The sequence below is a fragment of the Maribacter sp. 4U21 genome (assembly GCF_002742365.1).
Taxonomy (GTDB): domain Bacteria; phylum Bacteroidota; class Bacteroidia; order Flavobacteriales; family Flavobacteriaceae; genus Maribacter.
In genome coordinates this window covers 1-57,671 of sequence record NZ_MDGN01000054.1, presented here as the reverse complement: position 1 = coordinate 57,671, position 57,671 = coordinate 1, and the positions used below count along the sequence as shown (strand labels likewise).

The window sequence follows — 57,671 nt, the reverse complement described above, 5'->3', positions numbered from 1 at the left end:
AAAGTACCTCTGGCTCAGGAAAATTGGTTAGGATGATTTTCTTCTTTCCGTCATCGGCATGCATCAGGATTTTCTTCAGATCATACCCTATCTGCGCTTTTGCTTTAATAACTATGAGGGCTTTTTTCTTGCTGCTCACCAAGCTTAGAAAGCGTTCTTTGGTATTCTCATACTTATAAATCTCGGCAAAGTCTCCCTCCACGGATATTAACTTACATACACTTCTTATTTTTTCTAACAATACGGTAGATTGATGCGATGTAATCTCCTTGCTTTGTTTTTTTCTAAAGAAAGAAAATAGCCAGTACATGCTAATGGCTCCTAATATTAATCCCAGAAAAACTTCTAACACATTATCCATTTTTATTCCCTGTTTCACCTAAGTGTGTAAACTTGAACCCGCGATCATATTTAAGTCCGTACCCAAAGATTCTATCCATGGCGGCATGCGAAAATACAATAACGCCTATTAATTGAACGGTTGCGAAAGAAAAATACATGCCGAAAAAGTATAGGACAATAGCAATTCCACGATGATGAAAGAGATTGTAAAGCCTAACCCCCATCTTATTATTGACCAAATATCCTAACATCCCCACATCTGGCAATAACAATAATACCGGAAACAACCACCATTGATATCCCAACAAACCGAACATGAATACCCCTAAAAGAAACAGGGCCAATTCTTCTAATTTTAGCAGGGTTCTCATCGCTATTTTATTTTATAAAGCACCGGTCTACTTGGGCTAGCATCATTTTCAAAAGGAGCAACCTGTAGGTTTAGAAAATAAGCTCCATCGGCAATTGTGTTAGGTACATATATGAATTCCGTTATAGTAGCTTTATGTCTTACATCACCATTAAAATCCCAAAAGGCCTTATGCGCCAATAAGGCACCATTATCTTTTTCCTTGTCTATGGAAGGCAAATCGATCAATAGGTGAGTGATTCCTTTTTCCCTTAAATACATAGCAGCTTCTTCCAACAGATAAGGCGGATTGGTATTTGAATATTGTCGCGTTATTTTAGTTGCCGTATTGGGTAAGGTCCTAATGACCAAAGCCGCTGCATCTGCATTCTTGATAGCATTTTGCAACTGTTTTTTAGAAATCACGAAGTCGTTCCCTACTTTTCCCGGGGCAAGAGTTATTAATTCCGCTAAGAAAAAATAGCTGTTTAGCGCCTTGTTTACGGATTTAAAATCCTTGGTAATGTGCCCCACACATTCGGTATGCGTTCCATGTGCATGGGGATTGAAACTAATATCATTAAAATTTGTCGAAGCTCCCGCGGCAACACTTCCTATAAAATCGCCCTCTTTGTGTGGTTCTATTTTAGGGTGATTTACGTACCATGCATTTACATTGGTCTGGTCCCCTTTTAAGGGCATTGAAATATCCAATGGCTTGGACAAATTTATTTTATAGTCCTTCTTTTTGTATATTATTTTAGCTTTCAATGTATTAGGTCTCGGCGATTGCAGTGGATACGTTTCTTTTAAGTCAGGTTAAGGTTCTCTATTTCCCTTTACCGCGAAATTTTAGTGCTTACAAGTTAATCATAAACAGGTCCGCCGCAATCCCGTCGGCCAAGAATTTACCTTTTTTTGTTGCTAAAAGCACATCTCCGTCTAGGTATAACATATGCTCTTCTATGTATTTGTCTGCTTGTAACATTAAATAATCTTTGTAATTATTGCCATACTCAGCAGCTATTCTAGATAGCGAAACACCCCAAATGGTACGTAAACCGGTCATTACGTACTCGTTGTACTTATCGGTAGTAGAAAGTACCTCAACCTCTATGGGGAGTTCTCCTTGTTCAATGGCCTTTAGGTATTTTGGGTTATTGTTGATATTCCATCCGCGGCTAGTTCCATCAAAAGAATGCGCGGAGGGCCCTATTCCGAGATATTTTTTCTGCTGCCAGTAGGCCGAATTGTTCTTGGAAAAATATCCAGGTTTACCAAAATTGGAAATCTCATAACAGGAATACCCCGCATTACTTAAGGTTTCGTTTAATATATTGAAATGTTCCTGTGCAATCTCATCCTCCACAGGCTTTACCAAGCCTTTTTTAACAAAGCTGGCCAAGGCGGTATTAGGCTCAACGGTCAGGGCATAGCTAGATATATGCGGAATTTTGAACGTTAGGGCCTTTGCGATGTTCTCTTTCCACCGTTCATTGGTCATGTTGGGCATTCCGTAAATGAGGTCAATAGAAATATTATCAAAATAACGGCTCGCTAGTGCAATGCAGTCTTCAGCTTCTTTGGCATTATGTGCCCGGTTCATCAGCTTTAAATCTTCCTCAAAAAAAGATTGAATGCCGATACTTAAGCGATTAATAGAACTTTTTGAAAGGGATACTAATTTCTCTTCCGACAAATCATCCGGATTGGCTTCTAAAGTAATTTCCGGAGATACTGCCACCGAATAATTATCATAAACCGCTTTTATAAGACGATTTATTTCTTCCGTTTCCAGAACGGACGGTGTTCCTCCTCCAAAATAAATCGTTGCTACAAGCTCATCTTTAAATTCTTTCTTCCTAAGCTCCAGCTCTTTGCACAAAGCATGTACCATAACTTCTTTCTTGATCATACGTGTAGAAAAATGAAAATCGCAGTAATGACAAGCTTGTTTGCAAAAAGGGATGTGGATGTAGATTCCCGACATTTAGTAAACAGTTAGCTGTTGGCAGTTGGCAGTTTTTTATGGTTCATTTTACTCCAAATTTGCCAGGGTTATTTATCATATAATAAATTAACCTTCCAACCTCGTCACTCACTTTTATGAGCTCTTCAAAAGTAGGTTGATCGATATAATTACATGCAAGAGAAAATTCTAGCCAACCTTGTGTTTCAGAATTTTCAGAATCACTATCCGTAAGCTTACTTACAAAATGCTTAGGATAGCTCCTTTTTCTATAAGCTTCCGAAATATTAATAGAAACACTCCTGGATGATCTTCTTACCTGGTCTGTTAAAGAATACCTTTCTTCTTTTGGAAAAGATTTAGTCAATTCGAAAATTCGCATGGCAAGATCAAATGATTTTCGATATGCCAATAAATCTTGAAACTTCATAAATACTCGTATTTTTATAAGTTATTTTTTCTGCCAACTCAATACTGCCAACTGAACACTATTTACTTTTTAACCCGTTGACTATTCTGCTTCACAAAGGCACTCCAACCCGTATACGATTTACCGACCTCTACCCTACCTTCATTATAAAAATGACAAACTGCTGCCGCAAGACCATCGGTACTGTCCAAATTTTTTGGTAAGGTCTTAAGGCCCAAAACGTTTTGCAACATTCTGGCCACCTGTTCCTTACTAGCATTACCATTACCTGTAATAGCCATTTTTATTTTTTTAGGCAAATATTCCGTGATAGGAATCTGTCTGGAGAGTCCAGCTGCCATGGCCACGCCTTGCGCTCTACCCAGTTTAAGCATGGACTGTACGTTCTTTCCGAAAAAGGGCGCCTCTATCGCTATTTCATCAGGGTGATAGGTGTCTATCAGCTCTATGGTCCGTTCAAAAATGAGCTTCAATTTAGTATAGGGATCGCTATATTTTTGAAGTAAGAGTTCGTTCATTTGGATGAACTCCATTTTCTTCCCCACTACCCTTATGAGACCAAAGCCCATTATCGTTGTTCCGGGGTCTATTCCTAAAATTATCTTTTCGTTCGCCAAATTCTTACTTGGTATTTAATTGAATAGGAATTCTAAACTTGGTGCTCACCGGTATTCCTCTTTTTAATGCCGGGGCAATTGCCGGAACGTTCTTTAAGCTCTGGCTAATAATACCATCAAATTCTGGCATTTGTTTTACAATGTCCGCATCCTTCTCAATGTCAACAATGGTAATCCTACCCTCGGTGTCAATAACAAAGATAACTGCTACAACGGGGTTTTTGGCTGAATCTACGGTAAATTCAAACTCGTTCAAAGTTGCTTCAAAATGCGTGATTAGTTTATTTTCGAAACACAAACGCTGATTTTCCTTTGAAGCGGTCTCGTCACAGGATAGAAAAAGCGGATAAGAATCAATGGAATTCCAGTCAATTTCGCGTAGTTCGGCGTTGATAAGCTCTTGGGTTCTTTTTTCTTTGGATTCAAAGAAACTACAAGAAGCCAAGTTGCAACAAATCAGAACTATAAAAAACCGTTTCATGCCACCGAAAGTATGGTGGAAATTACGAATTTTTACCTAGTTTAATCCGCTTCAAAATGTATTTGTTCCTTTAATTCCGAAACCCGTTTTACTACTATTTCTGATAAATAGGGTTGTGCTTTACCGTATAACTCGATGAAATTTTCATAGTGCTCTAATTTCTTATCCGCATTTTCCGATAACCGATCGTATACGGTACATATCTGAAAATAATGGCGCGGTTCCGTTGGCATTTCCTTGTGAGCAAGGGTATAGTATGCCAAGACCTTTTTTAAATCTTTTCTTTCTCGTGCCAAACCTGCTAGAGCACTGTAGCCCTGTGCAAAAATGGGTCTTTTAACGTCCATAGCGGTTTTAATAAAAATCGCTGCACTATCTAACTGCTTATTCTTTCGGTATACCTCAGCCAAACTAAAATAGGCTTCCGAATTGGTCTCGTTCTTTCTGATTAAAGTTTGGTACGCTTTCTTGGCCTTGTCAAAATCCCAATTCTTATAATAGCTATAACCTAATTTTTCATATGTGTATGCTTTGCGCTCCCCCAGTTCTAGCACCTGCTCAAACCAAGGAATGGCTTTTTCATATTGCCCATCGTTGTAATAAATCAGCGCCTTTAAGTTTATTAGGGAAACGTCGTTTTCATAAAATCGCAATCCGGCATCAACATACCGCAAGGCATTGTCACGTTCTTGCTTAATCGTAAAATATTTCCCCAATTGAAAAAGACTTCTTAGGTGCATACTATCTATTCTAACGGCATTCTTAAAAGCTACCAAACTACTTGCTGGCTGCTCCAGTTCCCGAAAAGATTCGCCCAAGTAGTAGAAGTATTCTGGATTCTGATTATTAGTAGCAATGAGATCAGTAAACAGCTTCCTAGCCTCGTTAAAGTCTTTGACTTTGAACCTGAGTTTCCCCAACTCAAAACATGCCATCTGCAAATCAGGGTGATCCTTGACCAGATTCTCGTACTGTACCATAGCCTTTTCAAAATTCCCAATAGCTTTATAGCATCGTGCAATTTGCAAACCAGAAGATATACTCCCTTCAGATGCATAAGCATTAATAGCTTTCGTGTAATTTCCTACCGCATAAAGACTGTCCGCAAGTGACAATGTAGAGGATTGGGCTATGCCATTGAAAACTATAAGTAATACCAGCAAGAAAATCCTCTTCACAATTCTAAGAACTATTTTAGTTTAAAAGTAACTGGAATTGAAAAGGGAACATCCACTGATTCTCCTTTATGTTGACCTGCTGTCATTTTAGGTAATCTTTTGATAATACGCGCTACCTCATTTTCCAATAACCTATCAGGACCTCTCATCTTAACATTTCCGATACTTCCATCATTTTGAATGGTGAAAATAACATTGACCCTACCCTGAATGCCTTTATCCTGTGCTTCCTGGGGATAATTAAAGTTCTTACTGATATGTTTTTGTATCCGTTCATTAAAACAAGCTCTTTTATCCGCTGAGTTTTCGCATCCTGGAAAAACTGGAACTTCATCCACTACGGCGAATGGAATTCCACTATATGTAATTTCTCCCTTCTCTCCAGATAGACCCTTAAGATCTCTCGGAAATGTATTGTAGATTAATTTTGCCAATTGATCTTTCTCATCTTGTGTAAGAGAGTCCTTATTATTTATTTCCAGTTCAAGAGCCTCAATTTTTTTAGATAGCGGTGATTTTTTCTTTTCTTCGGACGATATTTCATTTTGGCAAGAGGTATACAACAACATACCAAGTAACACAGGTACTATTGTTAAATATTTTAATTGCCAGATTTTCTTCGATTTTGATTTTTGTAACATGACGATTCGTTTTTTGATTAATGAGGTTTTAAAAAATTGGTTGACAAAAGAGATATGTTGGGTTTGAAAAACCTGAGATAACAGAAGTTCATAATGAGATTTCCGTTCTTCCTTGGGTATTTGGGCATCCGCAATAAATTCGTGTAACTCGGCTATTCTATGTTGATATACATACACCAAAGGATTGAACCAGCCTACGATGCGCATCAGCTCAAAAAAGAGCAAATCCAACGAATGCCTTTGTTTTATATGTACTAATTCGTGAGAGATGATAGCATTATACTCTTTATGGGGCAATTGATCTCCCAAAAAAATAGATTTAAAAAACGAGAAGGCCACATGACTGTCCTGGACCAATATTTGGGTGAAATTCTTGAAATAATGAATAGTTCCTTTTGACCTAAGTTGATGCAGACGCCACAATTTGGAGACAAACCAAAGAAAGGATAACAAAGCACCTATTATAAAGACCCACTCTTGCCAAGCGAGGGAAAACCCTTGGTTTACTTCCGCATTCAACAAAATAGGTTTTTGGTCCAAATTCCAAAGAAATTCAGAATAACCTTGAAATGTCCGTGGCACTTCGCTGCTAAAAGCATCTATCTTAATCCACGGTAACAGTAACGACAGGCTATACGTAGCTATTAAATAAACCCTGTTCCATTGAAAAAAGGTCTCGCTTTTCAAAAAGAAATCATAGATAACGAGAAACACCAATTGAAAGGCGATGCACTCTAGAATATACTGTATCATGCCATTATTTTTTATCAGGTTTTCTGTTTACCGCCTTAGGCGCGGCAGTCTTTATTTCGTTCAGGATAGACTCCAGTTCGGACAAACTCATATCGTTCTTCTTCATAAAAAACGACACCATACTCTTAAAAGAACCCTGAAAATACCCATCTACCAATTTATTGATGGATTGATGACTATAGTCCGATTTCTTTAATAATGGAAAATACAAATAGCCCTTTCCTTCCTGCTCATGATCTACAAATCCTTTATTCTCTAATATTCGCACAATAGTAGATACTGTATTGTAAGCCGGTTTAGGTTCTGGAAGCTGCGCAATAATCGCAGCAACGTTGCCTTTTTCCAACTTCCAAAGAACCTGCATTACCTCCTCTTCCGCTTTTGTTAATTGTTTCATTCAACTAAAGTTTTAGTTCATTTCTAAAACAAATATAACTAAATTTTTAGTTTAAACTAATTTTTTAGTTCAAAAATCTGTCGTTATATTCCGTACCGAAAGGTTTCCTTCTCTAATGGTAACAAAACCTACTAAAAAAAGACCCTTTATTAAAAGGTAACCACGACTTTTCCCCTTACATAAAAAGGCGTTCCTGGTGTAAAATGGATTTCTTCAACAGCATTGATTTCATTGAAAAGTCGGCTTTCCGTAGCAAACTGGGTTTCGTTCCATTCCGTATCGAACAAGTTTTCCACAATCAGCCCAAACGTCCAATTTTTGATAGAATAATTCAGATTAGCGTCTGAAACAAAATAGCCTTCGGCCACGATGGAGTTATCTTCATTTGCCGGTCTGCTATCTACGTATCTATAGTTAAGTCCTGCCGAAAAACCTTTTTGCGTATCTATCGTAAATCCGCCAGTAGACGTAAAATCCGGTGCTAAGGGAATAAAGTCGAAGCCATTCGGCTCCTCGGTGCTTCTTCCCTGCGTATAATTGGCATCGGCATATACATACAACCAATCTGTTGCCTGATACCTTGCTCCCATCTCGGCTCCCAAGCGTCTTGTTTTTCCGCTTGGCTCAACGATTCCTGCATCGCCTACGTAAACGAACTCTTGTTCCAAGAACAAGGTCCACAAGGTAGCGTTCAAAACCAGCTTGTTCACAGGTTTGATTATGGTTCCCAAATCAACACCGTAAGCGGCAGGCAAAATATCCTCACCACCATTGGCTACCACCACCCGTGTGTCATTGGAATGAAATCCGATTCCCGTTTTCAAAAAGAACTGTATGTTCTGGTTGGGACTGTAAATGGTATTGAACTTTGGACTAAAAGCCACTTTGTCCTCGCTCTTATTGTCGTAAAGTTCACTCAATTTGTTTACATAGTTGAACCCAAAATAATCCAATCGCACGGACGGATTAAAGGTAAAGTTTCCTGCTTTTAGTTTGGCATCAAAAAAACCGTAGGTGTTCACCTCGTCCACACCCCCAAAAGAAATGCGGTTCAGCGTGGTCCGTCTGTTCAAAGTACTGGAGAGTTCGTTATCATCCACATTATCGTACCTAAAGCCCAGACCGGCCTTATATTCCAGTCTCTGCTTTCCCCAGTTTTCCTTATATTCCTCAAAAACGGATTCCGCCCCGACGACAATCCTATTTTCGAACTGGCGGATTTGATCTCCATTTTCAGGATCTTCCAAAAAGAAGGTAAAGTTGGAAAAAAGCTCAAAATCATATTTAGACAGGTAGGCATTGGTCTTAATAGAACTTCCAGAATCAATAGACTTCCTATGGTTTAACAGAAAATTGGTTCTACTGGTCTGCCCACCTTCCGTATCGTCAATGGAACCGAACCTGCTTATCAACCCCTCATCAACGGCCCGCTGCGGAATTTGTCCGGAGGCATCCCATTTGCTCTGAAAATGAGAAGCGGTAAGCAACAGTTCTTGATCTCCCGGCAATTGATACCGGTACCTGCCCAAAATATTGATACGGTTAAAATTCTGTGGAGACTCCACCGGACCGTCCGTTATATATAATTCGGATGCTATATAGGCACTACTATTACCCTTGTTCAATACATTGAACATACCCAAAAGCCGTTGGGTATTGAACTGGCCCAACTCTAAGGATACCAGGTTATGGTCTAGCGACTTTCTCAGTCTTAAATCCACATAGCCCGCTGTGCTAAAATTACCTTGATCCGCATAGTAGGGCCCCTTGCCAAAATTTACGTTTTGAATCGTCTCCGGAATTACAAAGTGTAGATCTGCGTACCCTTGACCATGTGCATGAGAAACCATGTTGACAGGCAACCCGTCTACACTTAGCGCAACATCGGTTCCATGGTCCACATCAAACCCGCGCAGAAATATTTGTTCAGCCTTACCGCCCCCGGCATGTTGACCAATTATAAGTCCCGGTACCTTTCGTAAGATTTCCTGAGATGACTTTACGGGGTTTGTCTTGACATCTATATCCACTATTCGGCTCAAGGCATCCACTTTGGATACCAGAACCACTTGATCCAAGGAGATTGACGTTTCTTCCATGGTCACCGTTATCGGGTTTTGAAAATCTTGCTCCGAAACCTGAACAACCTTTGTCGCGTAACCCAATCTTGAAAAATAGACGGAGTCGTTTACAGATGTATTATTCAGCACAAAAAAACCAGTACTACTGGAATGGTTGTGTTGACCATTTGTTTTATTAAAAATTCCTACATCCTCTAGGGGTATACCCTTGGTATTTACCAGCTTTCCCCTAAGGTTTTGTGCACTCACCACACCCGTAGTGAGCATGAAAAATGCAAATAGTATATATTTCATCTTTTATGTTTTTATCTGTTGCTCATTTTTACAATGTTTTTTACATATAAGTACCCATCCTTATTTCACCTATAGCGATATGGACAAGGAGCACGAACATCAAGTACATTGGGAGACCTTCCATATACACTAGGCACAACTTACGCGGCAAAAAAGTACAAGGAGACCTTGGGCAACATTCTTATTGAATTTTCTAAATTACTTTCCCAGAAAAAGGAAAGCTTTTGATGTGCTAGCTAAAGTATTTGGGAGGGGGTGTAGGCACATTACGGTTTTTTTGGTATTCGTTTTGAGCATAATCAAAATTATTATTGGTTAGGCTTTTGGATATAAATTCCGTCCCCCATGCCATCCTATTGAGGAGATGTTTATCCAATACTAATTCTTGGGTTTTTTGTTGTTGGTCCCGATGGTCCTCGTAGCTACCCAGGATATTTTTCAAGAACGCAAGTATCTCATGTGAATGTCCATGTTCAACCTTGTTCGGATGAACTGTTTTTATTGCCTTAAAATCAGTATCATGAGCATGTTTTTGTTCGTGGTCATGATGATGCCCTTGTATTGAAAGACTATGCGAGACTGTATGAAACATATTGAGAAGAGATGTCCGAATGGGCACAATTAAATACAATACCGCAATAAGCACACAAATTTTACGTGCTATTAATTTTAAGGGATATCTATAAGTGGACCTCAAGGTTTTTTGAATTTTTTATGATTTATACGCTTTACCGATTATATCTACGCAGTTTAAGATAATAGGTTTTATTTTAGGCGAAATTTGTAACAAATAGGACTTACTTTTGACTAATCTTTGAGCTTATGGATATTGCACTACTTATTATTGGGTTTATTTTTATGATTACAGGAATTCTAGGTAGTTTTTTGCCCGTACTACCCGGGCCGCCCATTAGCTGGATCGGGCTTTTACTCCTCTATCTAACCAACGCGGTTCCAAACAACTGGTGGATACTGGGGATGACCCTAGCGGTAGCCCTTCTCGTCTTTGCTTTGGATTACATTATACCTGCAATGGGCACGAAAAAATTCGGAGGTACAAAAGCGGGTATGATCGGAACTACCATTGGGTTATTGGTAGCTATATTCTTTCCGATTCTAGGTCCGTTAGGAATTATTATCTGGCCATTTGTAGGTGCGCTTGTAGGAGAATTACTGAACAAGGCAGACAAAAAAACCGCTACTAAAGCGGCTTTTGGTTCCTTTCTAGGTTTTTTGACAGGAACTTTCTTAAAATTTTTGGTGACCATCGTATTCCTAGGACTTTTTATTACAACGGCTTGGGAGTATAAAGCGGCTCTTTTTCCCTATTTTGATTAGTCTAACCACACCACTTTCCCGGAAATAGGTTTTCTTGTTCTTTCCGGTAATTCGCCATCGTAGTAGCCCATATAGAAGAATCCCAAGCATTTCTCACCTTCCTCCATGGGAAGAAATTCGTCCATATACGTAATGAGCCCTGGAGAACTCCAATAACAACCGATACCTAGCTCCGTACAACAAAGCCACATATTCTGCACCGCCATGGCAGTTGCTGCAATCTCTTCCCATTCCGGAATACTTTCCAAAGGGTCTCGTTGCATACAAATAGCGATAATAGCTCCAGCTTTTTTTGGGTTTTCAATGAGCTTCTTCGCTTTTATTTGCTTGGGTTTGGGCGTAATATCAATGTAGGTGTTCGATAAAAACTCGCCCAACTCAGCCTTTTTTGTTCCTTGTATTACCTTAAACCGCCAGGGTTCTGTTTTCTTGTGATTGGGTGCCCAATTAGCGGCTTCCAATATTAGCTCAATATCCCTTTTTGCAATAGGCTTTTCAATATACTGCGCTGGGAATATAGAGCGTCTCTCCTTTATTAAATCAAATATCATAACAAGTAATTTTAGGATGAAGATCTACCTAAAAGTAAATCCATACAATTTTTTAACACGGGATTAGCGTTTTCCTTCCTCCATATCACCGAAAGTAGCGCGCGCTGTTTTAGCGCCTTCAACTCAACAAACTTCACTTTCATCTGAAATCCGGCTTGTAGGGCCGTTGGCACAATGGCAATACCCAAGTTGTTCTCCACCAATTTAAATATCGTATGCGCGTGTACCGACTTATGTGATACTTTAGGCACAAAACCGGCATCGGAGCAAATACTCATTATCGTTTCAAAATAGTAAGGACTATAAGCTTGGCTGAACAGTATAAAATTATCTTCTGAAAACTGATGCATGCCTTTATAATCCCTTGTAAGCATAGGATAACTCTCTGGTAGCACCAAAGAAAACGTATCCTCAAAAATGGTTTGCATATGCAAAGCTACAGGCACTCTGGCCAATCGCACAAAACCGATATCCAATTCGTCTTTCAACACCGCGTCTACTTGGTCTTGATTGGCACGCTCCTCTAAGGAAGTTTTTATTTTAGGGTAGTTATCCCGCAACTGCAAAAGCAAATTAGGAATTACGTTCTGCATAGCGGAGCCTAGAAATCCAATACGGATTTCACCAGTGTCACCTTCCCCTATCAACTGCAACTGTCTCTTTGTCTCTTTTAACTGTTTTAATATGGCTTCCGATTGCGTTTTTAAGTAATGTCCCGCAGGTGTAAGCGCCACCTTCTTTTTATTTCGCACAAATAGTTCTACCTGCAGAAGGTTCTCCATCTGTTTAATTTGCCGACTTAGGCCAGGTTGAGAAATAAATAATTTTTCCGCAGCCTTTCTAAAGTGCAGTTCTTCCGCTACCGCCAAGAAATAGGATAGATGTCGTAATTCTATTTGAGAACTCATAGTTATTAATTGTATACAAAAATAGTATTGGTAATTATCAAACTTAATAAATAAATTTATGGAACTAAAACATAGATAATGGTTACCGCACCAAAAACATTTAGATTAGGAGAGGATTGGCTTACCGCAAGTATCGCCATAAGCATCTCAAAGGGTATTACTGACCTCACGATAAGTCAAAAAACCAGAGATAATGTAATAACCAGCTGGGGAATTGTGCAGAACATTGTGGATAAGGGACATCCGGTATATGGAATCAACACCGGTTTTGGTCCGCTCTGCACTACAAAAATCTCTTCTTCTGAAACCAATGTACTACAAACCAACATTCTTCAAAGCCATAGCGTAGGCGTGGGCAAACCCATTTCTAAATCCATTGCGAAGTTGATGCTGGTCTTAAAGGCCCATTCTTTGGCAAAAGGTTATTCCGGTATTGCCGAAGCTACGCTGAACAGAATAGTTTGGCATATAGAAAATGATGCTATTCCCATAGTACCTTCTCAAGGTTCGGTAGGAGCTTCGGGTGATTTAGCACCCTTATCCCACCTGTTCCTTCCACTAATAGGCCTTGGAGAAGTGCGGTATAAAAACGAGACGATAAGCACTAAAGAATTATTTAAGAAAACTGACCTCGAAGCACTTGACCTTGGACCAAAAGAGGGTCTGGCACTTATTAACGGAACACAGTTTATAGCCGCCCACGCCGTTAAAGTTGTAGAAAAATTACACTCCGTTCTTTCCCAGGCCGATATTATTGGGGCTATGATGATTGAAGGGCTTCAAGGTTCTGTAAAACCCTTCTATAATGAACTACACGCCTTACGACCTTACAAGGGTAACATTCATGTTGCCAAACGCGTGAAACGATTATTAAAGGGTTCCGAAATTATGGAGGACCATATTGACTGCGAACGTGTACAAGACCCCTACTCACTGCGGTGTATTCCGCAAGTACACGGTGCGTCTAGAAATGCCTGGTTACATCTCAAAGAGTTGTTGGAAGTAGAATTAAACTCCGTCACCGATAATCCCGTAATCATTGATGAGGAACTCACCATTAGTGGAGGTAATTTTCACGGACAGCCCTTGGCAATGGCTTTGGATTATGCCTGTTTGGCGGCATCGGAGATTGGAAATATTTCGGATCGGCGAATTTATTTGGCGCTGGAAGGCAATAGCCCCGGAGTTCCTAAATTGTTGATGAAGGATACGGGCATCAATTCTGGCTATATGATTCTTCAGTATACTACGGCTGCCCTCGCCAGCGAAAATAAGGGACTTTGTTTTCCGTCCAGTGCGGATAGTATTCCCACGTCATTGGGTCAAGAAGACCATGTAAGCATGGGCTCCATTGGCGGGCGTAAGGCCCTACAGGTCATTGGAAACGTAGAAAAGATATTGGCCATAGAACTATTGACCGCCGCCCAAGCTTTCGAATTCAGGAAACCCATGAAGTCTGGTGTTTTTCTGGATGAAATCCATAAAGAAATTCGAAAAAAAGTTGCCTTTGCCGATAAGGATAGGGTATTTGCCGATGATATTGAAAAGGGAATTAAGATGATAAAAAACAACACAATTAGTAAACTGATTGAGCGTATTGGAGCAAAAGAAGGGATATCTTTAAAGACAAAGTATTCCAATGAATTTGAAACCTACTAAATAGTTTTTACAATGAAAAAATTAAAGCTTCTTGGCCCTATTAAGCAAATAGTTCCCATGACCGGTCTATCCTTAAAAGGGGCACTATTGGACGACCAGCTCCTTGTTTTAAAAGATGCCGGCATCCTACTTGAAGAAGAAAAGATAAAATCCGTAGGTAATTTTGATGCGTTACGAACGCAGCATAAGGAGGCGGAACTTCATGAGCTAAAAGGAGACCATACCTGTCTTCCGGGCTTTATCGATGCTCACACACATATTTGTTTTGGAGGCTCAAGGGCCAATGACTATGCCATGCGAAATGCGGGCAAAACCTATTTAGAAATTGCAAAAGCCGGTGGTGGTATTTGGGATACCGTTATGCAAACGCGCAAAGCCACAAAGGAAACCTTGGTAAAAAGCACTAAAAAAAGGGCCAATAGACATTTAAAAAACGGAGTAACCACCATTGAAGTAAAGAGCGGCTATGGTTTATCTGTTGCAGAGGAACTTAAAATGCTACACGCAATACAAGAGGCGAACGAAACCATTGCTAGCGATTTAATAGCCACGTGCCTAGCGGCGCATATGGTTCCCAAGGATTATAAAGGTAGCGCGGAAGCCTATCTGAAAGAAATCAGCACTGAGCTTTTTCCAATTTTAAAAGCTAAAAAATTAACCAATCGCATAGATGCCTTTATTGAGGAAAGTGCTTTCTCAGCAGCACAGATTACAGCCTATTTTGAAAAAGCAAGGCAAATGGGTTTTGACATCACGGTTCATGCCGACCAATTTTCTACTGGAGGGAGTAAAGTGGCTATAGATTTTGAAGCCCTAAGTGCGGACCATTTAGAGGCCAGTACCAATACCGAAATAGGACAATTATCAAATAGTAATGTTATCGCAAACGCTTTACCAGGAGCATCTATAGGACTGGGATGCACTTTTACCCCTGCCAGAAAAATTTTGGACGCAGGCGGTGCATTGGCCATTGCCAGTGACCACAATCCAGGTTCTGCTCCAATGGGTGATCTCTTAACACAGGCAGCCATATTGGGAACCTTTGAAAAATTATCCAATGCCGAGGTATTGGCCGGAATAACCTTTAGGGCGGCGGCGGCTTTAAATCTAGAGGACAGAGGCCGATTGGAAAAAGGTCTTTTAGCGGATTTTAGCCTTTTCCATACTGGAAATTATCAAGAAATCTTATACAATCAAGGTAATCTGAAACCCTGCATGGTTTGGAAAAAAGGAGCATTGGTTTTTGATAAGCATAAAGGTTGATTCCGTCGACTACGCTCGGGACAAGGGTTGATGGTTGATGGTTGATGGTTGATGGTTGATGGTTGATGGTTGATGGTTGATGGTTGATGGTTGATGGTTGATGGTTGATGGTTGAAAATAAAAAAAGACAGTGTAATTAAGCATAAAATGGATTTTAAATCACAAATAGTACAAGGTATTCCACAAGAACTTCCTCCAAAAAAAGAGCGTTCAATAGCAGTGAGTCACGCTCCTAAACGAAAAGAGATATTATCGCTCGATGAAAAAAAGCTGGCCATCAGAAATGCGCTGCGATATTTTCCCAAAGCTTGGCATACGGAACTATCAAAGGAATTTGCCGTAGAGCTTAAGGACCATGGTAGGATATACATGTACCGATTTATGCCAGATTATGACATGTACGCGCGTCCCGTTCAAGAATACCCCGCTAAATCTTCACAGGCCGCCGCTTTAATGCTAATGATACAGAACAACCTTGATCCCGCTGTAGCCCAACATCCTCAAGAACTTATCACCTACGGAGGTAATGGAGCCGTATTTCAAAACTGGGCGCAGTACCTGGTAACCATGAAGTATTTGGCCACCATGACGGATGAGCAAACGCTTCATATCTATTCGGGGCACCCAATGGGCCTCTTTCCATCGTCGAAAGAAGCACCACGGTTAGTAGTCACCAATGGCATGATGATTCCCAACTATTCCAAACCGGACGATTGGGAAAAATACAATGCGCTTGGGGTCACACAATATGGTCAAATGACCGCAGGTTCCTATATGTATATTGGTCCACAAGGCATTGTTCACGGGACTGCCATTACGGTAATGAACGCTTTTAGAAAAGTACTGGAGAAAGATGAAACCCCGGCAGGGAAAATATTTCTTACGGCAGGTTTGGGCGGTATGAGTGGTGCACAACCCAAGGCTGGAAATATTGCGGGCTGCATTACCATTTGTGCAGAAGTGAATGCCGTCGCAGCGTTAAAGAGACATGAGCAAGGATGGGTAGATGAGCTATTAGATGATATTGATGCACTAGTACATCGCACTAAAAAGGCAATTCAAAAAAAAGAAGTCGTTTCGCTCGCCTTTATCGGGAACGTGGTTACCGTTTGGGAACGCTTTTATCAAGAGAACATATTTATTCATTTAGGCTCCGACCAAACCTCTTTACATAATCCATGGGCGGGCGGCTATTATCCCGTGGACTTGTCCTTTGAAGAATCGAACGTCTTAATGAGTTCCGACCCGGAAACATTTAAAGAAAGTGTTCAGGAATCTTTACGAAGACACATAAATGCCATTAACAAACATGCGAAGAAAGGCACCTACTTTTTCGATTACGGAAACGCTTTTCTACTGGAAGCCTCAAGAGCCGGTGCCGCTGTATACAAAGATGCAAAAGGAAACTTTTTAGACTCCCCTTCTAAAGACCAAAGAGAAAAGGATTGGGCCTACCCAAGTTATGTCCAAGATATTCTAGGTCCAATGTGTTTTGATTACGGTTTTGGACCGTTTAGGTGGGTTTGTGCTTCTGGAAAACCAGAGGACTTGCGAAAAACAGATGCAATAGCCCTGAAAACAATGCAAGATATCAAAAAGACAGCTCCCAAGGAAATTCAGCAACAGATGCAGGACAACATCAAATGGATCGAGGAAGCTGATGGGAATAGACTGGTCGTAGGTTCACAGGCACGTATTTTATATGCGGATGCAGAGGGTAGGGCTAAAATTGCAGCGGCATTTAACCAGGCTATCGCTAGCGGAGAACTTTCAGCTGCGGTAATTTTAGGTAGGGACCATCATGATGTAAGTGGAACAGATTCACCTTTCAGAGAAACAAGCAATATTTACGACGGTAGCAAATTCACCGCAGATATGGCCATACACAATGTAATTGGCGACAGTTTCAGGGGCGCCACATGGGTTTCCATTCACAATGGCGGAGGTGTAGGATGGGGAGAAGTAATCAATGGCGGTTTTGGCTTGGTACTGGACGGCTCCGAAGAGGCATTCCGAAAGCTGAGGAATATGCTGTTCTACGATGTCAACAATGGTATCTCCCGAAGAAGTTGGGCCCGTAACAAAGAAGCTATTTTTGCCATTGAACGAGAAATGGCACGCACGCCGCAACTTAAAGTTACTTTACCTAACTTAGTAGAAGAGGAGTTGTTAAACGGGTTATTTATCTGAACTAAATGGCGATTTTCAAAACTACCAAATCGGATTTCTACAGTGGGAGAACATCGGAAGTACAGCACTATCTGCACGAGAAAATTACCTGCGTTGGACTCCCCGAACTTAGCGAAACTACCAATAAGGCCATTGCCCTTTTGGGGTACGCCTGTGATGAAGGTGTACAAAGAAATCAAGGGCGGATCGGTGCTAAAAAAGGGCCCAACGCTATTCGTAGACAATTGGGTAAACTCCCAAATCACCTGAGTAGGGACACCTCGCTCTTAGACCTGGGAACGATTATCTGTGACGATGCGGATTTAGAAGGCGCGCAAGGACTTCTGTCCAAAAAAATAATATCAATCTTAGAACAAAATACATTTCCTATTATCCTAGGTGGCGGACATGATATAGCCTACGGAACTTTCAACGGTATTAAGAATTATTTGAAGAGTTCTAAAACAATAGGCATTATTAATTTTGACGCCCATTTTGATTTACGTTCATCGGAAAATGGCACCAATTCGGGAACCCCATTCTATCAAATTGCACAGGACTGCAAGAACACTGAAAATCCTTTTCATTACTTATGTCTGGGTATCAGGGAAGATGCGAACGACCGTAAATTGTTTCGGACAGCAAAGGAGCTCGATGTAAAGTATATTCTACGGGATACGTTCAGAATTCAGTTTCATACAGAGATAAATGCGTGGATCAATGCCTTTATACAAAATGTAGATGCGGTTTACGTGACCATAGACCTTGACGGATTTTCATCTGCTTACGCGCCTGGAGTAAGTGCCCCTTCTCCTATGGGATTTACGCCAGACGTAGTATTGGAGTCTTTAAAAACCATCATAAGTTCCGGTAAATTATGTGCTTTGGACGTTGCTGAATTAAATCCCGAATTTGATGTGGACAACCAAACTGCAAAGTTAGCTGCATCACTTATCCATGCTGTTATTGGTACCGTAAATTAGGGCACCATTTACTTCAAACAAAAAAAGCCTCCCTTTATGGAAAGCCTTTCATTGGTTAAAATCGATAACAAATCGATTAACACTAGTTGCTCCAAACGTTATCTGAAGCACAACACAACAAAGCAAAGATACTAAAGCTTTTCAACAATTTAGAACTGGGATTTTTTTTTCTTATCGACGAAATAAACGTATTCCTCTGTAAAACGAGCTACGGGGGTTTGTATCGTTATCGACTAAACGTCGGTTATATCGGCAATACACTATCCCTGTTACGCTTATCGATAAACTGTGCGGGTGGTCGTGATGCCTTTAAAAACCTATAATGCTGACGTAAATTTGGTAGTCCCAAAGAAAACCAAACCGATGAACTACCGACACCTGCACGTTAAATTATATCTCTTACTCTTCATAGTTATCCTCTTCGGCTCCTGTCAAAAAGACGAAATACTTTACAATGAGGAAATTGAAGTAATCCTTGATGAAACTATAGATGAAGTCTCTAAAAATGATTTGGATACAAAGCCTGCGGACCTAGATGCCCACCTTAATTGGATCTATGAAATGCAGGAAACTTCAGGGTTATTGGAAAGTGCCGAGAACACAGATTTTGTATCACTTTACGATAATGCGCTGGCAGCCATTCTATTCATTCAGCAAGGCAATCCGGAAAGAGCAGAAAAAATACTCGATTTTTACAATTCTAAAAAGCAAACGGAACTTATAACCAATGGCGGTTTTTATCAATCCAGGAATAGCTCTGGGGAAGAGGGAGAAAGAATATGGATGGGCGATAACGCCTGGCTATTGATTGCCTTGAACCATTATGAAGCAACCTATCAATCTAATAAATACGAATCCCTATCCAATGCTTTGGACAATTGGCTCCGTTCCATGCAAAATGAAGATGGGAGCATAAAAGGAGGTATCAATAGCGACGGTAGTATAATTCCTAAGGTAACCGAGGGCATTCTAATGGCCTTTAACGCAGTTAAGGGGTACGACGATTTCCATAAAGGAATTTTAAATTTTCTACATAAGAATAGATGGGATAATACGCTTGGAGTTTTGACCTCTTGGCCAGAGAATCCGCAATACAAATATGCCATGGATCTTCATCCTCTTGGCAATGGTGTTTTTCAAGATATGCCCGATGATGTACTTTTTCAGGCAAACAGGTATCTTAACAGTCAGAACGTAACGGTGACCGGCGAAGAAATTACGGGGTATTGTTTTGATGATGATAAGGATGTAATCTGGTTAGAAGGAACCGCACAAATGGCGGTTGCTTTTGCTAGTATTGGAAGGTTTGACAAATCCGAAACGCTCATAGAAACCTTAGAAAAAACATTGCTCAACAGTACTACGGTTGAAAATGCGCAGGGCATACCTTATGCATCAAATCATGGAACATCTTACGGAAATAGCATGTTATGGGACCATGCGGACATTGCCCCGGCATTGTCCTCTACCATCTGGTATTCCTTTGCTAAATTAGGTTTTAATCCGCTACATCTGGGAAGAAAATATGACATCCCTGACGGAGATATGTTTTGGATTGCAAACAACTAGCACAAATTTTAAAAATATTTTAACGGACAAGGCCATCTGTTTGAGGTAATTTTAAAATTAAAAATGAAAACTACAGTGTCTTTTTGGGTTGTACTCACCAGTTTTTTATTAGTGACCTTAGTAATTATGGTGGCTATGAACTTGCCCTTTAATTGGATTTTTTATGTGACTGTTGTAGGTCAGGGCTTACTTATTGCCATGGTCTATAGCATATTGATCGATGATTATAAAACTGCGAAAACTTTTGACGATTTTTATGAGGACCATCCTATTGGCAAACGTTCTACTTAATCAGAAAAAGATAACGCTTTTGAATTTTTCTTATTGGAGGTGCCCATGCCCAATTCCGGTATGACCAACAACGGAATACGGGTATGAAATGCAACCCTTTTCACTACAGGCTCTCTGGTTAAGCGTTCCATATAACTATGCGGGTAATGCAACATGGCCAAAAGATGAATGTCCAGTTCTTGCGCGAATAACTCTAGCGTTTCCGAGACCGAGTTACATTCAGAAACCGTATGCACGTAATGCGCTACTTCTCCCAAATACTTTCGCAACATACCTAAATTAAAGCGTTGCAATTCCGTTAGCGCCTTAATTTTATGCTGCACATGAACAATACGCACGGCTGCCCCGAACGAAATCGCCAAATCTATTACAGGTTTTAGTTCGGAAATTGTATAAAAACGATTAAAATCCGTCGCAAATGAAATTTCGGACGGTTTTATGAACTCATAGTTTTGGGGGATTGCTAAAACAGGACAATTTTTAACAGCCTTAATTATTCTCACGGTATTACTACCCATAAAAACCTCTTCCAGGCCACTAGCACCTTTAGTTCCCACCAAAACCAAATCTATGCCATGGTCGGCGACAATTTCAACAATTTCATCTACTAACAAACTAAAGGAAGAGATGGTCTTAAAAGTGTGCTTGTCATTTGGATATTGCCTTGCTATTGCAGAAAGGACATTTTTTAATCCCATTTCTGAAGTGCTGTGCGCAGAATTTGCCAAATCCCCCCCTTCTAAAGAAGCGGCCATAAATCTGCTACTAGAAATAGCCGGCGTATAGGTGTTAAGCAAATAGAACGTGCACTCATCATCTTGTAAAAGCTTTAAGGCGTATTGTATAGCCTTCCATGCGTTGCTAGAAAAGTCTGTCGGAATTAAAATATGCTTCATCTAAAATTGGTATTGTATACCGTAAAAGTAGCCGTGTTCAACCCTTAGAACTATGATAAATGTCAGGTTTTGTATAAGACGATTAAAATCCGTCGACCAAATTTTGAAGCGCTTTTTGTTCTAAAATGCCAATTTTTTTTCCAGACACCTTAATGAACCCTTTCTTTTTGAATTCGGAAATGATTCTGATGCAAGACTCCGTGGCCGTACCTACTACATTGGATATATCTTCTCTGGAAAGTGTCAACTTTAGGAAACCCTCCTCATCTTCACCAAAATTGTTCTTTAGATAAAGAAAGGCCTCTCCAATGCGTTGCTTTACCGTTTTTTGAGACATGTTTACGATAACATCATCGGCCTCTTTTAAATCATGTGCCATATGACGCAGTACTTCTAAGGTGAAGTTAGGATTGGTATGTAGTGTATTTACGATTCCCTCTTTGGGTATAAAGCAAACCTCCATATCGCTAACCGCTACTGCACTTAAGTTAACGGACTCCTCTGCTACCACCGATCGCTGACCAATAACTTCGCCTTTACTGGCCAATTTTACAATCTGGTCTTTCCCGTTGGCACTAAGTTTTGATAATTTAGAAATTCCGGCTCTTACGCAATATACGCCATCTAGCTTTTCTCCTTCTTCAAAAATAGCTTCTCCCTTCTTTATGGTTTTGCTCACTTTAGAATCGGATACTCGTTTCAATTCCTCCTTGTTCATAGCGCGCAAAGCATTGAATTTTCGTACAATACAATTTTCACATCTACTTTCCATACGTTACTCATTTAACCTAACGTTACAAAGGTACTTCTCACAAGTTAGTCAAAACCTGACATATGTCATGTTTTAAAGTGCCCACAAACAGGAACTTTGTTCAAGGTATAAGCAAAGTAATTATGGATAAGCAAAGTTGTTATCATTGCGGTGACGATTGTGAACAGGTTTCAGTAACGTATGATGAAAAGAATTTTTGTTGCACGGGATGCAAGACGGTATACGAGATTTTTGCTTCTAACGATTTGTCCTATTATTATGATTTACAAGAAAGTGCTGGGGCTAGTCCTATCGAAGTTGAAGGAAAATATGATTTTCTCGATACTCCTACTATTGTTGAAAGATTAACGGACTTTAACGATAGTGATTTACAAATCGTAAATCTCTACATACCACACATCCATTGCAGCTCCTGTATATGGGTCTTGGAAAATCTGAACAAGCTAAACCCCTTAATTAATAGCTCACAAGTAGATTTTCCGAAAAAAACAGTACGCATACATTATAACCCTACCCAAATTTCTTTAAAAGAAGTGGTGCTGCTATTGGCTAAGATAGGCTATGAACCAACTATTTCTTTAGATGATTTTGATAACAAGAAAAAGGTAACGGATCGCAGTCTCACCTATAAATTAGGTGTTGCCGGCTTTGCTTTTGGTAATGTGATGTTCCTGTCGTTTCCGGACTATTTTGATCTGTCCTCGAGCGCCTCTACTGGCGGTGAGTTTTGGCTTAATGAGTATGAAATTTTGTTCCGTTGGCTCATGTTCGCTTTTTCCTTACCCGTAGTAGGCTACGCAGGAAAAGACTACTTTACATCTGCTTTTAAAGGGCTTCTTTCGGGCATATTAAATATAGATGTACCTATTGCGCTTGGCATTTTAGTCCTTTTTTTACGTAGCACCTTCGAGATTGCATTTAATTTGGGAAGTGGTTTTTTTGATTCACTTACCGGATTGGTTTTCTTTCTTTTATTAGGTAAATTTTTTCAGCAAAAAACCTATTCCTTTTTGTCCTTTGAGCGCGATTACAAATCCTATTTCCCGATAGCCGTAACAAAGATAAATCCCTCGGGCAAGGAAGAATCTACCCAAGTTCATGATATTGAACCGGGTAACAGGTTATTAATAAGGAACGAGGAATTGATTCCTGCAGATGGCATACTCCTTAAAGGGAATGCGATGATAGATTACAGTTTTGTCACCGGAGAATCGGAACCGCAACAAAAGCAATCTGGCGATAAACTTTTTGCTGGCGGAAAGCAGGTAAACGGGGTTATTGAAATGGAAGCCATAAAGTCGGTTTCTCAAAGTTATCTTACCCAGCTGTGGAGCAATGCTATTTTTAAGACCGATAAATCTAGTAGGTTTCAAACCTTAACGGATAGTATTGGGAAAAGATTTACGGTTACCGTATTATCCATTGCAGTCTTGGCCTCTTGTTTTTGGCTGTATTATGAACCTTCAAAGGCAATGAATGTTTTGACCGCAGTGCTCATCATTGCTTGCCCCTGCGCCATAGCATTAGCAGCACCATTTACCTTGGGCAATATGCTTCGGATTTTTGGTCGAAAAAAATTCTATCTAAAAGACACCCTGACCATTGAGCAACTTGCACAAATTGACACCGCAATTTTTGATAAAACAGGTACCATAACCAGCACAAAAACAAGTACAGCGACCTACGAGGGCATGCCCTTAAACCATGAAGAAGCATCACTTCTAAAGAATACCCTACGTGCTTCTAACCATCCTTTGAGTAGAACCTTATATAATTTATTGGCAGAACAGGATATATATCCGTTGGACGACTACGACGAGTATTTAGGCAAAGGTTTAATGGCGCGTAAGGGAGAAAACCGTATGAAAATAGGTTCTGCCGATTTTGTAGGCAATACTGATGTCAAAGGGCTTCTGGACACCGCTGTTCATGTCGCCAATAATGACAGTTATAAAGGTAGGTACATCTTTCATAATCAGTATAGGGAAGGTATAAGCGAAACCTTCAAAGCCATGTCCGAAAATTTGAGATTGGCCATTCTTTCCGGAGATAATGAAGGAGAAAAAACTAGACTGGAAAAACTCCTCCCAAAATTGACACCACTTTATTTTAACCAAAAACCTGAAGATAAGCTCAAGTTTATTAAATCCTTACAAGAACAAGGACAAAAGGTGTTGATGGTTGGAGACGGACTTAATGATGCTGGTGCTTTGGCGCAAGCCCAAGTAGGTATTGCGATTTCAGAGAATACAAACGTATTTTCTCCTGCGTGCGACGGAATTATGGATGCCATAAAATTTAAAGAACTACACCAGTACATACAAGCCTCAAAAAAGGCCCTAAAAATTATAAGACTCAGTTTTCTACTCTCGCTACTCTACAATAGTATAGGGCTGTATTTTGCCGTAACTGGTCAGTTAGAGCCTGTGATTGCGGCGATTTTAATGCCTTTGAGTTCTATTAGCGTCGTGGTTTTCGCTACCGTAACAACCAATCTTTTAGGAAGAAAATTAAAATAATAAAAACCTGACAAATGTCATATTTATTCATTGCTAGTCCATTTAGTTTTACATCAGAATTCAGGTAGGTATGAGTGTAATTTATGTGTTATTGGCCATCAGCATCAGTGTCGCTGTACTTTTTTTCATGGCTTTCATTTTTTCGGTAAAAAGTGGTCAGTATGACGATGCCTACACGCCATCGGTACGTATGCTGTTTGAAGATGAACTAGTAAAATCACAGGTTGGCGAACTACCGCCCGATATGGATATAAAAACAGAACAAAATAACTAATCAACTATGGAAGTACAACAGTTTTATTACGATAACAAAATCGTAAAAAAGTTCATCTATGCTACAATGCTTTGGGGTATTGTAGGAATGTCCGTTGGCCTTTTACTGGCCTTTATGTTTATGTTTCCCAACATTACCGACGGTATATCTTGGCTAAGTTTTGGTCGTCTAAGACCTTTACACACCAATGCCGTCATTTTCGCGTTTGTAGGGAATGCCATTTTCGCCGGGGTGTACTACTCCACACAACGCTTATTGAAAGCTAGAATGTTCAGTGATTTTCTAAGCAACTTCAATTTTTGGGGTTGGCAATTAATTATCGTTGCCGCGGCGATAACCCTTCCATTAGGCTATACGACCTCTAAAGAGTATGCAGAACTAGAATGGCCCATTGATATTGCCATTGCCTTGGTTTGGGTAGCTTTTGGAGCAAATCTCATAGGCACAATGATCAAAAGAAGACAGCGCCATCTATATGTCGCTATTTGGTTCTATTTGGCCACATTCGTTACCGTTGCAGTACTCCATATTTTCAATAGTCTAGAGCTTCCCGTAAGCGCGTTAAAAAGCTACTCGGTATATGCCGGCGTTCAAGATGCATTGGTACAATGGTGGTACGGACATAATGCCGTAGCGTTCTTTTTAACCACACCGTTCTTAGGTTTAATGTACTATTTTGTGCCTAAAGCCGCCAACAGACCGGTATACTCTTACAAATTATCCATTGTTCACTTCTGGTCCTTAATATTTATTTACATCTGGGCAGGACCGCACCATTTGTTGTATTCTTCTTTACCGGATTGGGCACAGAATTTGGGAGTCGCTTTCTCCATCATGTTAATAGCACCTTCTTGGGGAGGTATGATCAATGGGCTACTTACCTTACGAGGAGCTTGGGACAAGGTACGTACGGACGCTACTTTAAAATTTATGGTTGTGGCCATTACCGGCTATGGTATGGCAACTTTTGAAGGGCCTATGTTGTCCTTGAAAAACGTAAACGCTATTGCCCATTTCAGTGATTGGATTATTGCCCATGTGCATGTTGGAGCCTTAGCTTGGAACGGGTTTATGACCTTTGGAATGATCTACTGGCTGGTTCCCAAAATGTTCAAAACAAGACTTGCCTCAACAGGTTTGGCAAATTTCCACTTTTGGGTCGGTACCCTTGGTATTATATTATATGCACTTCCCATGTACGTAGCCGGATTTACACAGGCACTCATGTGGAAAGACTTTAATCCTGATGGCACGTTGGTCTATGGTAATTTCTTGGAAACCGTAAATGAAATTATGCCCATGTACTGGATGCGTGCCATTGGTGGCAGCATGTATATTATTGGTGCATTGGTCATGGTATATAATATTGTAATGACCATAAGGTCAGGAAAAACCGTGGAGGATGAGTTAGCGGAGGCTGCGCCTTTGACTAGGGTATCCAAAAGAAGAACAGCCGGAGAAACCTTTCACACTTGGTTAGAGCGTAAACCTATACAACTAACGATTTTGGCTACAGTAGCCATTCTTATAGGAGGTATCATCCAAATTGTACCAACCATCCTAGTGAAATCGAACATTCCGACCATCACCAGTGTAACGCCCTACACCCCATTAGAGTTGGTAGGCAGGGACCTCTATATTAGAGAAGGTTGTGTGGGTTGCCACTCTCAAATGGTACGGCCGTTCCGTAGTGAAGTAGAACGTTATGGAGAATACGCCAAAGCAGGAGAATTTGTTTATGACCATCCATTTCTATGGGGTAGTAAACGTACTGGCCCGGATTTACTTAGGGTCGGAGGCAAATATTCCGATAACTGGCACTTAAACCATATGTATGATCCGCAAAGTACCTCATCGGGCTCCATAATGCCCTCCTACTCGTGGCTCGTACGAAACGAACATGACCGTAATAATGTAGCGAAAAAAATGGAAGCAATGGTCGCTTTGGGCGTTCCCTACACAGATGAGGATATTGCCAATGCGCAACAGCATATGAACGAACAAGCAACTCAAATTGAAAAGAACTTGTACACCGATCCCGATTTTGCCAAAAGTTATGAGGCGGACAAAAAATCGGCCGCTGAAAATGGCGAGCAATTTGTGGAAATGCGCGATAGGGAAATCGTGGCCATGATTGCCTACCTGCAACGCTTGGGGACAGATATTAAAATAAAAGAAACCAACGAGTTACTGTCAGAAAACAATTAAACAACGTAATGGACCAAGGATTTAAGATGTTAGATAAAACGCAGAATTTATGTTACATCTCAAATCCAATGTCAAAACTTTAAACAAGATACCGTTATGCTAAAATTTGTAAAAGGATATATGGAAAGTATTGATGGGATAGCCACCTACCCCATGTTATCGCTCTTAATTTTCTTCATTTTTTTTGTCGTGCTTTTCGCTTGGGTGTTTACCGCATCAAAGGAGTACATAAAAGAAGTTAGTGAATTGCCATTGGACCAAAAGAACCAACAGAACATAGAGTTATGAAATGAGGCTTGGCACTTTAGGACCTTTCTGTTTTACGATGCCTCTTTTCGTTACAACTAAAAACTTTAAAACAAATACAGATGAAAAATATGTCACCTTGGTGGATTAGAATTCCACTTCTCTTCTTTACCATTTTTGGATTGATGGAGTATTTTATAGATTCCGGTGAGCAACCCGCCTTCATAGCTTTTCCTATGGCAGCCGCCTTCTTGGTTTTTATATTAGTGCTATTGATCGCCATAGAGCTTATTCTTGCATCTATAGAGAACGTTGTGTTCCAAACCTTATCGGATGAGGCTAAAGAGAAATATCTAGCGGCATCATCCAAAAGATGGGAATGGACTTGGGGCAAAAAGACCTACAAGAAGTTGTTAGGGTCAAAACCTATTGAAGCAGAAGGAGAAATAATTCTTGACCATAACTATGACGGCATACGCGAGTTGGATAACAAACTACCGCCTTGGTGGGTGTACATGTTCTATGCTACCATCATTTTTGGGGTTATCTATTTGGCGCGCTTCCATGTATTCAATGGCTATGACCAAGATTTAGAATATGAACAGGAGGTGGCTGCAGCACAATTAGCGATTGAAGAGTACAAGAGAACCGCTAAAGACCTTGTGGATGTAAATACCGTTGAACTCTTAACTGATGCTTCTGATATAAACGCCGGAAAGACCATATTTCAGAACAATTGTGTAGCCTGTCATATGGATGATGGTGGCGGTGGTATTGGCCCTAATCTCACTGATCAGAACTGGATTCTTGGTGGTGGCATCAAAAATGTGTTCAACACCATATCCGAAGGAGGTAGAGATGGTAAAGGAATGGTGGCATGGAAACAGATTTTAAAGCCTGCGGAAATGGCGCAGGTATCTAGCTATATTCTCACAGAAATTAACGGAACCACACCTGCCAATCCAAAAGCACCGGAAGGAGATATTTGGGTAGAAAATCCATAAATTTTTTACGAGAAGACACCATTAGGCTTTTCAAAAAGCTGTGTAATCGTAGTTTAATGCAATTTAGGTAATGGCACAAGGTCAAGAAAATTTTAGGGACTCCATCGGAACTATAAACGAGGAGGGAAAACGTGCTTGGATTTTCCCTAAAAAACCTAGTGGTAAATTCTATACCTATCGCAAATATGTTAGTTATGTGCTATTGATTTTTCTTTTGGCGGCCCCATTCGTGAAAATCAATGGTAACCAGTTTCTAATGTTCAATGTACTGGAAAGGCGTTTCAATATATTCGGTTTTCCATTTTGGCCGCAAGATTTTCACCTGTTTGTAATTTCCATGATCATCGGTGTTATTTTCATTGCGCTATTCACGGTTGCCTTTGGCCGTATTTTTTGTGGGTGGATGTGTCCACAGACCATTTTCATGGAAATGGTGTTCCGTAGGATTGAATATTGGATAGATGGAGACCGCGGCGCCCAAATAAAATTGGACAGACAACCCTGGAATGCAGAAAAAATAAAAAAAAGAACCCTTAAAGGACTGATCTTCTTTATCATTTCCTTCCTCATTGCAAACGTATTTTTGGCCTATTTAATTGGGAGTGACAAGCTCATGAGCTACATCACTGATGGCCCTTTTAAGCATTGGAGCACACTTATCTCCTTATTGATTTTTACCGCAGTGTTCTATTTCGTTTTCGCATGGTTTAGAGAACAAGTCTGCATCATCGCCTGCCCTTACGGAAGGATGCAGGGCGTTTTATTGGATAATAAATCTATAGTCGTCGCTTACGACCATAAAAGGGGCGAAGCAGAAAAAGGGCGAAAAAAATGGCGGAAAAACGAAGATAGGGAGGCATTAGGTCACGGCGACTGTATTGACTGTTTTCAATGTGTCAATGTTTGTCCTACAGGGATAGATATTAGAAATGGAACACAGTTAGAATGTGTAAACTGTACCGCCTGTATTGACGAGTGCGACACTATCATGGAAAAAGTAAACCTTCCAAAAGGCCTGATCAGGTATGCAAGTGAAGATGAAATCACCAAAAAGGAGAAGTTTAAATTTTCGCCCAGACTTAAAGGATATACCGCTGTTCTATTCATATTGATAGGCGTTCTGGCAGGAATGCTGTTTCTCCGGAATGATTTAGAAGCCAATATATTACGCTTGCCAGGACAATTGTACGAGCACAAAGAAGGAGATATTATTAGTAATGTATACACTTACAAACTAATGAACAAGACTACAGAGGCGGTCCCCGATGTTAATTTTAGGCTCCTTTCACATGAAGGACTTGTAAAAGTGGTACGCACCAAAAACTTTGTAGTACCTGCTCAGGATCTAGCAGAGGGCACTCTCTTTATAGAAATTGATAATGCCGCGGTTAAAAGCGATAAGGAAAAAGTTAAGGTAGGCGTTTACAGCGGTGATAAGTTGATTGAAACCACACTATGCGCCTTTATGGCACCAAGGAGTTACAAATAAATAAAATAATATTATGAAAATAAATTGGGGAACCGGAGTAGTATTGGCCTTTATTGGTTTTATCTCGTTCATACTTTTTTTCGTTTTTAAAATGAATATGGACAACAGATCTAACCATGATTTGGTCACAGAAGATTATTACAAGGATGCATTGAATCATCAAACTGAAATAAATGCGCAAGTAAATGCGAATAATGCCGATAAAATCTTAATCGAAAAAACAGCGGAAGGCTTACTTCTGATATTTCCGGAAACCATAGATCTAAAGGAACTAGAAGGAACAGTGTCCCTATACAGACCATCTAATAAACAATTGGATTTTGACTTACCCATAAGTTTATCCAATACACATTTGCTCATACCTGACAAACGTTTGTTAGATGGTCGCTGGGACATTAAAATAAATTGGAAAATCAATGAAGATTCCTATTTGCAAAAAGAAAGAATAACCTATTAATAGATGCTCTTAACAGCCATTTTATTGGGTTTTATGGGAAGTCTGCACTGTATTGGAATGTGTGGACCCATCGCTTTTATGCTTCCTGTGGAAAGAAATAACCCGATAAAGAAGTTTGGTCAAATCTTACTTTATCATACCGGAAGACTACTTGCATATGGGTTAATTGGCCTCCTGTTCGGGCTTTTAGGAAAAGGCCTTTATGTTTTTGGCTTACAACAGAAATTGTCTATTGGCATTGGCGTTCTAATGATTGTCCTAGTACTGATACCTACAAGAACATTGACCAACTATAATCTTTCTAAACCGGTTTATAGATGGATATCAAAAGTGAAAACAAGATTAGGCAAAGAACTGCAAAAGAAGACCGCGGACACTTTTTTAACCATAGGCATCCTAAACGGTTTTCTTCCCTGCGGGTTGGTGTACATGGCAGTGTTCGGAGCAGTAGCCATGGGAGATATCGCCAAAGGAAGTGTATTCATGATCCTATTCGGAATGGGTACCATACCTTTAATGACTACAGCCATATATTTTAGCAGTTTTTTAAAAGGTGGAGTAAAAAAACGTGTTCAAAAACTCATTCCGGTTTTTATTATCGCCATGGGAATCCTATTTATTCTGAGAGGACTGGGACTGGGTATTCCTTATGTTTCCCCAGAACCTGTGTCAGCACTAGTTTCTTCTCAAATAGAATGTCATCCTTAAACTAGGTCATGAGCGTATTACCTAATGATATTGTTTTACGTCCAAGATTTCAATTGGAACTATCCCATCCTAAGGACAACGTACTTTCCAATTTTGAGCAATCTAAAAAGCCACCGTTTTTGGTAAAACGTGTAGATGAGCATCTATTTATAAAATTCAACCAAGAACAGCATCATTTTTGGTCACCTCAGCTACATCTAGAAATTGATGAAATAGATGAAAACAACTGTAAACTCTACGGGGTATTTGGTCCCAATCCCACACTTTGGACCTTCTTTATGTTTTTGCATTTTGCAGTAGCAACCGTATTTGTCATTTTGGCGATATGGGCTTATTCTAGTGCCGCTTTGAATAAACCATATGACTTACAAATAGGATTAATGGTCTTTATGGTCTTTTTATGGTTTGTACTCTATGTACTGGGTAGGATGGGTAAACGGAAAGGGAAACCTCAAATGCAGGAATTATATGGGTTTATGATGAAAGTTCTTTCTAAAATTTAAAAAAACAGTAAACTTCTTATTTTTATATTAAAATCCTTAAAAAACGATAGTATCATGAAATGCTTTTTAAGCCTACTACTTATTTTATTTTCACTTACAGCTTCTTCTGTGCTTTCTGCCCAGACTACTGTTACCACTGAGCCAACAGGAACAGAAAATATAGCCTATAAATGGGGTAAAATGGCCTTGGACGCAACGGCTTCAGATACTGAAAAATTTAAACCCCGCCCTACCATAACATCAAGATATTTGGGACTGATTTTCATATCAATTTTCGACGCGTGGTCTCGCTATGATAAAAGTGCAATTCCCGTTTACTTAAGCAAGGTCCACAGAAGGCCACTTGATGAACAGATTTTGCGGAACAAGGAAATAGCGATTAGTTACGCCGCTTTTGGCACGATGAAAGAATATTACTATTCTGATACCGAAATGTTTAAAAAGTTTATGAGGGAATTGGGGCTGGACCCTAATAACAGGTCTCTGGACCCGAATACGCCAGAAGGTATCGGAAACTTAGCCGCACGGGCAGTTATTGAAGCAAGAAAGAAAGATGGGAGCAATCAATACGGTGACGTAGCCGGTTCAAATGGCGAGCCCTATTTTGATTACACCAATTATAGTCCCATTAATTCAGCTGATGAAAACAAGGATATTAATCGATGGCAACCAAAATATTTTTCGGATGGCAAAGGAGGTCAATACGCTCCAGGCTGTCTTACCCCTTATTGGCAATTAGTAAAACCAATAGCACTAGAATCTGCAGATCAATTCCGGCCGGGACCACCTCCCATGGTCGGCTCCGAACAACTAAAAAAAGAAGTTAAAGAAGTAATTGAACTTCAAGCGAACCTTACGGATGAAGATAAAGCGTTGGTAGAATTTATGCGTGATGGACCCCAATCCGTACAACAAGCGGGGCATTGGTTAAAGTTCGCTCAGGATGTTTCCCGTAGAGATAAGCATACATTAGATAAAGATGTAAAATTATATTTCTTGACCGAAATTACCGCAATGGATGCCTTTATAGCATCATGGGATTCCAAAATGTTCTATGATTATGCTAGACCTTACGCATTGGTTCATGACTACTATCAAGACCAAATCATAGAAGCATGGGGAGGGCCGGGCAAGGGAACCATTAAAATGAAGGGGCAAAAATGGCGGCCGTACTCACCGGATGTTTTCCTATGTCCGCCTTTTCCAAGTTATACTTCTGGGCATAGCACAATTAGCGGGGCCTGTGGAGAAGCATTGCGTCTGTTCACTGGTGATGATTATTTTGGAGAGAAAGTAGAATTGATTCCTGGTTCCCTTACAGAAACGGATGCTGAACACTTTGGAGAACCTGTTATAATAACATTTCCAACATTTACCGAAGCAGCAAATATGGCCGGTATGTCAAGGGTAATGGGCGGATACCACATTCAAGCCGATAATGTCGCTGGATTGGAATTAGGTAGAAATGTAGCCACTGAAACTTGGAAGTTTTACAATAAACATCTAGGAAATGGGATGAATTAATTCAAACGCCTGTTTCGCAATTTCTAATTCCTCATTTGTAGGCACGACCAAAATCTTTACCCGGGAGTCTTCATGCTGTATTTCCTGAATACCATCGGTACGTTTTTGATTCTTTTTTAAATCGATTTTAATTCCTAGGCCATCCATATTTTCGCAGACCATGGCACGGAGTAAACTGGAATTTTCACCGATACCCGCTGTAAATAACAGGGCATCAACACCATTAAGGACCGCTATATAACTACCAATAAATTTCTTGATACGATAGGCCATCATATCCAGTGCCAATTGACAGTCTTGGTTGCCGTTTGCTGCTTGTGTTTGTACGTCCCTTAAATCGGAATATCCTGTAATTCCTAACAGGCCGCTTTGCTTTTGCAACAGCTCGTTTGCTTCTTGGGAAGACATTTTAAGACTGTCCATCAGGAAAAAAACTACGGATTGGTCAATATCACCACTTCGTGTTCCCATTAGGGGTCCGTTGGTGGGTCCAAAACCTAAGGAATGGTCCACACTCTTTCCATCTTTAACAGCGGTGATACTACAGCCATTTCCTAAGTGAATGCTTATTATTCTAGAAGCTGATGTGTTCAGATAATCAATAGCCTTTTCAGAAACATAGTGGTGACTTGTGCCATGAAAACCATATACCCGAATATGCTCCCTATCGGCAAGCGCTTTGGGTATGGCATAGCGGTACGCTTTTTCGGGAAGCGTTTGATGAAAGGCCGTATCAAACACAGCAACTTGAACGGCGTTCTTAAAGATTTCTGCCGCTACTTTTATTCCTGTGGCGTTAGCGGGATTGTGTAAGGGCGCCAATATTGACAAACGTTCAATTTCGGCAAGCACGGATGCATCAATCTTGGCAGGTTTATTAAAACGGTCCCCACCATGTACCACACGGTGGGCGACTAGAGCAATTTCTTCCGCTGTTTTCAATACCCCATTATCCGCATCCATCAAAAGCGTTGTTATTGCTTCTAATCCTTCCTTATGACTAAAAACCGCTTTTTCCTCGGACAACGAAATAGCCTTGGTTGTGTAATGTATCTTCGCGTTGTTGTGCCCAATACGTTCTACCAGACCTTTACAAATAATTATTTCGGAAGGCATTTCAATAATCTGAAACTTAATGGACGAACTACCTGAATTTAAGACCAGTATCTGCATAGGATTTTAACTTTCTTGTGCTTGGATGGCGGTAACGATTACCGTGTTAAAAACATCGTCCACGGAACAACCGCGGCTTAAATCGTTTACCGGTTTATTAAGTCCTTGAAGCATTGGCCCAATAGCTAGGGCACCTGTTTCTCGCTGCACGGCCTTATAGGTGTTGTTCCCCGTATTCAAATCCGGAAATATGAGTACAGAGGCCTGTCCGGCCACCAAAGAATCCGGCAACTTACTTTTACCTACCAAGGGGTCTACTGCAGCATCATATTGTATGGGACCCTCTATCTGTAAACTAGGATGTTCACTTTTTACGATTTCGGTTGCCTTTCTTACCTTGTCTACATCTTCGCCCTTTCCAGAACTTCCTGAGGAGTAGGATAGCATGGCGATTTTTGCTTTAATACCAAATCTTTCGGCAGAAGCAGCTGAAGAGATTGCAATTTCAGCCAATTGCTCCGCCGTTGGGTTAGGGTTTATGGCGCAATCACCGAAGACGGACACCCTATTTTCTAAACACATAAAAAATACGGAAGAAACTACCTTTATGCCCGGTTTGGTCTTCACGAATTGTAACGCGGGCCTTATGGTATGCTGGGTGGTATGTACGGCACCGGACACCATTCCGTCCGCATGTCCTTGATACACCATCATAGTCCCAAAATAAGAGACATCTAGCATGGTGTCCCTTGCGACGTCCATATTGACCCCTTTGTGCTTTCTAAGTTCACAAAAGGTTTCCGCATAATTTTCAAAGTTTGGAGAGCGTGCCGGGTCAATACAATTAAGGTGAGAAATATCTATCCCCAATTGCATGGCCTTTTTCTCTATTTTTTCTGGATCTCCCAAAAGCGTTATCTCTACGATTCCTAAACCGCTTAGTTCACTAGCTGCTTCCAATATGCGTGCGTCCTCTCCCTCTGGCAATACAATGTGCTTCTTTTGTGTCTTGGCCCGTTGTAGTAGATTGTATTGAAACATTCTTGGTGTAATGCTTTTGGGTTCAAACGTTTTTAAGCGTTCTAGCAATAACTCACCATTAATGTGGGTGTTGAAAAGTGCTATTGATGTAGCGATCTTTTGCTTACTTTTCGCATAGATCTTTGATTTAATATTACCTACGGAATTGGTAGTCTCAAAAGTCCCCTGCTGCACGGAGATGATAGGAACATGGGTTTCAAAACCCTCCAAAAGCTTTATGATAGATGGTTCCGGTAAAATGCCTCCGGTAAGCACAATACCAGAGATGGTAGGATAATTATCCGAAAGGTTGGCCTGCAACGCACCAAGAATGATATCCGACCGATCTCCCGGGGTAATGACCAAACTATTATCCCTAAGATGCGTTAAGTAATTGTGTAACTGCATGGCCCCTACTCCAAAACTTCCCGTCTGGTTATCTAAATTCTCTTTTCCAAAAAGCACTTTCCCATCAAGGGATTCTAAAATCTCGTGTAATGTTGGGTGCGATAGATTTTTAACCCTCGGAACTGTAAACGGAATCGTTTTATCCTTCAATTCTTCAAGTAGCCTTTTGTGAACCACATCCGTATTTTCCGGACGCACTTTATTGGCCACTACCCCTAGAATTTCTATTCCTTTTTGAATATAAGTATTTACCGCAGATTCTAGATTTCCACAAAACTCTTCAAGAGCTTTACCCTTAGCATTATCTATTAAAATAACGGGCGTGCCCAGATTTTTTGCAATATCAATGTTCAAATCAAATTCGATAATACTACCGTCACTAGAAAAATCACTTCCTTCTACAAGAATAAAATCAAACCTTTCTTCCAGCTGTTTGAACTTTGCGATAATAATGTCTAGAATATCCCCTTGTCTACCATCATTGAACATATCTACGACCTGACTTTGCGTTAAAGCATAAGCATCTTCGGCATTAATATCCAAATCAAAATGAGAGATTACCGTGTTGATATGATTGTCAATTTTTCCTTTCGCCACATCATCAATAACAGGTCTGAAATAGCCTACTTTAGCCATCTTACCTAGCAAAAGTTGCATTAAACCAAGAACAACTAAAGATTTACCGCTGTGGGATTCTAATGTGGCAACATAAAGGGCTTTTGTCATTATTCGAAGGTACTGATTTGAAAAAATAAAGATATGGTTTTTGCCACACTGAAGTACAACAATCAGAATCAAAACAAGTAAAAAGCCTATAGGTAATTAAAGCTAGTAGATTTATATATTTGATTACCTACTACTATTTTACATCTACTACGGACGCATTCAAGTTTTCAAAAATTTGCCGTTTCTCCTCTAAAGTAAACTCTTTGGAAGCAAACCATTCATGTATTTTAATTTTTTCATTTTCTATTTGAGCATTCCTAATAGCTTGTAAGGAAACGATATGCCAATGCGTACCCTTTTTTCTGGAAACGGAATAACCTACATCTTCTATGATGTAGGATGGTTTAGGTCTATTCACCAATCGTACTCCATTTTTTAAAACGGCCAAAGTTTCGGTAAGTGCCACAACCTCCGAAAAAGAATACCGTGCAAAATCATCGAACCCGTCTTTGGCAACATTATAGACTTTATCTCCTATCTTAAGTTTATCCATATATAAAAAAGATGCTAAACTAAAAACAGTGTAGGGTTCTTGGAAGAAAGACCGCACTTACTTATTCACAAAATTTGTAAAGTCAAGATTTCTGGGTATTAGCCCATACCTTTCATGGTAAGCAAGGTAGTAGACCAGACAATGACCGACGAAAAGAATATTCCGATAGCATTGGCCGCAAAAGCTTTTTTCTTCTCTATTTTGAACAAATAACTAGCGATACTACCGGCGTATACTCCAGTTCCTGGCACAGGGAGCATCACAAAGAAAATAAGGCCATAAAAGCCGTATTTTTTGATTTTATCTCCAGAGCCAACTTTTGCTTTTCTGGCCACGTAAATTGCAGATTTTTTGTAAAAATCCCATTTAAGCATTGACTTGTTCAGGTATTTTAAAAAAAAGTGCATAATTGGGAATACCAATAAATTAGCCACAAAACATACTAGGAATACAGCATAACTATTCACCCCTTTTAAAAGACCATAGGGAATACCCACCTTAGCTTCTCCAAAAGGGGAAATACTCCACAATGCAGCTATTATAAGATCAAGTATCACTAGTGTTGTTTTAAGAATCGGTAAAATTACGTCTCAAATCACTTAAAACAGCTTATAAAATCATAAATAATCTTTAAAAGAAACCGTGTATAGCCAATACTTTTAAATTCCCTATTTTAGAACTATAGACAGTACAGTAGTATTCCACCTAATTCGCTTGACATGAAAAAAAATAATTCTAGAAGATCTTTCTTAAAAAAAGCATCACTCACCTCCGCTGCGCTAACAGCATCACCTTTTATTCTTACTTCACAAGAGGATGAAAAAATACTGATTTCAAGAAAATATAATGCTCTGGATTACACAGCGAACGACCATATTAATCTTGCATTAATCGGGGCCGGAATTCAAGGGATATATGATACGCAAGCAGCACTTGGAGTTCAAGGTGTTAAGCTAGTTGCGGCCTGTGACCTCTATTTAGGAAGACTTGACAGGGCGAAAGAGTTGTGGGGAGATGCCATCTTTGTAACGCAGGACTACAGAAAAATTTTAGAAAGAAAAGATATTGACGCTGTTATTGTAGCAACACCAGACCACTGGCACCAAAAGATTACAATCGACGCACTAAATGCAGGGAAACACGTCTATTGTGAAAAACCGATGGTACAAAAATTTGAAGAAGGCCAGGCCATTATCGAGGCTCAGATGAAAAGTGGAAAAATATGTCAGGTAGGTAGTCAAGGAATGTCGTCCTTAGGAAACGAAAAGGCAAAACAGTTATATGAGGATGGCGCCATAGGCGATATTGTTATGCTCGATATGTACAACGACCGTTATTCCGCAGAAGGTGCATGGCAGTATCCCATTCCGCCAGATGCCAATAAAACCACCATAGATTATGATACTTTTTTGGGCTCAGCACCTAAAGTACCTTATGAGCTAAAACGCTTTTTTAGATGGAGGAATTATCAGGATTATGGCACGGGTGTCGCCGGTGATTTATTCGTTCATGCCTTTTCCACATTAAACCACGTAATTAGTTCACACGGACCAAATAGGGCACTCGCCACAGGTGGCCTACGCTACTGGAAAGACGGAAGAGATGTACCCGACGTGACCATTACCCTTTATGATTATCCCAAAACGGAAACACATGCGGCATTCAATGCAGCTTTTAGAATAAACTTCATTGCTGGAAACGGCGGGGGAGGCGGTTTTAAGTTAATTGGCACGGAAGGTGAAATGGAGGTAGGCCAGAATCAGGTTAAATTAACCCGTTCTAAGCTAGGCAGAGTCCCCGGAAGCTACTCCCTTATTGCCTATACGGAAGAAACGCAAGAGAAAATCAAAACCGCTTATGGCAATAAAAATTTAGAGTCACGGAAGAACAACCTAAGTACGGGCACTACCACTTGGGAGGCTCCCCAAAATTATAAGGGAGGCCATTATGACCATTTCAACAACTTCTTTACGGCTATTCGCACTAACGGAGCGGTAATACAAGACCCTACCTTTGGTCTTAGAGCTGCTGGGGCGGCACTACTTGCAAACGAGAGTTATTTTAAAAACAGACCGGTAGATTGGGACCCAACAAAAATGAAATTGTTATAGCATCAGATTTTAAATGTGACCACCGGTAAAACGGAATGATTGGCTACATCTTCACCAATACTTCCCATGAAGAAGTGGGATAGCCCTTTACGACCATGGGTGGGTATTCCTATAAGGTCCGCATTACTCATCGCGGCAAAATTGAGAATTCCACGCTCTACATTATAGTCGTTGTAAATCGCTATCAACACATCATGGCCAACAGTACTACAGAACGAGGCTATTTTCTCTTGAATTTCCGCAGTACTTAAAAAGTCATCTCCTAGAGTATTAACGTATACCAATTTCAATTCTGCTGAAAAAGTATCGGCTATATATTTTGCACGTTGAAAAGCATGTATGTTTTCCTCCTTTAAATCACAGGCGAAGACCATTTCTTTTGGACTAAAATGTTCCATTTTGGTTTTAATGACCATGACCGGAATATCCGAATGGCGCACTACCTTTTCGGTATTTGACCCAATGAAGATCTCTTTTAACCCATCACTTCCCGTACTACCCATGACAATTAAGTCCGCATCATGATCTTCCGCCACCTGACTTACTTCACTGAATACCTTAAAATGTTTTATGATGGGCACCACTTTAATAGGCTGTAAATAGGTTTTGTCTAAAAAATCGCCTAATCTTTTCTCGGCAAGTTTAATTAGAAATACGGTCTGTTCAGGATGAAAACCTTCACTCGAAGATAAAATAGCCTCGTTCAGTTCTAACATATGCAGCGCATAGACCGTTGCGTCATTTTTTTCTGCAATACTAGCGGCCACCTGTAGGGCATTATCCGATTGGTCCGAGAAATCTATAGGAACAATTATGTTTTTCATAGGTCAATTATTTAAAATTAGATGGTCATAGAAAATAATCGCGTTTCCGGTTTTCTTTCATGAAGTTTACGGTCAAATGCCATACAAATATTGCGTATAAAGGGTTGGCCTGCTTCATTTACCCTAAGTTGTCTCGGCGTTATCTCTATTAATCCGTCACGCTCCAGTTCGTTCAATTCATCCAAAACAAAGGGTAAGTCGGCAAAAAACATCTCCTCGTTAAACCAGGAGGTTTCAAAATTGCACATGAGATTAAGGATATGTTTTCGTATTACTTGGTCTTCCTTGGTAAGAAGATGGCCCTTGAAAATTGGAATTACATTATTTGCCACCAAGTGTTGGTACTCTTCCACACTTTTTACATTTTGAGCGAAGCCGTACCAACTATCGCTAATACTTGAGGCACCTAGACCTATCATCAATTTTGTTTTAGAGGCCGTATATCCCATAAAATTTCGGTGCAATCTTCCTTCAACGGAAGATGCATACAAACTATCTGTTTTTAAGGCGAAATGATCCATACCCACTTCCTCATAACCCAAATAGCCTAGCAAGTTCTTACCGTCTTCATATTGTTTACGTTTTTCTTCTGGTGATGGTAAATCGGAATCCTTATACCCTCTTTGTCCATTTCCCTTTAGCCAAGGTACATGAGCGTAGCTGTAAAAGGCCAATCTATCGGGCATTAAGGATTTTGTCTTCAGTATAGTTTTAGCCACATGGGCCATGGTTTGATGTGGCAGACCAAAAATGATATCATGGACTACGGAGGTATATCCTATCTCTATTGCCCAATTCGTTACGTTAGCTACATTCTCAAAAGGCTGTACCCTATTGATGGCTTTTTGAACAGTTTCGTTGTAATCCTGTACGCCATAACTGACGCGCTTAAAGCCTACGTCATATAATGCCTGTAAATGCTCCTTCGTGGTATTATTTGGATGTCCTTCAAAACTAAACTCATAATTTTCTGCTCTATCTGCCTTTTTAAAGATTTCGTTGATGAGCAATTTTAGATTCTCGGGACTAAAAAAAGTTGGTGTCCCCCCACCCAAATGAAGTTCCTTGACCTTGGGTTTTTCTTCAAGGAGGTCCAAATAGAGAGACCATTCCTTTAAAAGCGATTTAATATAGGGCAACTCTACATCGTGTCTTTTTGTAATTCTTTTATGACAGCCACAAAAAGTGCACATATTCTCGCAAAAAGGTAGATGAATATATAAACTTATCCCTTCTTTAGAATTGGACACCCTAAAGCTCCTTTGTACTGATGCCGACCACTTCTTACCGGAAAACTCCTTTACGTTCCAGTAAGGTACCGTTGGATAACTTGTATATCTGGGTCCGGGAACATTGTATTTTTGAACAAGGCTGCACATAAGACTATAAGATTTTATACAAATCTATAAGCTCCCCGCATCAGAAAATATGATAAATGTCATGTAGCCCAAACCTTTATAATACTAAGTCCTATTCTTTAGTCCTAAAGAAAATAGCCGTAATATCTTTTCAAGGGTTAACCCACCTGCTAAAATTTAATACGTTTCCTTTAACCATTTGTACGGCTTACGGTTAATCCATAAGCCTCTGGTAAAGTCCGGAAAATCTTGAGGTTCACCATTATTGGCAAGGGAAAGTTCCGAAAGCGGTGTTACCGCACTCCAGGCTGCCGCATCATAGGCATCCATAGGTGGGGCAATGTTGGCTTTGGCAGATTCAACGAAAGAATTCAATACAAAGAAGTCCATTCCGCCATGTCCTGCATCCAGAGCATATTCACCGTACTTTTTCCATAAAGGATGATCATACTTGTTTAACCAATCGGTAGCCTCGTCCCATTGGTGCGATTCCGATTTACCTTCTACATAGATTCTATTACCATCAACCTCCCATAATCCGTTAGCACCTTGCACTCTAAACCCTAAGGAATAGGGTCTAGGTAAATTACAATCGTGGGTAATAATTATCGTTTCTCCGTTTGCGGTATCTATGGTAGTCGTAATAACATCTCCTTGCTTAAACTTAACCTTAGCGTTTGGGTGGTCCTTTCCACCAACTTGAACAATGTAGTTGTGCAGACCAATTGCTTTCGTAGCATGCGATGTTAAGGACATAAATCTATTGCCACGGTTTATATCTGCCATTACCGCAATAGGACCCAACCCATGCGTGGGATATACATCGGCGTTTCTCTTTACGGAGTGATGGGTACGCCATTTAGATTCTGAAATTCCCTTTTCACCAAATTCTGCCCCTTTGCCGTAGGCAGTTTTTCCGTCATTTAACTTTACGTGGCGTAAATCATGTTGATACCCGCATCTAAAATGCACCAGTTCGCCAAAAACATTCCCTTTCACCATATTAAGAACGGCCAAGATGTCCCTTCTATAATTTACATTCTCGAGAATCATTAAATGTGAACCAGTGGCCTCGTGCGTATTGACCAAATCCCAACACTCTTCCATGGTGTTTGAAGCTGAAACCTCGACCCCGGTATATTTACCCGCTTTCATGGAGTCTACCGCCATACGTGTGTGCCATAACCAAGGTGTAGAAATCACCACAGCGTCTACCTCCTTAAGCTCCAATAGGTTCCTATAGTCATAATCGTTCGCTCCAAATATCAAGGGTTCTTTTGCTCCTTCTTTTGTGATAAGGTCTTTCGCAATGGAAATCCTCTTTGGGTCAATATCGCAAATAGCCACCACGTTGATATCTTTACGAAGCAACAAGTTTTGAAGATGGTTCGTTCCTCTTAATCCAACTCCTATCAAGGCTACATTCAATTTATCAGCTGGACTATAAAGTTTGCTCGCAAAGCTTGGAACCGCAAATAAACCTGCTCCTGCGATCGATGTATTTCTGATAAAATTTCGTCTCGTACCCATATTAAAACAGTGTTGTTGGTTTGGATTAGTAAATTATGAAAAACTTAGGAATCCTTTTACAAGATTACCCTAATTTCGTTGCCGTACAACCAAAATAAAATTGATTTAGCCAAGCAATTCTTATTTTTGCACCCTAAAACAGTAACCATGACACTACTTTTAATGGCTGCCGGAAGCGGTAGCAGATATGGAAAATTAAAACAGTTTGACGAGTTAGGACCAAAGGAGGAATTCCTCATGGAATTTGCCATCTATGACGCCATCAAAAATGATTTCAGTCAGATTGTCGTCATTACGAAAGCGGCTAATGTCACTTTCTTGAACGACTACCTCAGCGCCCGACTCCCTAAAAACATTAGATTAGATGTTCTAGCACAGGAAATTACGGATTTACCTTCCGGGGTTACCTTTACCGGGGAGCGTAAAAAACCTTGGGGTACCGCACATGCCGTATGGACGGCAAGAAACGTAATAAACGGACCTTTTGTAGTCATCAATGCCGATGATTTTTATGGGCAATCTGCCTACAAAAAGGCAGCTGATTTTATGAAATCTAATGAAAATGACTATTGCCTATTGGGCTATACCTTAAAAGACACCTTATCTGAACATGGATCGGTTTCAAGAGGTGTCTGTAAAGTTTCAGGTGATAATTTACTTTCGGTAGAAGAGCGATTAAAATTGATTCAAAAAGGCGATGTTATTCTTGATGAAGACACGGGGTTAGAATTTTCGGGAGAGGAGCAGGCCAGTATGAATTTTTGGGTCTGTAGAGCATCGATTTTTGACAAAATAGAATCCGAGTTCAGAATCTTCTTAAAGGACGAGGACCGTATAGCAAACAGCGAACTTTATATTCCGCTAATGATCCAAGAAATGCTCCAGGGCAAGGAAATAAACGTAAAATGTATCCCTTCCGGTAGTGAATGGTTCGGCGTTACCTATGCCAGCGACAAGGAGAAGGCTATGGAAAGTCTTCTGAAAAAAACCAAGGAAGGTCAGTACACATCTCCCTTATGGAATTAGAGAATAGTAATTATACCCTAGAAGAATTACATATTGTTCTAGGGTATTTTTCTATTGACGCGGCTTCTTTTCATGTGAAGACCTTAACTGACGGGTATATCAATGACACCTTTCTGGTATCCAAAACCGATAGACCCCTATACATTTTACAACGTATCAACCATACTATTTTCGCGGATATTGATGGTTTAATGCAAAACGTATCAAGCGCTCTTAAGGTACTCAATGCTCGTGACTACATTCAAATAAAGCTTGTCTCGACACCCTCCGGCCAATACCATATCAAAGTTATGAATGGATACTGGCGTTTAATGACTTTTATTCCGAATAGCACTACATTTAATACGACTACCAAAACTACAATAGCTTTTGAAGCAGGGCGAATAGTGGGGAAATTCCATGATTTGTTACAACATGAAAAACCTTCGGCATATGCTAATACTATTCCTAGATTTCATGATTTATCCTATAGGTCCGCTGCGTTTAAAAATGCCCTCGAAAATGCTCATTCATCTAAACTGGAAATAGCCCAAAACGACATTAATTATGCGCAAATTACCTTACAAAAACTAAGGGCCACTGAAGTCGATAAACTTAAGGTTCGCATTTGCCATAACGATACCAAACTAAACAATATCCTTTTCTCCAAAAAAACCAATAAAGCCCTTTCTTTGATAGACTTGGATACTATTATGAAGGGTTATTTTTTTTATGATTTTGGAGATGCCGTACGCACTATTGTCAATACGGCAGCCGAAGACGAACAGGACCACGGTAAAATTACGTTTGATTTAGATCTCTTTGAAGCTTTTGTAAAGGGCCTCTCGGACAATTCATCTTTTCTCACAAAGGAGGAGTTGAAATCTTTACCTTTAGGAACCGTTTTTATGCCCTTTATCCATGGTTTAAGAGCCTTGACCGATTACTTGAACAATAATAGGTATTATAAAGTTTCTTATGAGAATCAAAATTTAGACCGTTGCAGGAGTCTGTTTTCTTTTTCTGAAAAAGCATGGGGGAATCAGAAAGAAATACAACGTATTCTAGCCAGTCATTTTCCGGCACTACAGGCATAGTGATACCAGAAAAGTTTACCAAACACTTTTCGTAGAATGATAATTATCAAATGAGAATGCCCTAAAAACCTTCCTAAACTAAAAAGAGTCCGATTAATTAAAATCAGACTCTTTTACGAGAACACTATATGAAAATGAAAAATTGTAATTCGCTTTTATTATCATAGTAAAGGTACTTTCTTTCCTTACTATTTTAAACTAATTGTTGTGAACTTGAAGAAAAACGTGGTGAAAACCATCTTTTTTGATATCTAGACATCTTTTGAGCGACATATACCCTTTTTTTACAAAGAGGATACGAAAAAAGCCGATGCGAACATCGGCTTTAACTAACTCAAAAAATATGAACGTATGTTCTGTAGAACAGTTCAAAAGTACGTTCTCTTTATAGGTTCAGTGTTAAAAGAATCTAAGGAGTGTGTTATCTTATTTAAATGCCTGATGCCCCGTAATGTCGGCACCTGTGATTAGAAGGTGAATATCATGAGTCCCCTCATAGGTTATAACACTCTCTAGATTCATCATATGGCGCATGATGCTATATTCTCCTGTTATTCCCATTCCTCCGAGCACTTGTCTTGCCTCGCGGGCAATTTTAATGGCCATGTCCACATTGTTCCTTTTGGCCATGGATATTTGTGCAGTGGTGGCGCTACCTTCATTTTTTAACTGACCTAACCTAAAAGCAAGCAATTGTGCTTTTGTAATCTCCGTAATCATTTCCGCCAGCTTTTTTTGTTGTAGTTGCATAGCCGCTATGGGCTTGCCGAACTGCACTCTTTCCTTTGCATAGCGCAGTGCCGTATCATAACAGTCCATAGCCGCTCCGATAGCCCCCCAAGCAATACCGTACCTTGCAGAATCTAAACATCCCAAAGGAGCACCGAGACCCGTTTTATTCGGTAACAAATTTTCTTTAGGCACCTTAACGTTGTCAAAAATCAACTCTCCCGTGGCAGATGCCCTAAGTGACCATTTGTTATGGGTTTCTGGGGTTGAAAATCCTTCCATTCCTCTTTCTACGATTAAACCGTGTATTCTACCCTCTTCATTTTTGGCCCATACCACGGCAATATCAGCGAAAGGAGAGTTAGATATCCAAAGTTTGGCACCGTTTAAAAGATAATGGTCGCCCATATCCTTGTATTTCGTTTCCATACCGCCTGGGTTAGACCCGTGATTAGGTTCCGTAAGACCAAAACAGCCCATCATCTCTCCGCTCGCTAATTTTGGTAAATATTTTTTTCGCTGCTCCTCCGTACCATAAGTATAAATAGGGTACATCACTAAAGAAGATTGCACGGAAGCGGTAGATCGCACACCGCTATCACCACGTTCAATTTCCTGCATGATAAGTCCGTAACTTATTTGGTCCAAGCCCGCGCCCCCATATTCCTCAGGAATGTAGGGTCCAAATGCCCCTATTTCCGCAAGACCACCTATAATTTGATTAGGGAATTCCGCCTTTTGCGCATATTCCTCTATAATGGGAGAAATGTCTCTCTTTACCCATTGGCGGGCTGCATCCCTAACAAGAAGGTGCTCTTCAGAAAGTAAATCGTCTAGGTTATAATAATCAGGAGCTTCAAATAAATCAGGTCTCATAAGAAATATTTTTATCAAAGGTAATTAAAGAAATATAACGATTCAACGCGCTATTGTTACATTTTTAAATAAAACGCATTGGTCAGCGCTATGTACTCCAACGTGTATTCGCGTCTTTTTATTTCAATATATAACTCCTTGATAGTCGGGTTGACCTTAGTAAAACTAAATTCAAGCAGTGACCTTTTTGTTTTGGATGTACTATTGCCCTTTACATGTAGTATGCGTCTAGGATATAACCCATAGTCATGAGCCAATTCTAAAAATTTCCGCTCTTCCTTATACGGTATAACGACCGAGAAGATGCCCGCCGGTGAAAGAAGTTTTGAAATGCTTGCCACCAATTCGTCAAACGGTAGCGAACTGTTTTGTCTAGCGGTATCCCTAGAAGTGTTTCCACTAGAAACATCCTCTCTGTAAAATGGCGGGTTAGAAACAATTAAATCGTATTTCTCTTCGATTTCATCAACCATTTCATCTAGACCGGCATGATAACAGAAAAGACGATCTCCCCAGGGAGATGCTTCAAAATTATCTACACATTGTTCGTAAGCGTCCGCATCAATTTCTATGGCATCGATAGTGTCGGCATTACTTCTTTGAGCCAGCATTAAGGCAATAAGTCCGGTCCCTGCTCCAATATCCAGAATAGAACTAGGGTTATTCTCTACAGATACCCACGCGCCAAGAAGTACGCCGTCCGTGCCAATTTTCATGGCACAACGGTCTTGATTTACGGTAAAATGCTTAAATTGAAATGGTACATACATACTGCTTGTACTTTGGTTTTCTTTGCCTTTTAGTATTGGCGCTATGCTAAGTTGTATTTCTTTCATAGGCCTGATACTATTAGCGTTACCAAGCACTATATCGCTAAAAAACAACCCTTATCGCCTAAAAAATTCTAGGAGCATCTTGTACTGAAAGGAAATAAAATCTTAAGTACTAGCTTAAGTAAAGTTCAACCAATCCTTCAGGCGTACGTACTTCTATTACTTTTTTAGCTCTATCTACCTTTTTGATGATATCATCGTTCAGAGGGATTAAAAGTTGTTTCCCGTCTTTCAAAACCTCGAACAAAGCTTGAGCGGTAGTATCGTTCACACTCTGGACGATACCGATATCTCCGTGCACATCATCCATCATCGTAAATCCGATAATTTCGTGAAAGTAAAATTTGTTCCCTGTTAACTTGGGTAGTAAGGTAAGCGGTAGGTACAGTTCAGCACCCATGACCCTATCCGCATCAGATTCTGTTTTTACTTCTTCAAAATCTATTCGTAATAAATTGGATTTATGAAGGCGACACCTATCAATAAAAAATGGAACCAGATTATTTCCCAAGGAAATAAAAACCGATTCCATTTTTTCGTAAACTTCAGGGTCGTCCGTATCTAATTTAACAAGTACTTCTCCCTTAAAACTATATTTTGAAACGATTTTGCCTAGGTAGAAACAATCTTCCTTGCGCATCGTTACCTATCTATTCTTCTTCCGAAGTTGCCGCTTCCTCTTTAGGAGCTTCAGTTTCCTCCACCGCAGCTTCAGGAGCTGGGGCTTCTTCTAAGGCCTCCACTTCTTCTTCAGCACTTTCTCCTTCTGGAGTTTCTGGTAATACGGCAGCAGCGGCATCAGCAGCTCTCTTCTCGTTCACTTCCTTTTCAGCTTGTAACGCCTTAGCCTTTGCTTCGGCCTTAGCCTTATCTAAACCACCAACTTTATCCGCAACTGATTTTTCCTTCTCTTCTAACCAAGCATTGAACTTCTCCTCTACTTGCTCATCCGTTAAGGCTCCTTTGCGCAAACCTCCAAGTAAGTGATGCTTCAAAAGCACTCCTTTATAGGAAAGTATTGCCCTAGCCGTATCCGTTGGCTGCGCTCCATTCTGTAACCACTGTACAGAATTATCGACATTCAAATCTATCGTTGCTGGATTGGTGTTAGGATTATAAGTTCCCAATTTTTCCAAGAACTTACCATCTCTTTTTGCTCGTGCATCTGCTGCAACTACCCAATAGAATGGTTTACCTTTTTTACCGTGTCTCTGTAATCTAATTTTTACTGGCATATCACATTAATTTTGTAGGGTGCCCGACCCTTGATTATTAATTCTATCTCTATTATTTCCTAAAAGGGCTGCAAATATAGAACATTCACTTTTATACTTCCCCATATTATGCCTCAAATTTTATCGATTATTGTTAAATAGCCTTAACATTTACGGGAAAAGTCGTTAAACTCATGCTAAACCCCTGTAAATACTCGTGATTTCGACATATTCTATTAATTTAAATAGTGTAGTTATTGATAGTCAATAACACAATTGAACTAAAATGATAAGAGATAAATGAAGTACACAGAAAAAGTATCAAACAGATTAAATGATTTATTAACACGTACATACGATGCGGAAAATGGATACAAACTAGCACAAGACAAAATTGATAATCCGTCCATTAAAAAATTCTTGAACGAAAGAGTGCAACAGCGTTACAATTTTGGGCACGAGTTAAAGGATGAGATAGCCAATTTTGGACAACTGCCAGAAAAAGGAGGAAGTATCAAAGGCGATTTACATAGAACTTGGATGAATTTAACGGCCACGCTCTCAGGAAATGAAACAGAACGAATTTTGGAAGAAGTAGAACGTGGAGAAAAGGCAAGTCTAGAAGAATATAATGCCATACTGAATGACAGCGATATGGTATTACCACCATCCACGGAGAATTTGTTGACGAAGCAGAGAAATGCTATCGAATCAGCATTGAATGTAAGCAAAAGATACGAGGAACTAGTATCCTAGTCGCATCACAGAAAGATTTGAAAAGACCGAGCGAAACGCTCGGTTTTTTTATGCCCTCTATTCCCGATCAATTAACTGGTTCTCCCCCATAACGAGAAGGTTGGTATGTTGCATGACAAGTGTTTTAATTTGCTCGATAACTTTGGGATGATCGTCCGCAACATTGAAGTGCTCTCCTGGATCAATGACCAAGTTATATAGCAAAGGGACCTCGTGCTCTTTGCGTTCACCAAATTGCCCATACGCTCCTTGAGTACGATAATGTGCTTTAAAATCACCTAATCGTACGGCGAACAATTCCGTACCACGATAATACAATATACTGTTTCTAGGGCTAGGTGCACCATTTCTTAAGGTTTCGCTTAAATCTTTCCCGTCTAGTAAAACATCCTTTGGAGTTGGAATATTAGCCATGGTGCTGAACGTAGTAAAAAAATCCAGCGAAGAACCTATATCCGATATTACGGCCGTTTTAATAAGTCCTGGACCCCAAAATACCGTGGGCTCGCGCATACCTCCTTCCCAAGTAGTTCCTTTGCCCGCCCTTAAAGGCCCGGCACTTCCGGCATTATCTTTAAAAGGTAACCAAGGTCCATTATCGGAAGTAAATACGACTATAGTGTTATCTTGAAGACCCTTTGCCTTTAAGGCACTTATTATATTCCCAACCCCATGGTCTATCTCTTCAATTACATCTCCATACAATCCCCGCTTACTTTTACCTAAGAAATCCTCAGAGGCAAAAAGTGGTATATGTGGTAAATTATGCGCTAGATATAAAAAGAAAGGCTTTTCACCTTGATTTTCTATGAAAGCAACAGCTTCATCGGAATATCGCTTTGTTATATTATTTTGATTCGCTGGACGCTCCACTACCTTGTTCCCCCTAAGTAAAGGCACATTAAAATGTTCTGTTTTAATGCTATCATTAGGTTGATTCCAATACTCCTTTCCACTTTTTTTAACAACCCTATCCATGTCATTGGAATATGGAATACCAAAATAGGAGTCGAACCCATTATTGGTCGGTAAGAATTTCTCCTTATGGCCTAAATGCCATTTTCCAATGGCAGCGGTAGTATAACCGGCTTTTTTAAGTTGTTCAGCTAGGGTAATTTCCGAAGCCGGCAAACCATTTTTAGAATTAGGGAACAATACCCTCCTCCCGTTGCTGGCCATGCCGCTACGCACGGGAAGCCGTCCGGTCAGCAGACCAGCCCTGCTGGGTGTACAAACACTTGCAGCAGCGTAGAAATTTGTCCATTTTTGACCCTCGAAGGCCATAGCGTCAAGGTTGGGGGTTTTTATGGATGGATTTCCAAACACCCCAATATCCCCATACCCCAAGTCATCTGCAAAGATGATGATAAAGTTGGGAAGTTTTTCTTGGGGCTCTTGACCATATAAAATGGTGCAACTTATCGCATACAACCATATTGAAAAATGAAATCTGAGGGTGAAACGGTTATTAATTTTCATTTGGTAAAGTTTATATCTTTTCCAAGATAGTCATATTTGTAATTGACTAGGTTAATAACTCTTAGTAACTCCTCTTTTTAGGCCAGTACCTTTTGCTTAATTTTAACCTTGCCTTTTTTATTCTGTTCTACTTCGGAATTGGAAGGCTTTTAAACACTTTGAATATAACATATGTATTTAATCTTTGATACGGAAACCACAGGTCTTCCAAAGCGTTGGGATGCACCCTACACAGATACGGACAACTGGCCCAGATGCATTCAAATCGCTTGGCAGTTGCATGACGATATGGGGCGCCTTGTTGAACATCAAGATTATCTAGTACGCCCAGACGGTTTCAATATTCCGTATGATGCGGAGCAAATACATGGTATCTCTACAGAACTAGCTTCACAGAAGGGCATTTCATTAAGCGAGGTTTTGGAAAAGTTTAATGTGGCTATGTCCAAGACCAAATTTATTGTGGGTCAAAACGTAGGGTTCGATTTAAATATCATGGGAGCGGAATTTCACCGTATGGGCGTTGACAACCCGTTACAAGACCTACCCGTCCTAGATACCTGTACCGAACATATGGCACAACTCTGTCAAATTCCCGGAGGCCGTGGCGGAAAATTTAAGCTACCCACGCTTACCGAACTGCACCAACATCTCTTTGGCAAACCCTTTGGCGAGGCACATAATGCCACTGCCGACGTTGAAGCCACTACGCGATGTTTTTTGGAGTTGGTACGCCTAAGGCAGTACACCACCGAGCAACTAGACGTGCAGCCAGATTATTTTAAGAACTTCTCCGAAGCCAATCCTGAGGAAATACAGCTAATCGGCCTAAAACACATTAACCTAAAAAAGGCCTCTAAAAAAATTGCGGACGCCCTTTGGGAAAAAGATACGGGTGGTGTTTCGCAAGAGGAAATCAACGAGAATATAAAAACACTGGAAGATGCGACCTACGTTCATCTTCACAATCACTCCCAGTTTTCGGTATTACAGTCCACCATCAATATTAAATCACTGGTACAGGCAGCAGCGGATAATCAAATGCCTGCGGTGGGTTTAACGGACCATGCCAATATGATGGGTGCCTTTCATTTTGTAAAGGAAATCAGTGCTCATAATAAAGCGGTAAAGGAAAAAAACAAGGAAGCGGAAGAAACGGGAGCAGAAACGCAACTAAAGGAGATAACCCCGATTATTGGTTGTGAGTTTTTTGTTTGCGAAGACCATACCAACAAAAGTGTAAAGGATTACGGGTATCAAATGGTGCTCTTGGCCAAGAACAAAAAGGGATATCACAACCTCGCCAAAATGTCCTCCATCGCATACACGGACGGGTTTTACTACGTGCCACGAATCGATAAAAAGGTAATTCAGCAGTACAAAGAAGATATCATTGTTCTTACAGGAAATCTTTATGGGGAAGTCCCAAGTAAAGTCTTGAATGTTGGTGAAAACCAAGCAGAAGAGGCACTTCTATGGTGGAAAGCCCAATTTGGAGACGATTTATATATAGAAATGATGCGTCACGGACAGGAAGATGAGGACCGCGTGAACCAGGTCTTGGTGGAGTTTTCCAAAAAGCATGGCGTACAGCTTGTGGCCACTAATAACACCTACTATTGCAACAAGGACGATGCGGAGGCGCACGATATATTACTATGTGTTAAAGACGGCGAAAAACAAGCTACGCCCATAGGCCGTGGTCGCGGATATCGTTATGGCCTGCCCAATCAAGAGTATTACTTTAAATCTCAAGAAGAGATGAAGGAACAGTTCAAAGATGTTCCGGAAGCAATTTTGAACGTACAGGAAATTGTAGATAAGATTGAGCCATTTGAACTGGCACGGGACGTGCTCTTACCTAAATTTGACATCCCCGATGATTTCAAAGACCCCGAGGATGCAATTGATGGCGGTAACCGCGGTGAAAATGCCTATCTAAGGCACATCACTTACGAAGGTGCGAAAAAGCGATATGCAGAGATTACCGAAGAAATACGTGAACGCATCGATTTTGAATTGGACACCATTAAAAATTCAGGATATCCTGGGTATTTCCTGATTACCGAAGATTTTATCAGAGAGGCCAGAAACATGGATGTTTCTGTGGGCCCGGGTCGTGGCTCCGCAGCAGGCTCCGTAGTGGCCTATTGTTTGACCATTACCAATATTGACCCTTTAAAATACGATTTACTTTTTGAGCGTTTCCTGAATCCGGATAGGGTATCCATGCCCGATATTGATATTGATTTTGATGACGAAGGTCGTGGGCGTGTTATGGACTATGTCATTAATAAATACGGCGCCAACCAAGTAGCGCAGATTATCACTTACGGAACCATGGCGGCCAAATCCTCTATCAGGGATACGGCCCGTGTACTGGACCTTCCCTTGGGTGATGCGGATAGGATTGCAAAACTTATTCCCACCATGTCTAAATTAGGGAAGATTTTTGGAAAGTCCGACGCTGAACTGAAGAAGAAATTCCGTGCGGAGGATTTGGAAAAAATCCATCAACTTTTAAACATACATGATGGGGACGACCTTGAAGGTCAGACCCTAAAAATGGCACGAACTTTAGAAGGTTCTGTAAGAAATACAGGAATACACGCTTGTGGGGTAATCATAACACCAGATGACATTACCAATTTTGTGCCCGTAGCAACGGCGAAGGATTCAGACCTATACGTCACACAATTCGATAACTCGGTCGTTGAAAGTGCCGGTCTGTTAAAGATGGATTTTTTGGGCCTTAAAACCTTGACATTGATCAAGGATACCGTCAAAATCGTTAAGGCAAAACATGGTATTGACCTAGTACCGGACGATTTTCCCTTGGATGATAAAAAAACGTATGAACTCTTCCAAAAAGGAGAAACCGTAGGGGTTTTCCAATATGAATCTCCAGGTATGCAAAAACACATGAAGGATTTAAAACCCTCTGTTTTTGACGACCTCATCGCCATGAACGCACTGTACCGACCCGGTCCTATGGAGTATATCCCTAGCTTCATCGCCAGAAAACACGGTGATGAAGAAATAGCGTACGACCTTCCGGACATGGAAGAATATCTCAAAGAAACTTACGGGATTACCGTTTATCAAGAGCAGGTGATGCTCTTGTCACAAAAGTTAGCCGGTTTCTCCAAGGGTGATGCCGATGTACTCCGTAAAGCCATGGGGAAAAAGATATTTGCGGTACTCCAAAAAATGAAACCTCAGTTCTTGGAAGGAGGCGCAGCCAATGGGCACCCTACTGAGGTTCTGGAAAAAATATGGAAAGATTGGGAAGCCTTCGCAGCCTATGCATTTAACAAGAGTCACTCCACTTGCTATGCCTACATTGCCTACCAAACGGCCTATTTAAAAGCCCACTACCCCGCAGAATACATGGCTGCGGTATTGAGTAATAATATGAACGATATTAAACAGGTTACCTTCTTTATGGAAGAATGTAAGCGCATGGGCTTGGACGTTTTAGGACCAGATGTAAACGAATCTTACTATAAGTTTGCGGTAAACAAAGAAGGAGCCGTACGTTTTGGTATGGGGGCCATAAAAGGTGTTGGTCGTTCTGCGGTGGAAACTATCGTGGAACATCGTAAAAAAGATGGGAATTTCCATTCTGTTTTTGATTTGGCCAAGCGCATAGACCTACGTGCCGCCAATAAGAAAGCTTTTGAAAACCTTGCCGTTGCAGGTGGTTTCGATTCTTTTGGGACCACTCATCGAGCCCAATATTTTCACACGGAAGGCGATGGTATCACTTTTTTGGAAAAAGTCATCAAGTCTGCAGCAAAATATCAAGAGAATAAAAATTCTTCCCAGATGGATATGTTCGGAGGAATGAGCGAGGCACAAATCCCTGAACCCATTGTACCGCCATGTGAAGAATGGGGCACCATGGAGAAACTGCGACGGGAGAAAGAAGTGGTAGGTATTTATATTTCCGGACATCCCTTGGATGATTTTAAAACAGAAATAAAGGCGTTCTGCAATGCAGGTATTTCCCATATTAACGACATGGCCAGTTACGTTAACCGAGAGCTCACTTTTGCTGGGGTAATTACAGATGTGCAACATCGTATTTCCAAGAACGGTAAAGGATGGGCCGCCTTTACCATGGAAGATTATACGGACTCATTTGAGTTCCGGATTTTTGGTGAAGAATATTTAAAATTCAGACACTTTCTTATGATAAATTCCTTTGCCTATGTCAAAATTTTCATTCGCGAAGGTTGGGTAAATAGGGAAACAGGTAAGAAAGGGGACCCTAGAATGCAATTTAATAGTTTTATGTTGCTTCAAGATGTTATGGAGACCTACGCCAGAAAGCTTACCATAAAATTAAATATTGACGAATTAAAGGAAGAAGGTATTCATCAATTAAAGGACACCTTGGTTTCCCATAAAGGAAACCACCCCTTGAATTTTGTCATTTATGAAATGGAAGAAGAGATAAAGGTAAATTTATCCAGCAGAAAACAAAAAGTAGAGATTACAAGTGAACTCTTACATATCCTTGAAGAACAAGAGGTGCATTTTAAATTAAACTAAACCAAGGATGCATAGCTATTGGCGCTTGCGATTTTTGGCCAAAAACCTTTTACTCGGCGCACTCCTTTTTTGCCTGTGTCAAATAGATGGGTAGCAACGAATCTGGAAGGTGAAGTAGTCTACGAAGGCGAATGTGATAAGGGACCCGAAGTAACATTAGCGTGTAGTTCCAAAGACTGAATTAGTAGTAGCTATAATACTGCGTAGCCTTAACCTTCCCATACTTTGGGAAGGTTTTTTATTGCCTTTGATTTTCTAAGGAATAACATCATTATTAAAATCAATACCTTGATAGTCAAAACGTATATGTAGTTAGTAAGGAACAAGCAGATTATTTGACTAACTTTGTGTAATCAATAAAAGTAAATTAAAATGGCATTAGAAATAACAGACGCTACTTTCGACGAAGTAGTTTTAAAAAGTGATAAACCCGTAGTAGTAGATTTCTGGGCAGCCTGGTGTGGTCCATGTAGAATGGTAGGCCCTATCATTGATGAAGTAAGCAATGAATATGATGGTAAAGCCGTTGTAGGTAAGGTAGATGTAGATGCCAATCAAGAATTCGCTGCAAAATATGGTGTGCGTAATATTCCTACCGTATTGGTATTTAAAGACGGTGAAATCGTTAGCAGACAGGTCGGCGTATCTCCAAAGAAAGTCTATACAGATGCTATAGATGCCTTATTATAGGGTAAGCACTTAAGAGATAAATAAAAAGAGCTGGCAGCCAATGCTAGCTCTTTTTATTTATAACCCCTACCCCATCCGTTTAGGGTTTAGTTTTTCATATCTTTATTCTTGTGAACTTACAATCAGCATTAAATAAAGCGTCCCTGTTTCAAAACTTGGAGTTACTTGCCAACCAAGTAGTGGAGGGTTTTATAAGTGGTATACACAAAAGTCCCTTCCATGGTTTTTCCGCAGAATTTGCTGAACATAAAATTTACAACAATGGCGAAAGTACCAAGCATATAGATTGGAAACTCTTCGCCAAAAGTGATAAGCTTTATACCAAGCGCTATGAAGAAGAGACCAATCTTCGTTGCCATATGATTTTGGATAATTCCGCCTCCATGTATTTCCCGGAAGTGAAGGAGGTGGGCCTGAATAATTTGAATAAAATTGGCTTTGGAACTTTGTCCATAGCCGCTCTTATGAACGTTCTTAAACGCCAGCGAGATGCCGTAGGCTTAAGCATCTATTCTGATAGTTACAATTACTACGCAGCGGAAAAAGGAAGCGAACGGCATTTTCAAATGCTTCTAGCTAAATTGAATGAAATTAACCAAGTAGCACAAGCACCAAAAGAAACAGCCACCTATACCTATTTACATCAAATAGCGGAAAAAATAAAAAGAAGAAGTCTTATTTTTTTGTTCACCGATATGTTCCAAACCGAAAAATCGGACGATGAGCTTTTTGAAGCTCTACGGCATTTAAAGTATAATAAGCATGAAGTAGTCTTGTTCCATCTTTTGGATAAAAAACATGAACACCATTTCAACTTTGACAATACTCCCAAACGCTTTGTAGATGTAGAGACCGGGGCGCATTTAGACTTGTATGCAGATAATGTAAGAGAAGCCTATGAGGAGGCCATTACCAACTATTTTACCCAGATAAAACTTAAATGTTCACAGTACAGAATTGAATACGTCCCCGTAGACATTAATGCTAGTTTTTCCACTGTTCTGAACACTTTTTTAGTAGAAAGGCAGAAATTCATTTAAGTAAATTAATATTTTAAAAGAAAATGTTTGTGGTATTGGATTAGCAATGTATATTTGCACACGCTAAACGCCACGGTCTGGTAGTTCAGTTGGTTAGAATACCTGCCTGTCACGCAGGGGGTCGCGGGTTCGAGTCCCGTCCAGACCGCAAAAAGCTCTCAAGAAATTGGGAGCTTTTTTATTTCTAGGTTGCACGCAGATTGCACGCGGTTTTATACTTGAACCAACCCAATATTTCTGCTCCACAATCTTCTTTTAGAGCACCATTCTCTAATATATTCAATCTGTCAATGGCACATACTTGTTCTTCGGCCTTAAAACGAATAAAATTTGGTTTTACCGTATGAAGCGAAGGATATAGCAGCAACGAACGAAAAGAATCCCAATATTTGTTGTAAACATATATTCGACGCAAATCGTTGGTCTAGAGCTTGTTGCTACATATGTTTTTCCACTTGGTATCTATCACATAGTTTTTGTTGAATTTTCTTAGAACAATGTTTGGTCTAATTTTAATCCGGTTCCAAAATACTAAAGGATACCATTGTAGCTGATGTATTTAAAAATAGAATATCGCATTTAAGGGAAATGATTCCGGAAAACTAGTTCTATAAAAAAGATGATGATTATGACACATTCAAATTATACGAACAATGTGTTTTTTTAAGGAGCTATAACCATGTAGTTAATATGCTATGGTTTAAAAAATAATATTTTATAGCAACTTGCTAGAAACCCAAAAAGTTTAAAAAGATGATATTTAATTTTTTTAAACTTTAATTATAATCTAAGTTCAAGTCATAAGTGCAACATGCATATTTAAAATACTTGGGGCTAGCCCCAAGTATTTTAGGTTCAATATTTATATTGATCTTGCATGAAACATTACAAACAATTGACCCTATCTCAAAGGTATCAAATTCAGAGTCTTTTACAAGTCGGATTTACT

General features: G+C 40.1%; 52 protein-coding genes and 1 tRNA gene (1 of these 53 running past the window's edge). 25 read left to right on the top strand and 28 right to left on the bottom strand.

The window, feature by feature from the left end; genetic code table 11:
- From BFP77_RS11140 to BFP77_RS11085, 12 genes are all read right to left on the bottom strand, one after another.
- Window positions 1-361: the 5' portion of a DUF4230 domain-containing protein gene (locus tag BFP77_RS11140; protein WP_099574105.1), read on the bottom strand. 263 nt of this gene lie to the left of the window's left edge; 361 of the gene's 624 nt are visible here — the first part of the coding sequence; the start codon lies at window positions 359-361; the stop codon falls past the left edge of the window.
- Window positions 354-713, bottom strand: a complete 360-nt coding sequence (locus BFP77_RS11135; protein ID WP_099574104.1) for a DUF4260 domain-containing protein — start codon at window positions 711-713, stop codon at window positions 354-356. Before BFP77_RS11135 ends, BFP77_RS11140 begins: the two co-directional genes overlap by 8 nt.
- A gap of 2 nt (window positions 714-715) precedes the next feature.
- Window positions 716-1,462 carry a cyclase family protein gene (locus tag BFP77_RS11130; protein WP_257212944.1) on the bottom strand — a complete coding sequence of 249 codons (747 nt, stop codon included), beginning with the start codon at window positions 1,460-1,462 and terminating at the stop codon, window positions 716-718.
- An 88-nt stretch (window positions 1,463-1,550) separates the two neighbouring features.
- On the bottom strand, window positions 1,551-2,681 hold the full coding sequence (hemW, locus tag BFP77_RS11125; RefSeq protein WP_099574102.1) for a radical SAM family heme chaperone HemW: 1,131 nt from the start codon (window positions 2,679-2,681) through the stop codon (window positions 1,551-1,553).
- A gap of 43 nt (window positions 2,682-2,724) precedes the next feature.
- Window positions 2,725-3,090, bottom strand: coding sequence for a four helix bundle protein (locus BFP77_RS11120; protein WP_099574101.1), 366 nt, complete (start codon window positions 3,088-3,090; stop codon window positions 2,725-2,727).
- A 62-nt stretch (window positions 3,091-3,152) separates the two neighbouring features.
- Window positions 3,153-3,707 (bottom strand): crossover junction endodeoxyribonuclease RuvC, encoded by a 555-nt coding sequence (ruvC, locus tag BFP77_RS11115; RefSeq protein ID WP_099574100.1) that lies wholly within the window; start codon window positions 3,705-3,707, stop codon window positions 3,153-3,155.
- A gap of 4 nt (window positions 3,708-3,711) precedes the next feature.
- Window positions 3,712-4,188 carry a hypothetical protein gene (locus BFP77_RS11110; protein ID WP_099574099.1) on the bottom strand — a complete coding sequence of 159 codons (477 nt, stop codon included), beginning with the start codon at window positions 4,186-4,188 and terminating at the stop codon, window positions 3,712-3,714.
- Between the two features lie 41 nt (window positions 4,189-4,229).
- Window positions 4,230-5,366 carry a tetratricopeptide repeat protein gene (locus tag BFP77_RS11105; RefSeq protein ID WP_099574098.1) on the bottom strand — a complete coding sequence of 379 codons (1,137 nt, stop codon included), beginning with the start codon at window positions 5,364-5,366 and terminating at the stop codon, window positions 4,230-4,232.
- Between the two features lie 11 nt (window positions 5,367-5,377).
- Entirely contained in the window at window positions 5,378-6,760 is a 1,383-nt protein-coding gene (locus tag BFP77_RS11100; RefSeq protein ID WP_099574097.1) for a M56 family metallopeptidase, read from the bottom strand.
- Between the two features lie 4 nt (window positions 6,761-6,764).
- Complete coding sequence (locus BFP77_RS11095; protein ID WP_099574096.1) at window positions 6,765-7,157, bottom strand: BlaI/MecI/CopY family transcriptional regulator; 393 nt, start codon at window positions 7,155-7,157, stop codon at window positions 6,765-6,767.
- A 149-nt stretch (window positions 7,158-7,306) separates the two neighbouring features.
- The gene (locus BFP77_RS11090) at window positions 7,307-9,532 is read right to left on the bottom strand and encodes a TonB-dependent receptor (RefSeq protein WP_099574095.1); all 2,226 of its coding nucleotides are present in this window, start codon (window positions 9,530-9,532) and stop codon (window positions 7,307-7,309) included.
- A 232-nt stretch (window positions 9,533-9,764) separates the two neighbouring features.
- Complete coding sequence (locus BFP77_RS11085; protein ID WP_099574094.1) at window positions 9,765-10,124, bottom strand: hypothetical protein; 360 nt, start codon at window positions 10,122-10,124, stop codon at window positions 9,765-9,767.
- 230 nt (window positions 10,125-10,354) lie between these two features.
- On the opposite strand from BFP77_RS11085, the gene BFP77_RS11080 reads away from it, so the two are divergent.
- Entirely contained in the window at window positions 10,355-10,870 is a 516-nt protein-coding gene (locus tag BFP77_RS11080) for a DUF456 domain-containing protein (protein WP_099574093.1), read from the top strand.
- On the opposite strand, the gene BFP77_RS11075 is transcribed toward BFP77_RS11080, so the two are convergent.
- Window positions 10,867-11,421, bottom strand: a complete 555-nt coding sequence (locus tag BFP77_RS11075; RefSeq protein WP_099574092.1) for a nitroreductase family protein — start codon at window positions 11,419-11,421, stop codon at window positions 10,867-10,869. The genes BFP77_RS11080 and BFP77_RS11075 overlap by 4 nt on opposite strands.
- 11 nt (window positions 11,422-11,432) lie before the next feature.
- Entirely contained in the window at window positions 11,433-12,329 is an 897-nt protein-coding gene (locus BFP77_RS11070; RefSeq protein ID WP_099574091.1) for a LysR substrate-binding domain-containing protein, read from the bottom strand.
- 78 nt (window positions 12,330-12,407) lie between these two features.
- On the opposite strand from BFP77_RS11070, the gene hutH reads away from it, so the two are divergent.
- The 6 genes from hutH to BFP77_RS11040 all read left to right on the top strand — a co-directional run bounded on the left by hutH (window position 12,408) and on the right by BFP77_RS11040 (window position 20,263).
- Window positions 12,408-13,988 carry a histidine ammonia-lyase gene (hutH, locus tag BFP77_RS11065; RefSeq protein WP_099574090.1) on the top strand — a complete coding sequence of 527 codons (1,581 nt, stop codon included), beginning with the start codon at window positions 12,408-12,410 and terminating at the stop codon, window positions 13,986-13,988.
- Window positions 13,989-14,000: 12 nt separating this feature from the next.
- Entirely contained in the window at window positions 14,001-15,251 is a 1,251-nt protein-coding gene (gene hutI, locus BFP77_RS11060; RefSeq protein ID WP_099574089.1) for an imidazolonepropionase, read from the top strand.
- A 147-nt stretch (window positions 15,252-15,398) separates the two neighbouring features.
- On the top strand, window positions 15,399-17,441 hold the full coding sequence (locus BFP77_RS11055) for a urocanate hydratase (RefSeq protein ID WP_099574088.1): 2,043 nt from the start codon (window positions 15,399-15,401) through the stop codon (window positions 17,439-17,441).
- Window positions 17,442-17,446: 5 nt separating this feature from the next.
- Window positions 17,447-18,403, top strand: a complete 957-nt coding sequence (hutG, locus tag BFP77_RS11050; protein WP_099574087.1) for a formimidoylglutamase — start codon at window positions 17,447-17,449, stop codon at window positions 18,401-18,403.
- Window positions 18,404-18,766: 363 nt separating this feature from the next.
- Window positions 18,767-19,972: a hypothetical protein gene (locus tag BFP77_RS11045; protein ID WP_099574217.1), complete on the top strand. Its 1,206-nt coding sequence runs from the start codon at window positions 18,767-18,769 to the stop codon at window positions 19,970-19,972.
- 63 nt (window positions 19,973-20,035) lie between these two features.
- A complete protein-coding gene (locus BFP77_RS11040) occupies window positions 20,036-20,263 on the top strand; it encodes a hypothetical protein (protein ID WP_099574086.1) in 228 nt (75 codons plus the stop codon).
- Here the strand turns inward: BFP77_RS11040 and BFP77_RS11035 are convergent.
- Both BFP77_RS11035 and BFP77_RS11030 read right to left on the bottom strand, forming a co-directional pair.
- Window positions 20,260-21,159, bottom strand: coding sequence for a universal stress protein (locus BFP77_RS11035; protein WP_099574085.1), 900 nt, complete (start codon window positions 21,157-21,159; stop codon window positions 20,260-20,262). The genes BFP77_RS11040 and BFP77_RS11035 overlap by 4 nt on opposite strands.
- A gap of 82 nt (window positions 21,160-21,241) precedes the next feature.
- Complete coding sequence (locus tag BFP77_RS11030) at window positions 21,242-21,931, bottom strand: Crp/Fnr family transcriptional regulator (RefSeq protein WP_257212943.1); 690 nt, start codon at window positions 21,929-21,931, stop codon at window positions 21,242-21,244.
- Window positions 21,932-22,053: 122 nt separating this feature from the next.
- On the opposite strand from BFP77_RS11030, the gene BFP77_RS11025 reads away from it, so the two are divergent.
- The 10 genes from BFP77_RS11025 to BFP77_RS10980 all read left to right on the top strand — a co-directional run bounded on the left by BFP77_RS11025 (window position 22,054) and on the right by BFP77_RS10980 (window position 32,863).
- Window positions 22,054-24,450, top strand: a complete 2,397-nt coding sequence (locus BFP77_RS11025; RefSeq protein ID WP_099574084.1) for a heavy metal translocating P-type ATPase — start codon at window positions 22,054-22,056, stop codon at window positions 24,448-24,450.
- Between the two features lie 70 nt (window positions 24,451-24,520).
- The gene (ccoS, locus tag BFP77_RS11020) at window positions 24,521-24,724 is read left to right on the top strand and encodes a cbb3-type cytochrome oxidase assembly protein CcoS (protein ID WP_099574083.1); all 204 of its coding nucleotides are present in this window, start codon (window positions 24,521-24,523) and stop codon (window positions 24,722-24,724) included.
- Between the two features lie 6 nt (window positions 24,725-24,730).
- Window positions 24,731-26,932 (top strand): cytochrome-c oxidase, cbb3-type subunit I, encoded by a 2,202-nt coding sequence (gene ccoN, locus BFP77_RS11015; RefSeq protein WP_099574082.1) that lies wholly within the window; start codon window positions 24,731-24,733, stop codon window positions 26,930-26,932.
- A 96-nt stretch (window positions 26,933-27,028) separates the two neighbouring features.
- A complete protein-coding gene (locus BFP77_RS11010; RefSeq protein ID WP_099574081.1) occupies window positions 27,029-27,220 on the top strand; it encodes a CcoQ/FixQ family Cbb3-type cytochrome c oxidase assembly chaperone in 192 nt (63 codons plus the stop codon).
- An 80-nt stretch (window positions 27,221-27,300) separates the two neighbouring features.
- Window positions 27,301-28,182 carry a cbb3-type cytochrome c oxidase N-terminal domain-containing protein gene (locus tag BFP77_RS11005; protein WP_099574080.1) on the top strand — a complete coding sequence of 294 codons (882 nt, stop codon included), beginning with the start codon at window positions 27,301-27,303 and terminating at the stop codon, window positions 28,180-28,182.
- A 70-nt stretch (window positions 28,183-28,252) separates the two neighbouring features.
- Window positions 28,253-29,671, top strand: coding sequence for a cytochrome c oxidase accessory protein CcoG (gene ccoG / locus BFP77_RS11000; RefSeq protein WP_099574079.1), 1,419 nt, complete (start codon window positions 28,253-28,255; stop codon window positions 29,669-29,671).
- A gap of 13 nt (window positions 29,672-29,684) precedes the next feature.
- The gene (locus tag BFP77_RS10995; protein WP_099574078.1) at window positions 29,685-30,128 is read left to right on the top strand and encodes a FixH family protein; all 444 of its coding nucleotides are present in this window, start codon (window positions 29,685-29,687) and stop codon (window positions 30,126-30,128) included.
- Between the two features lie 3 nt (window positions 30,129-30,131).
- On the top strand, window positions 30,132-30,836 hold the full coding sequence (locus BFP77_RS10990; protein WP_099574077.1) for a sulfite exporter TauE/SafE family protein: 705 nt from the start codon (window positions 30,132-30,134) through the stop codon (window positions 30,834-30,836).
- A gap of 8 nt (window positions 30,837-30,844) precedes the next feature.
- A complete protein-coding gene (locus tag BFP77_RS10985; protein WP_099574076.1) occupies window positions 30,845-31,339 on the top strand; it encodes a GTP-binding protein in 495 nt (164 codons plus the stop codon).
- A gap of 54 nt (window positions 31,340-31,393) precedes the next feature.
- Window positions 31,394-32,863, top strand: coding sequence for a vanadium-dependent haloperoxidase (locus tag BFP77_RS10980; RefSeq protein ID WP_099574075.1), 1,470 nt, complete (start codon window positions 31,394-31,396; stop codon window positions 32,861-32,863).
- Here BFP77_RS10980 and BFP77_RS10975 read toward each other — a convergent pair.
- The 4 genes from BFP77_RS10975 to BFP77_RS10960 form a co-directional block, all read right to left on the bottom strand.
- A complete protein-coding gene (locus BFP77_RS10975) occupies window positions 32,843-34,036 on the bottom strand; it encodes an acetate/propionate family kinase (RefSeq protein ID WP_099574074.1) in 1,194 nt (397 codons plus the stop codon). The genes BFP77_RS10980 and BFP77_RS10975 overlap by 21 nt on opposite strands.
- Before the next feature lie 6 nt (window positions 34,037-34,042).
- Window positions 34,043-36,130, bottom strand: coding sequence for a phosphate acetyltransferase (pta, locus tag BFP77_RS10970; RefSeq protein ID WP_099574073.1), 2,088 nt, complete (start codon window positions 36,128-36,130; stop codon window positions 34,043-34,045).
- Between the two features lie 133 nt (window positions 36,131-36,263).
- Window positions 36,264-36,623, bottom strand: coding sequence for a pyruvate kinase (locus tag BFP77_RS10965; RefSeq protein WP_099574072.1), 360 nt, complete (start codon window positions 36,621-36,623; stop codon window positions 36,264-36,266).
- 98 nt (window positions 36,624-36,721) lie between these two features.
- Complete coding sequence (locus tag BFP77_RS10960) at window positions 36,722-37,180, bottom strand: COG2426 family protein (protein WP_099574071.1); 459 nt, start codon at window positions 37,178-37,180, stop codon at window positions 36,722-36,724.
- A 162-nt stretch (window positions 37,181-37,342) separates the two neighbouring features.
- Between BFP77_RS10960 and BFP77_RS10955 the strand changes: the two genes are divergently transcribed.
- The gene (locus tag BFP77_RS10955; RefSeq protein ID WP_099574070.1) at window positions 37,343-38,734 is read left to right on the top strand and encodes a Gfo/Idh/MocA family protein; all 1,392 of its coding nucleotides are present in this window, start codon (window positions 37,343-37,345) and stop codon (window positions 38,732-38,734) included.
- A gap of 2 nt (window positions 38,735-38,736) precedes the next feature.
- On the opposite strand, the gene BFP77_RS10950 is transcribed toward BFP77_RS10955, so the two are convergent.
- From BFP77_RS10950 to BFP77_RS10940, 3 genes are all read right to left on the bottom strand, one after another.
- Window positions 38,737-39,558 (bottom strand): universal stress protein, encoded by an 822-nt coding sequence (locus BFP77_RS10950; RefSeq protein ID WP_099574069.1) that lies wholly within the window; start codon window positions 39,556-39,558, stop codon window positions 38,737-38,739.
- Between the two features lie 17 nt (window positions 39,559-39,575).
- The gene (gene hemN, locus BFP77_RS10945) at window positions 39,576-40,937 is read right to left on the bottom strand and encodes an oxygen-independent coproporphyrinogen III oxidase (RefSeq protein WP_099574068.1); all 1,362 of its coding nucleotides are present in this window, start codon (window positions 40,935-40,937) and stop codon (window positions 39,576-39,578) included.
- A 156-nt stretch (window positions 40,938-41,093) separates the two neighbouring features.
- Window positions 41,094-42,446, bottom strand: coding sequence for a Gfo/Idh/MocA family protein (locus BFP77_RS10940; RefSeq protein ID WP_099574067.1), 1,353 nt, complete (start codon window positions 42,444-42,446; stop codon window positions 41,094-41,096).
- A gap of 147 nt (window positions 42,447-42,593) precedes the next feature.
- Here BFP77_RS10940 and BFP77_RS10935 point away from each other — a divergent pair, with 147 nt between their 5' ends.
- Together BFP77_RS10935 and BFP77_RS10930 are read left to right on the top strand one after the other, a co-directional pair.
- A complete protein-coding gene (locus BFP77_RS10935; RefSeq protein WP_257212942.1) occupies window positions 42,594-43,472 on the top strand; it encodes a nucleotidyltransferase family protein in 879 nt (292 codons plus the stop codon).
- The gene (locus BFP77_RS10930; protein ID WP_099574066.1) at window positions 43,463-44,548 is read left to right on the top strand and encodes a phosphotransferase enzyme family protein; all 1,086 of its coding nucleotides are present in this window, start codon (window positions 43,463-43,465) and stop codon (window positions 44,546-44,548) included. Before BFP77_RS10935 ends, BFP77_RS10930 begins: the two co-directional genes overlap by 10 nt.
- Before the next feature lie 426 nt (window positions 44,549-44,974).
- Here the strand turns inward: BFP77_RS10930 and BFP77_RS10925 are convergent, their stop codons facing one another.
- The 4 genes from BFP77_RS10925 to BFP77_RS10910 form a co-directional block, all read right to left on the bottom strand.
- A complete protein-coding gene (locus BFP77_RS10925; RefSeq protein ID WP_099574065.1) occupies window positions 44,975-46,153 on the bottom strand; it encodes an acyl-CoA dehydrogenase family protein in 1,179 nt (392 codons plus the stop codon).
- Between the two features lie 56 nt (window positions 46,154-46,209).
- Window positions 46,210-46,923, bottom strand: a complete 714-nt coding sequence (locus BFP77_RS10920; RefSeq protein WP_099574214.1) for a tRNA1(Val) (adenine(37)-N6)-methyltransferase — start codon at window positions 46,921-46,923, stop codon at window positions 46,210-46,212.
- Between the two features lie 175 nt (window positions 46,924-47,098).
- Window positions 47,099-47,626, bottom strand: a complete 528-nt coding sequence (gene rimM, locus BFP77_RS10915; protein WP_099574064.1) for a ribosome maturation factor RimM — start codon at window positions 47,624-47,626, stop codon at window positions 47,099-47,101.
- 10 nt (window positions 47,627-47,636) lie between these two features.
- A complete protein-coding gene (locus tag BFP77_RS10910) occupies window positions 47,637-48,221 on the bottom strand; it encodes a 30S ribosomal protein S16 (protein WP_099574063.1) in 585 nt (194 codons plus the stop codon).
- 279 nt (window positions 48,222-48,500) lie between these two features.
- Between BFP77_RS10910 and BFP77_RS10905 the strand changes: the two genes are divergently transcribed.
- Window positions 48,501-48,956, top strand: coding sequence for a ferritin-like domain-containing protein (locus tag BFP77_RS10905; protein WP_099574062.1), 456 nt, complete (start codon window positions 48,501-48,503; stop codon window positions 48,954-48,956).
- Between the two features lie 57 nt (window positions 48,957-49,013).
- Here the strand turns inward: BFP77_RS10905 and BFP77_RS10900 are convergent, their stop codons facing one another.
- On the bottom strand, window positions 49,014-50,435 hold the full coding sequence (locus BFP77_RS10900) for a sulfatase family protein (protein ID WP_099574061.1): 1,422 nt from the start codon (window positions 50,433-50,435) through the stop codon (window positions 49,014-49,016).
- A gap of 171 nt (window positions 50,436-50,606) precedes the next feature.
- Between BFP77_RS10900 and dnaE the strand changes: the two genes are divergently transcribed.
- From dnaE to BFP77_RS10880, 4 genes are all read left to right on the top strand, one after another.
- Window positions 50,607-54,992, top strand: coding sequence for a DNA polymerase III subunit alpha (dnaE, locus tag BFP77_RS10895; protein WP_099574060.1), 4,386 nt, complete (start codon window positions 50,607-50,609; stop codon window positions 54,990-54,992).
- Window positions 54,993-55,364: 372 nt separating this feature from the next.
- Window positions 55,365-55,682, top strand: a complete 318-nt coding sequence (gene trxA / locus BFP77_RS10890; protein ID WP_099574059.1) for a thioredoxin — start codon at window positions 55,365-55,367, stop codon at window positions 55,680-55,682.
- Window positions 55,683-55,792: 110 nt separating this feature from the next.
- A complete protein-coding gene (locus BFP77_RS10885; protein ID WP_099574058.1) occupies window positions 55,793-56,722 on the top strand; it encodes a DUF58 domain-containing protein in 930 nt (309 codons plus the stop codon).
- 74 nt (window positions 56,723-56,796) lie between these two features.
- Window positions 56,797-56,870, top strand: a tRNA-Asp gene (locus tag BFP77_RS10880).
- The last annotated feature ends 801 nt before the right edge of the window (window positions 56,871-57,671 follow it).

What these genes read in the sequence shown, in the direction of transcription:
- hutI (WP_099574089.1), top strand. Translation starts at nt 14,001, where the DNA reads ATGAAAAAATTAAAGCTTCTTGGCCCTATTAAGCAAATAGTTCCCATG.
- hutG (WP_099574087.1), top strand. Translation starts at nt 17,447, where the DNA reads ATGGCGATTTTCAAAACTACCAAATCGGATTTCTACAGTGGGAGAACA.
- BFP77_RS10935 (WP_257212942.1), top strand. Translation starts at nt 42,594, where the DNA reads ATGACACTACTTTTAATGGCTGCCGGAAGCGGTAGCAGATATGGAAAA.
- BFP77_RS11010 (WP_099574081.1), top strand. Translation starts at nt 27,029, where the DNA reads ATGCTAAAATTTGTAAAAGGATATATGGAAAGTATTGATGGGATAGCC.
- BFP77_RS11005 (WP_099574080.1), top strand. Translation starts at nt 27,301, where the DNA reads ATGAAAAATATGTCACCTTGGTGGATTAGAATTCCACTTCTCTTCTTT.
- BFP77_RS10985 (WP_099574076.1), top strand. Translation starts at nt 30,845, where the DNA reads ATGAGCGTATTACCTAATGATATTGTTTTACGTCCAAGATTTCAATTG.
- BFP77_RS10905 (WP_099574062.1), top strand. Translation starts at nt 48,501, where the DNA reads ATGAAGTACACAGAAAAAGTATCAAACAGATTAAATGATTTATTAACA.
- BFP77_RS11025 (WP_099574084.1), top strand. Translation starts at nt 22,054, where the DNA reads ATGGATAAGCAAAGTTGTTATCATTGCGGTGACGATTGTGAACAGGTT.
- pta (WP_099574073.1), bottom strand. Translation starts at nt 36,130, where the DNA reads ATGACAAAAGCCCTTTATGTTGCCACATTAGAATCCCACAGCGGTAAA.
- BFP77_RS10930 (WP_099574066.1), top strand. Translation starts at nt 43,463, where the DNA reads ATGGAATTAGAGAATAGTAATTATACCCTAGAAGAATTACATATTGTT.
- BFP77_RS11045 (WP_099574217.1), top strand. Translation starts at nt 18,767, where the DNA reads ATGAACTACCGACACCTGCACGTTAAATTATATCTCTTACTCTTCATA.
- dnaE (WP_099574060.1), top strand. Translation starts at nt 50,607, where the DNA reads ATGTATTTAATCTTTGATACGGAAACCACAGGTCTTCCAAAGCGTTGG.
- BFP77_RS10950 (WP_099574069.1), bottom strand. Translation starts at nt 39,558, where the DNA reads ATGAAAAACATAATTGTTCCTATAGATTTCTCGGACCAATCGGATAAT.
- BFP77_RS10920 (WP_099574214.1), bottom strand. Translation starts at nt 46,923, where the DNA reads ATGTATGTACCATTTCAATTTAAGCATTTTACCGTAAATCAAGACCGT.
- hemW (WP_099574102.1), bottom strand. Translation starts at nt 2,681, where the DNA reads ATGTCGGGAATCTACATCCACATCCCTTTTTGCAAACAAGCTTGTCAT.
- trxA (WP_099574059.1), top strand. Translation starts at nt 55,365, where the DNA reads ATGGCATTAGAAATAACAGACGCTACTTTCGACGAAGTAGTTTTAAAA.
- BFP77_RS10980 (WP_099574075.1), top strand. Translation starts at nt 31,394, where the DNA reads ATGAAATGCTTTTTAAGCCTACTACTTATTTTATTTTCACTTACAGCT.
- BFP77_RS11095 (WP_099574096.1), bottom strand. Translation starts at nt 7,157, where the DNA reads ATGAAACAATTAACAAAAGCGGAAGAGGAGGTAATGCAGGTTCTTTGG.
- hutH (WP_099574090.1), top strand. Translation starts at nt 12,408, where the DNA reads ATGGTTACCGCACCAAAAACATTTAGATTAGGAGAGGATTGGCTTACC.
- BFP77_RS11055 (WP_099574088.1), top strand. Translation starts at nt 15,399, where the DNA reads ATGGATTTTAAATCACAAATAGTACAAGGTATTCCACAAGAACTTCCT.
- BFP77_RS11080 (WP_099574093.1), top strand. Translation starts at nt 10,355, where the DNA reads ATGGATATTGCACTACTTATTATTGGGTTTATTTTTATGATTACAGGA.
- rimM (WP_099574064.1), bottom strand. Translation starts at nt 47,626, where the DNA reads ATGCGCAAGGAAGATTGTTTCTACCTAGGCAAAATCGTTTCAAAATAT.
- BFP77_RS10955 (WP_099574070.1), top strand. Translation starts at nt 37,343, where the DNA reads ATGAAAAAAAATAATTCTAGAAGATCTTTCTTAAAAAAAGCATCACTC.
- BFP77_RS10995 (WP_099574078.1), top strand. Translation starts at nt 29,685, where the DNA reads ATGAAAATAAATTGGGGAACCGGAGTAGTATTGGCCTTTATTGGTTTT.
- BFP77_RS10975 (WP_099574074.1), bottom strand. Translation starts at nt 34,036, where the DNA reads ATGCAGATACTGGTCTTAAATTCAGGTAGTTCGTCCATTAAGTTTCAG.
- ccoS (WP_099574083.1), top strand. Translation starts at nt 24,521, where the DNA reads ATGAGTGTAATTTATGTGTTATTGGCCATCAGCATCAGTGTCGCTGTA.
- BFP77_RS11070 (WP_099574091.1), bottom strand. Translation starts at nt 12,329, where the DNA reads ATGAGTTCTCAAATAGAATTACGACATCTATCCTATTTCTTGGCGGTA.
- BFP77_RS10925 (WP_099574065.1), bottom strand. Translation starts at nt 46,153, where the DNA reads ATGAGACCTGATTTATTTGAAGCTCCTGATTATTATAACCTAGACGAT.
- BFP77_RS10910 (WP_099574063.1), bottom strand. Translation starts at nt 48,221, where the DNA reads ATGCCAGTAAAAATTAGATTACAGAGACACGGTAAAAAAGGTAAACCA.
- ccoG (WP_099574079.1), top strand. Translation starts at nt 28,253, where the DNA reads ATGGCACAAGGTCAAGAAAATTTTAGGGACTCCATCGGAACTATAAAC.
- BFP77_RS11110 (WP_099574099.1), bottom strand. Translation starts at nt 4,188, where the DNA reads ATGAAACGGTTTTTTATAGTTCTGATTTGTTGCAACTTGGCTTCTTGT.
- BFP77_RS11075 (WP_099574092.1), bottom strand. Translation starts at nt 11,421, where the DNA reads ATGATATTTGATTTAATAAAGGAGAGACGCTCTATATTCCCAGCGCAG.
- hemN (WP_099574068.1), bottom strand. Translation starts at nt 40,937, where the DNA reads ATGTGCAGCCTTGTTCAAAAATACAATGTTCCCGGACCCAGATATACA.
- BFP77_RS11135 (WP_099574104.1), bottom strand. Translation starts at nt 713, where the DNA reads ATGAGAACCCTGCTAAAATTAGAAGAATTGGCCCTGTTTCTTTTAGGG.
- BFP77_RS11040 (WP_099574086.1), top strand. Translation starts at nt 20,036, where the DNA reads ATGAAAACTACAGTGTCTTTTTGGGTTGTACTCACCAGTTTTTTATTA.
- BFP77_RS10990 (WP_099574077.1), top strand. Translation starts at nt 30,132, where the DNA reads ATGCTCTTAACAGCCATTTTATTGGGTTTTATGGGAAGTCTGCACTGT.
- BFP77_RS10965 (WP_099574072.1), bottom strand. Translation starts at nt 36,623, where the DNA reads ATGGATAAACTTAAGATAGGAGATAAAGTCTATAATGTTGCCAAAGAC.
- ccoN (WP_099574082.1), top strand. Translation starts at nt 24,731, where the DNA reads ATGGAAGTACAACAGTTTTATTACGATAACAAAATCGTAAAAAAGTTC.
- BFP77_RS11035 (WP_099574085.1), bottom strand. Translation starts at nt 21,159, where the DNA reads ATGAAGCATATTTTAATTCCGACAGACTTTTCTAGCAACGCATGGAAG.
- BFP77_RS11090 (WP_099574095.1), bottom strand. Translation starts at nt 9,532, where the DNA reads ATGAAATATATACTATTTGCATTTTTCATGCTCACTACGGGTGTGGTG.
- BFP77_RS11030 (WP_257212943.1), bottom strand. Translation starts at nt 21,931, where the DNA reads ATGGAAAGTAGATGTGAAAATTGTATTGTACGAAAATTCAATGCTTTG.
- BFP77_RS11085 (WP_099574094.1), bottom strand. Translation starts at nt 10,124, where the DNA reads ATGTTTCATACAGTCTCGCATAGTCTTTCAATACAAGGGCATCATCAT.
- BFP77_RS11100 (WP_099574097.1), bottom strand. Translation starts at nt 6,760, where the DNA reads ATGATACAGTATATTCTAGAGTGCATCGCCTTTCAATTGGTGTTTCTC.
- BFP77_RS10940 (WP_099574067.1), bottom strand. Translation starts at nt 42,446, where the DNA reads ATGGGTACGAGACGAAATTTTATCAGAAATACATCGATCGCAGGAGCA.
- BFP77_RS10900 (WP_099574061.1), bottom strand. Translation starts at nt 50,435, where the DNA reads ATGAAAATTAATAACCGTTTCACCCTCAGATTTCATTTTTCAATATGG.
- BFP77_RS11120 (WP_099574101.1), bottom strand. Translation starts at nt 3,090, where the DNA reads ATGAAGTTTCAAGATTTATTGGCATATCGAAAATCATTTGATCTTGCC.